General features: G+C 62.1%; 51 protein-coding genes (1 of these 51 only partly in view). 19 read left to right on the top strand and 32 right to left on the bottom strand.

Annotated features, from left to right (window positions below; translation table 11 throughout):
* The 11 genes in view from J3361_RS04860 to gspM are tightly spaced (at most 8 nt apart) and all read left to right on the top strand, a layout consistent with a single transcriptional unit that may run on beyond the window.
* Positions 1-485, top strand: partial view of a type II secretion system protein N gene (locus J3361_RS04860; RefSeq protein ID WP_207962936.1) — the 3' portion only. Its footprint begins 43 nt before the window's first position; the window shows 485 of its 528 coding nt (coding positions 44-528); its start codon lies off the left edge, out of view; the stop codon is at positions 483-485.
* Positions 486-493: 8 nt separating this feature from the next.
* Positions 494-2,416 (top strand): type II secretion system secretin GspD, encoded by a 1,923-nt coding sequence (gene gspD, locus J3361_RS04855; RefSeq protein WP_207962934.1) that lies wholly within the window; start codon positions 494-496, stop codon positions 2,414-2,416.
* Complete coding sequence (gene gspE / locus J3361_RS04850) at positions 2,413-3,885, top strand: type II secretion system ATPase GspE (RefSeq protein ID WP_207962928.1); 1,473 nt, start codon at positions 2,413-2,415, stop codon at positions 3,883-3,885. The genes gspD and gspE overlap by 4 nt, the downstream gene beginning before the upstream one ends.
* Before the next feature lie 4 nt (positions 3,886-3,889).
* Positions 3,890-5,098, top strand: a complete 1,209-nt coding sequence (gspF, locus tag J3361_RS04845) for a type II secretion system inner membrane protein GspF (RefSeq protein ID WP_207962927.1) — start codon at positions 3,890-3,892, stop codon at positions 5,096-5,098.
* Between the two features lie 3 nt (positions 5,099-5,101).
* Positions 5,102-5,557 (top strand): type II secretion system major pseudopilin GspG, encoded by a 456-nt coding sequence (gene gspG, locus J3361_RS04840; RefSeq protein ID WP_207962926.1) that lies wholly within the window; start codon positions 5,102-5,104, stop codon positions 5,555-5,557.
* A gap of 2 nt (positions 5,558-5,559) precedes the next feature.
* Positions 5,560-6,027 carry a type II secretion system minor pseudopilin GspH gene (gspH, locus tag J3361_RS04835; protein ID WP_207962925.1) on the top strand — a complete coding sequence of 156 codons (468 nt, stop codon included), beginning with the start codon at positions 5,560-5,562 and terminating at the stop codon, positions 6,025-6,027.
* A complete protein-coding gene (gene gspI / locus J3361_RS04830) occupies positions 6,020-6,406 on the top strand; it encodes a type II secretion system minor pseudopilin GspI (RefSeq protein WP_207962924.1) in 387 nt (128 codons plus the stop codon). The genes gspH and gspI overlap by 8 nt, the downstream gene beginning before the upstream one ends.
* Positions 6,399-6,932 carry a type II secretion system minor pseudopilin GspJ gene (gspJ, locus tag J3361_RS04825; RefSeq protein ID WP_207962923.1) on the top strand — a complete coding sequence of 178 codons (534 nt, stop codon included), beginning with the start codon at positions 6,399-6,401 and terminating at the stop codon, positions 6,930-6,932. The genes gspI and gspJ overlap by 8 nt, the downstream gene beginning before the upstream one ends.
* Positions 6,929-7,777 carry a type II secretion system protein GspK gene (locus J3361_RS04820; RefSeq protein ID WP_207962921.1) on the top strand — a complete coding sequence of 283 codons (849 nt, stop codon included), beginning with the start codon at positions 6,929-6,931 and terminating at the stop codon, positions 7,775-7,777. The genes gspJ and J3361_RS04820 overlap by 4 nt, the downstream gene beginning before the upstream one ends.
* Positions 7,774-8,877, top strand: a complete 1,104-nt coding sequence (gene gspL, locus J3361_RS04815; protein ID WP_207962920.1) for a type II secretion system protein GspL — start codon at positions 7,774-7,776, stop codon at positions 8,875-8,877. Before J3361_RS04820 ends, gspL begins: the two co-directional genes overlap by 4 nt.
* Complete coding sequence (gene gspM, locus J3361_RS04810; RefSeq protein WP_207963177.1) at positions 8,877-9,341, top strand: type II secretion system protein GspM; 465 nt, start codon at positions 8,877-8,879, stop codon at positions 9,339-9,341. The genes gspL and gspM overlap by 1 nt, the downstream gene beginning before the upstream one ends.
* A gap of 27 nt (positions 9,342-9,368) precedes the next feature.
* Here gspM and J3361_RS04805 read toward each other — a convergent pair whose 3' ends face one another.
* Together J3361_RS04805 and J3361_RS04800 are read right to left on the bottom strand one after the other, a co-directional pair.
* Positions 9,369-13,400 (bottom strand): DUF6543 domain-containing protein, encoded by a 4,032-nt coding sequence (locus J3361_RS04805; RefSeq protein WP_243458747.1) that lies wholly within the window; start codon positions 13,398-13,400, stop codon positions 9,369-9,371.
* A gap of 119 nt (positions 13,401-13,519) precedes the next feature.
* The gene (locus J3361_RS04800; RefSeq protein ID WP_207962918.1) at positions 13,520-14,797 is read right to left on the bottom strand and encodes an MFS transporter; all 1,278 of its coding nucleotides are present in this window, start codon (positions 14,795-14,797) and stop codon (positions 13,520-13,522) included.
* Positions 14,798-14,916: 119 nt separating this feature from the next.
* Between J3361_RS04800 and J3361_RS04795 the strand changes: the two genes are divergently transcribed.
* Positions 14,917-15,819, top strand: a complete 903-nt coding sequence (locus J3361_RS04795) for a LysR family transcriptional regulator (RefSeq protein ID WP_207962915.1) — start codon at positions 14,917-14,919, stop codon at positions 15,817-15,819.
* Between the two features lie 158 nt (positions 15,820-15,977).
* Here the strand turns inward: J3361_RS04795 and J3361_RS04790 are convergent, their stop codons facing one another.
* The gene (locus J3361_RS04790; protein WP_243458746.1) at positions 15,978-16,964 is read right to left on the bottom strand and encodes an alpha/beta hydrolase; all 987 of its coding nucleotides are present in this window, start codon (positions 16,962-16,964) and stop codon (positions 15,978-15,980) included.
* Between the two features lie 397 nt (positions 16,965-17,361).
* Between J3361_RS04790 and J3361_RS04785 the strand changes: the two genes are divergently transcribed.
* Positions 17,362-17,895, top strand: coding sequence for a PAAR domain-containing protein (locus J3361_RS04785; protein WP_207962913.1), 534 nt, complete (start codon positions 17,362-17,364; stop codon positions 17,893-17,895).
* A gap of 553 nt (positions 17,896-18,448) precedes the next feature.
* On the opposite strand, the gene J3361_RS04780 is transcribed toward J3361_RS04785, so the two are convergent.
* The 20 genes from J3361_RS04780 to J3361_RS04685 form a co-directional block, all read right to left on the bottom strand.
* Positions 18,449-18,895, bottom strand: a complete 447-nt coding sequence (locus J3361_RS04780) for a hypothetical protein (protein WP_053117711.1) — start codon at positions 18,893-18,895, stop codon at positions 18,449-18,451.
* A 42-nt stretch (positions 18,896-18,937) separates the two neighbouring features.
* Entirely contained in the window at positions 18,938-20,164 is a 1,227-nt protein-coding gene (locus tag J3361_RS04775) for a beta-ketoacyl-ACP synthase (RefSeq protein ID WP_207962912.1), read from the bottom strand.
* Entirely contained in the window at positions 20,164-20,898 is a 735-nt protein-coding gene (gene fabG / locus J3361_RS04770; protein WP_207962911.1) for a 3-oxoacyl-ACP reductase FabG, read from the bottom strand. The genes J3361_RS04775 and fabG overlap by 1 nt, the downstream gene beginning before the upstream one ends.
* A complete protein-coding gene (locus J3361_RS04765) occupies positions 20,895-21,362 on the bottom strand; it encodes a hotdog family protein (RefSeq protein WP_207962910.1) in 468 nt (155 codons plus the stop codon). The genes fabG and J3361_RS04765 overlap by 4 nt, the downstream gene beginning before the upstream one ends.
* Positions 21,359-22,555, bottom strand: coding sequence for a beta-ketoacyl-[acyl-carrier-protein] synthase family protein (locus J3361_RS04760; protein ID WP_207962909.1), 1,197 nt, complete (start codon positions 22,553-22,555; stop codon positions 21,359-21,361). Before J3361_RS04760 ends, J3361_RS04765 begins: the two co-directional genes overlap by 4 nt.
* A gap of 218 nt (positions 22,556-22,773) precedes the next feature.
* Positions 22,774-23,256: a DUF3261 domain-containing protein gene (locus tag J3361_RS04755; RefSeq protein WP_207962908.1), complete on the bottom strand. Its 483-nt coding sequence runs from the start codon at positions 23,254-23,256 to the stop codon at positions 22,774-22,776.
* Positions 23,253-23,981, bottom strand: a complete 729-nt coding sequence (locus J3361_RS04750) for a class I SAM-dependent methyltransferase (protein ID WP_207962907.1) — start codon at positions 23,979-23,981, stop codon at positions 23,253-23,255. Before J3361_RS04750 ends, J3361_RS04755 begins: the two co-directional genes overlap by 4 nt.
* The gene (locus J3361_RS04745) at positions 23,978-25,237 is read right to left on the bottom strand and encodes an NAD(P)/FAD-dependent oxidoreductase (protein ID WP_207962905.1); all 1,260 of its coding nucleotides are present in this window, start codon (positions 25,235-25,237) and stop codon (positions 23,978-23,980) included. The genes J3361_RS04750 and J3361_RS04745 overlap by 4 nt, the downstream gene beginning before the upstream one ends.
* A gap of 23 nt (positions 25,238-25,260) precedes the next feature.
* Entirely contained in the window at positions 25,261-27,600 is a 2,340-nt protein-coding gene (locus tag J3361_RS04740) for a hypothetical protein (protein ID WP_207962901.1), read from the bottom strand.
* Entirely contained in the window at positions 27,584-28,174 is a 591-nt protein-coding gene (locus J3361_RS04735; protein ID WP_207962899.1) for an outer membrane lipoprotein carrier protein LolA, read from the bottom strand. The genes J3361_RS04740 and J3361_RS04735 overlap by 17 nt, the downstream gene beginning before the upstream one ends.
* Positions 28,171-28,596, bottom strand: coding sequence for an acyl-CoA thioesterase (locus J3361_RS04730; protein ID WP_207962898.1), 426 nt, complete (start codon positions 28,594-28,596; stop codon positions 28,171-28,173). The genes J3361_RS04735 and J3361_RS04730 overlap by 4 nt, the downstream gene beginning before the upstream one ends.
* Complete coding sequence (locus tag J3361_RS04725) at positions 28,589-30,133, bottom strand: aromatic amino acid ammonia-lyase (protein WP_207962897.1); 1,545 nt, start codon at positions 30,131-30,133, stop codon at positions 28,589-28,591. Before J3361_RS04725 ends, J3361_RS04730 begins: the two co-directional genes overlap by 8 nt.
* Entirely contained in the window at positions 30,114-31,058 is a 945-nt protein-coding gene (locus J3361_RS04720) for a glycosyl transferase (protein ID WP_207962895.1), read from the bottom strand. Before J3361_RS04720 ends, J3361_RS04725 begins: the two co-directional genes overlap by 20 nt.
* Complete coding sequence (locus tag J3361_RS04715; RefSeq protein WP_207962893.1) at positions 31,055-31,789, bottom strand: glycosyltransferase family 2 protein; 735 nt, start codon at positions 31,787-31,789, stop codon at positions 31,055-31,057. Before J3361_RS04715 ends, J3361_RS04720 begins: the two co-directional genes overlap by 4 nt.
* A 146-nt stretch (positions 31,790-31,935) precedes the next feature.
* Positions 31,936-33,615: an AMP-binding protein gene (locus tag J3361_RS04710; RefSeq protein WP_207962892.1), complete on the bottom strand. Its 1,680-nt coding sequence runs from the start codon at positions 33,613-33,615 to the stop codon at positions 31,936-31,938.
* Positions 33,612-34,157, bottom strand: coding sequence for a hypothetical protein (locus J3361_RS04705; RefSeq protein WP_207962891.1), 546 nt, complete (start codon positions 34,155-34,157; stop codon positions 33,612-33,614). Before J3361_RS04705 ends, J3361_RS04710 begins: the two co-directional genes overlap by 4 nt.
* The gene (locus tag J3361_RS04700; RefSeq protein ID WP_053117743.1) at positions 34,154-34,408 is read right to left on the bottom strand and encodes an acyl carrier protein; all 255 of its coding nucleotides are present in this window, start codon (positions 34,406-34,408) and stop codon (positions 34,154-34,156) included. The genes J3361_RS04705 and J3361_RS04700 overlap by 4 nt, the downstream gene beginning before the upstream one ends.
* 9 nt (positions 34,409-34,417) lie before the next feature.
* Positions 34,418-34,678 carry a phosphopantetheine-binding protein gene (locus J3361_RS04695; protein ID WP_207962890.1) on the bottom strand — a complete coding sequence of 87 codons (261 nt, stop codon included), beginning with the start codon at positions 34,676-34,678 and terminating at the stop codon, positions 34,418-34,420.
* Positions 34,659-35,468 (bottom strand): lysophospholipid acyltransferase family protein, encoded by an 810-nt coding sequence (locus tag J3361_RS04690; protein ID WP_207962889.1) that lies wholly within the window; start codon positions 35,466-35,468, stop codon positions 34,659-34,661. Before J3361_RS04690 ends, J3361_RS04695 begins: the two co-directional genes overlap by 20 nt.
* A complete protein-coding gene (locus J3361_RS04685; RefSeq protein ID WP_207962887.1) occupies positions 35,444-36,163 on the bottom strand; it encodes a beta-ketoacyl synthase chain length factor in 720 nt (239 codons plus the stop codon). The genes J3361_RS04690 and J3361_RS04685 overlap by 25 nt, the downstream gene beginning before the upstream one ends.
* A 360-nt stretch (positions 36,164-36,523) precedes the next feature.
* Here J3361_RS04685 and J3361_RS04680 point away from each other — a divergent pair, with 360 nt between their 5' ends.
* Positions 36,524-37,294, top strand: a complete 771-nt coding sequence (locus J3361_RS04680) for a ParA family protein (protein ID WP_014336219.1) — start codon at positions 36,524-36,526, stop codon at positions 37,292-37,294.
* A gap of 148 nt (positions 37,295-37,442) precedes the next feature.
* Here the strand turns inward: J3361_RS04680 and trxC are convergent, their stop codons facing one another.
* Entirely contained in the window at positions 37,443-37,865 is a 423-nt protein-coding gene (gene trxC, locus J3361_RS04675) for a thioredoxin TrxC (protein ID WP_207962885.1), read from the bottom strand.
* A 170-nt stretch (positions 37,866-38,035) separates the two neighbouring features.
* Positions 38,036-38,662, bottom strand: coding sequence for an isochorismate family cysteine hydrolase YcaC (ycaC, locus tag J3361_RS04670; protein WP_030140945.1), 627 nt, complete (start codon positions 38,660-38,662; stop codon positions 38,036-38,038).
* 205 nt (positions 38,663-38,867) lie between these two features.
* Between ycaC and J3361_RS04665 the strand changes: the two genes are divergently transcribed.
* The 3 genes from J3361_RS04665 (at position 38,868) to J3361_RS04655 (ending at position 40,939) form a co-directional block, all read left to right on the top strand.
* On the top strand, positions 38,868-39,773 hold the full coding sequence (locus J3361_RS04665; RefSeq protein ID WP_207963174.1) for a LysR family transcriptional regulator: 906 nt from the start codon (positions 38,868-38,870) through the stop codon (positions 39,771-39,773).
* Between the two features lie 247 nt (positions 39,774-40,020).
* The gene (locus tag J3361_RS04660; protein ID WP_134922565.1) at positions 40,021-40,299 is read left to right on the top strand and encodes a hypothetical protein; all 279 of its coding nucleotides are present in this window, start codon (positions 40,021-40,023) and stop codon (positions 40,297-40,299) included.
* A gap of 238 nt (positions 40,300-40,537) precedes the next feature.
* Positions 40,538-40,939, top strand: coding sequence for a transcriptional regulator (locus J3361_RS04655; RefSeq protein WP_186706037.1), 402 nt, complete (start codon positions 40,538-40,540; stop codon positions 40,937-40,939).
* A 127-nt stretch (positions 40,940-41,066) separates the two neighbouring features.
* On the opposite strand, the gene J3361_RS04650 is transcribed toward J3361_RS04655, so the two are convergent.
* The 5 genes from J3361_RS04650 to J3361_RS04630 form a co-directional block, all read right to left on the bottom strand.
* Positions 41,067-41,417 carry a DUF6124 family protein gene (locus tag J3361_RS04650; RefSeq protein WP_186706036.1) on the bottom strand — a complete coding sequence of 117 codons (351 nt, stop codon included), beginning with the start codon at positions 41,415-41,417 and terminating at the stop codon, positions 41,067-41,069.
* 510 nt (positions 41,418-41,927) lie between these two features.
* Complete coding sequence (gene selO / locus J3361_RS04645; protein WP_207962883.1) at positions 41,928-43,391, bottom strand: protein adenylyltransferase SelO; 1,464 nt, start codon at positions 43,389-43,391, stop codon at positions 41,928-41,930.
* 37 nt (positions 43,392-43,428) lie between these two features.
* Entirely contained in the window at positions 43,429-46,791 is a 3,363-nt protein-coding gene (gene mscK / locus J3361_RS04640; RefSeq protein ID WP_207962881.1) for a mechanosensitive channel MscK, read from the bottom strand.
* 34 nt (positions 46,792-46,825) lie between these two features.
* Positions 46,826-48,568, bottom strand: a complete 1,743-nt coding sequence (locus J3361_RS04635; RefSeq protein WP_207962879.1) for a potassium/proton antiporter — start codon at positions 48,566-48,568, stop codon at positions 46,826-46,828.
* Positions 48,569-48,848: 280 nt separating this feature from the next.
* The gene (locus J3361_RS04630; RefSeq protein ID WP_207962877.1) at positions 48,849-50,474 is read right to left on the bottom strand and encodes a methyl-accepting chemotaxis protein; all 1,626 of its coding nucleotides are present in this window, start codon (positions 50,472-50,474) and stop codon (positions 48,849-48,851) included.
* Positions 50,475-50,731: 257 nt separating this feature from the next.
* Between J3361_RS04630 and J3361_RS04625 the strand changes: the two genes are divergently transcribed.
* Together J3361_RS04625 and J3361_RS04620 are read left to right on the top strand one after the other, a co-directional pair.
* Entirely contained in the window at positions 50,732-50,962 is a 231-nt protein-coding gene (locus J3361_RS04625) for a hypothetical protein (RefSeq protein WP_207962875.1), read from the top strand.
* Entirely contained in the window at positions 50,959-51,261 is a 303-nt protein-coding gene (locus J3361_RS04620; protein ID WP_092395632.1) for a cell division protein ZapA, read from the top strand. The genes J3361_RS04625 and J3361_RS04620 overlap by 4 nt, the downstream gene beginning before the upstream one ends.
* A gap of 216 nt (positions 51,262-51,477) precedes the next feature.
* On the opposite strand, the gene J3361_RS04615 is transcribed toward J3361_RS04620, so the two are convergent.
* Positions 51,478-53,280 carry an acyl-CoA dehydrogenase gene (locus J3361_RS04615; protein ID WP_207962873.1) on the bottom strand — a complete coding sequence of 601 codons (1,803 nt, stop codon included), beginning with the start codon at positions 53,278-53,280 and terminating at the stop codon, positions 51,478-51,480.
* 301 nt (positions 53,281-53,581) lie between these two features.
* Positions 53,582-57,535, bottom strand: coding sequence for a trifunctional transcriptional regulator/proline dehydrogenase/L-glutamate gamma-semialdehyde dehydrogenase (gene putA, locus J3361_RS04610; protein WP_207962871.1), 3,954 nt, complete (start codon positions 57,533-57,535; stop codon positions 53,582-53,584).
* Positions 57,536-57,671: the final 136 nt, after the last annotated feature.

The following is a 57,671-nucleotide window of genomic DNA, read 5'->3' as shown; positions in this document are numbered from 1 at the left end:
CGCTGATGCTCGTGCCGTTGCTCTACGGGGCATACCTGGCCGGGCAAGAATGGCGCTTCCGCCAGGCATTGGCCGATGAGGTCCCGGTGATGGCCGACGCGCCAGTGGCCCCGGCCCGCGATTTGCCCAACGTGCAGGCGGTGGCGACCGTACTCGGCCTGGCGCCCGAAGGTGCCCAGACGCCGAGCGCCGAACCCATTACGTTGCAAGCCAGTTTTGTCGCCGACCAAGGATTGTCCCGGGCGTTGCTGGTGGATGCCGCTGGTCCACGCGTTTACCAAGTGGGCGAGCGCTTGCCCGGGGGCAGCGTGCTGCGCCGGGTCGAGGCCAGCCATGTGACATTGTGGCGTAACGGACGGGAAGAGCGGTTGGCCTTGCAGGCGACGGCCAAGCCCTTGTTGCGTCGGTTGGGGCCGGAAGATGGGCGCCATGCCGCGCTCCATTCCTCGCAATACCTACGCCCGGTGGCCGGGCAATCAGAGTGATCGAATTCATGAACAGCTTTATCCGGGGCCGTGTATCGCGCGTCCTGTTCTGTCTTGCCGTGTCCTGTCTGTTGGCGTTCGCCAGTCCACTGCAAGCCGAAGAGACTCATTGGCAACTGGCGATGAACAATGCGGAACTGCGCGACGTGGTCGAGGAATTCTCGGCAATCCTGGGCAAAACCGTGGTGCTCGATCCTCGAGTCTCAGGACGCATTACCGTCATGTCCCGCGAGGCGCTGGACCGCGAAGGCGTGCGTCGGTTGTTCTATTCGGTGCTCGATGCGCATAACTTCACGGTGATCGACGAGGGCGAGCGGATCCTGATCACCCCGGTCGGCGATGCCAAGACGCGCGCCGGTATTGCCGATGAACACAGCGCCACGCCGTCGCAGTTCGTCACGCGGGTGCTGGATTTGCAATCGAGCATCGCGGCAGACGTTGCCGGGTTGGTCCGGCCTCTGGTGTCGGCCAATGGTTACGTCGGCCCTTCGGTATCGTCCAATGCCTTGGTGGTTACTGATACCGCCGCCAATGTCCAGCGTATTGCCGGGGTGGTGCGAAAATTGGATTCGGGGCGCAACCGCAATCATGTGGTGGTGCGGTTGCAGCATGCCTTGGCGGGGGATATCGCACCGCTGTTAGAAGCCTCAGGCGGCAAGCGCGAGGGTGATACGGCGGGCGTGGTGATCGCCGATGCCCGCAGCAATCGGCTGGTGGTCATCGGCGCGCCCGCGGTGCGTCAACGCCTGGTCGATCTGGCCCGGACCCTGGATGTTCCGGCTACCACATCCCAGGACAATGCTCGGGTCATTCGCCTGCGCCATAGCGATGCCAAGCAACTGGCCGAGGTGTTGGAGGCTGTCGGTCAGGATAAGAAAACCACACCGGCACTGGCCGGCCTGCGGGACACTGCGGCCGCCAGCCCGTTCATGATCAAGGCCGATGAAAGCCAGAATGCCCTCGTGCTGATCGCCGAGCCAGCCCAGGTCCGCATTATTGAAAACATCATCCGCGAACTGGACCAACCCCGCGCCCAGGTGCTCATTCATGCGGCCATCGTCGAGGTCACCGGGGATATTTCCGAGGCGCTGGGGGTGCAGTGGGGGCTCGAAAGCGGCAGCGCGACAGGGGCTATCAACTTCCCTGGAACCGATATTCCAATCATCGGGCTGGACCTCAATAAACTGGATAAAAAAACCGAAGGCGCATTCTTGCGACTGGGGGGCGACCGCTTCAGTGCGTTGGTCTCGGCATTGGCGAGCGACGCCCATAGCAACCTGCTTTCCACCCCCAGCCTGCTGACCCTGGATAACCAGGAAGCGGAAATCATCGTCGGCCAGAACGTCCCGTTCAAGACGGGCTCCTACGCCACCAGCGGCAACGGCGCGGACAATCCGTTCACCACGGTGGAACGCAAGGACGTCGGCATCAGCCTCAAGGTCAAGCCCTACATCAACGAAGGCTCGACCTTGCGCCTGGAAGTGGAGCAGGAAGTTTCGGACATCGCGCCGTCTGTTTCCGGTGTGGACTCCTCCGACCTGATCACCAACAAGCGCGCCTTGAAAAGCACGATCCTGGCGGACGACGGCGAGATCATCGTGATCGGCGGCCTGATCCGCGACAGTGTCCGCACCCAGCAAAGCGGGGTGCCATTGCTGCGCAGCATTCCGTATCTGGGGGCGCTGTTTCGCTGGAACCGCGACACGCAGACCAAAAGCAACCTGATGGTGTTCCTGCGCCCGACCATCGTACGCAGCAACGAAGACCTCGCCGAGGTCAGCCGCCAGCGCTATGACGCACTTCGCGAGTTGAGCAAGCCCGGTTCGCGGAAAAACAATTCGCTGCTGTTGCCTCGGGATGCCCGGCAGTTGTTCGATTCCTCATCGGATGCTTCGGCGGCCGACCTGCAACAGCGTTCGGGTGCCCTGTGACTGATCCGCAGGCTCCGTTGCCCTTTGGTTTCGCCAGGCGCCTGGGTGTGCTGCTGGACGGCGCGGGGCCGACCTTGAGCCTGGTCATGCGTCGCGATACGCCGCTGACAGCAGTGGCGGAAGTGCGGCGCTTGTGCGGGCGGGACGTGCCGATCCAGGTGCTCGAACCGGCGCAGTTCGCCACACGCCTGGCCAGCGTTTATCGCCAGGGCCAGAGCGCCGCCGAGCAGGTGGCCCAGGGCTTGGACGAGGAACTGGACCTGCTCAGCCTGGCCGACCAGATGCCGCAGACCACTGACCTGCTGGAACAGCAGGGCGACGCGCCGATCATTCGCCTGATCAACGCCCTGCTCAGCGAGGCGGTCCGTGAACACGCCTCGGACGTGCACTTGGAAACGTTCGAGCAATACCTATCGGTTCGCATGCGCATCGACGGCCAGTTACAGGAAATGCTCCGGCCACGCCGGGAACTGGCGAGTCTGCTGGTGTCCCGGATCAAGGTCATGGCGCGTCTGGACATCGCCGAAAAACGCGTGCCCCAGGATGGGCGAATGGCGCTGCGCCTGGCCGGGCACGAAGTCGATGTGCGGGTCTCGATCCTGCCTTCGGCCCATGGCGAGCGCGTGGTGTTGCGCTTGCTCGACAAGCAGGCCGGGCGCCTGGATCTGCATCGCCTGGGCCTGCCCGATGACACGCTGGGCAGCCTGCGCCAGTTGCTCGGCAAGCCCCACGGCATCGTCTTGGTCACCGGGCCCACGGGGTCAGGAAAAACCACCACGTTGTACGCGGCGCTGAGCAGTATCAACGACCAGAGTCGCAACATCCTCACCGTTGAAGACCCCATCGAATATCACTTGCCGGGCATCGGCCAGATGCCGGTCAACCCGAAAGTCGACATGACCTTCGCCCGCGGTTTGCGAGCCATTTTGCGCCAGGACCCGGACGTGGTGATGGTGGGTGAAATACGCGACCGCGAGACCGCCGAAATTGCCGTCCAGGCATCCTTGACCGGTCACTTGGTGCTCTCGACGCTGCACACCAACACCGCCGTCGGAGCGGTTACGCGGCTGCTGGACATGGGGGTGGATGCGTATCTGCTGGCATCGTCCCTGGCCGGCATCGTTGCCCAGCGTTTGCTGCGTCGTCTGTGCCCGTCCTGCAAGACGCCGTATGTGGCTGACGCCGCCACATGTCGGCGCCTGGGCCTCGACGCCGCTGCCGCGCCCCGGTTGTTCAAGGCCCAGGGCTGCGAGCAATGCCAGAAAGGCTATCGCGGGCGCTTTGGCATTTATGAGTTGGTGAATGTCAGCGCCGTGCTGTCGCAACTCATTCATCAGGGCGCCACTGAGCAGGCGTTGGCCGCCGAGGCACGCAAGACCTCCCGCAGCCTGTTTCAGGATGGCTGCCAGCGCGTGCTGGAAGGCCTGACCAGCGTCGATGAACTGTTGCGCATCACCCAGGAGGATTAGCGCCATGCCGACCTTCGAGTATCGGGCCGAAGACGCCCAGGGCCGGCGCTGCAAAGGCCGTGTAGAGGCCGACAGCCCCCGCCATGCGCGCCAGTTGCTGCGCGAGCGCGGCTTGTTGCCCAGCGAATTGGCCGAGGTCAAGGCGCAGCGCTCCTTGGGCGGACGACATGCCGGGGGGCGTTTGAGTCCGGCGGACCTGGCGCTGCTCACGCTGCAGTTGTCCACCCTGATCCAGGCTGGTCTGCCGCTTGAGGAATCCCTCGAGGCAGTGGCGCAACAGAGTCAGAAGCGGCGCGTTGCGCACTTGCTGGCGGCGGTGCGCAGCCGGGTGATGGAAGGCCATGCGCTGGCGACGGCCCTACGCGCCTTTCCCCAGGCGTTCCCCGAACTGTTCTGCGCCACGGTCGCGGCGGGCGAACAATCCGGTCACCTGGGGCAGGTGTTGGAGCAACTGGCGAGTTACACCCAGGCGCGCCAGGCGTCACGCCAACGCATTCAACTGGCCTTGGTGTACCCGCTGATCCTGATGCTGGCCTGTGTTGCGATTGTCGCCTTCCTACTGGGTTACGTGGTGCCGGACGTGGTGAAAATTTTTATCGACAGCGGCCAGCCGTTGCCCTGGCTGACCCAGGCGCTGATCGCCGTCAGCGATGGCTTGCGCCGTCATGGCCTGCTGATGCTTGGCGCGTTGGCCGGGGTGCTCGGGTTGTGGCGCTGGAGCCTGCGCCAACCGGAGTGGCGCCTGCGCTGGCACCGTTTGTTGCTCAGGTTGCCCGTGTTGAGCGAGGTGCTGCGGGCGATGGAAGCGGCCCGATTCGCCAGCACCCTGGCGATCCTGAGCAAAAGCGCGGTGCCGCTGGTGGATGCCTTGCACATCGCCGCGCAGGTGATCGGCAACCTGACGATCCGCGCCCGCATGGCCGACGTCGCCCGTTCGGTCCGTGAGGGCGGGACGTTGACCCGTGGCCTGGAGCAGGGCGGCGATATCCCGCCGCTGATGTTGCACATGATCGCCAGCGGCGAACGGGCCGGCGAACTCGACAACATGCTGGCCCGGGCCGCCGAACAACAGGAAGCCAGCCTCGCGGCGCGCATCGCGCTGGTGGTGAGCCTTTTCGAACCGGCCATGTTGGTGCTGATGGGCGGCGTCGTGCTGCTGATCGTCATGGCCATCCTCCTACCGATCCTGAGCCTCAACCAATTGGTGAATTGACCCATGAAACTCCAACGCAACCGATCTGCACGCTCCCAAGGCGGCTTCACCCTGATTGAAATCATGGTGGTGGTGGTCATCATTGGCGTCCTGGGCGCCATCGTGGTGCCGCAGTTCATGAGCCGCCCCGACCAGGCCAAGGTTACGGCCGCCCATACCGACATCCAGGCGATCGCCACGGCCCTGGAAATGTACCGTCTCGACAACTTCCAGTACCCCTCGACCCAACAGGGCCTGGAAGCGTTGAGCAAGCGCCCGTCCGGCACGCCCGCGGCGAGGAACTGGAACCCCCAGGGGTATCTGAAAAGCCTGCCGGTCGATCCCTGGGGCACGCCCTATCAGTACCTCAATCCGGGGCACAAATCTCTTGATGGCAGCTATGACCTTTATTCGCTGGGCGCCGATGGCGTGTCGGGCGGTGAAGGGGTGGCGGCCGACATCGGCAATTGGGCCGACTGAACATGGAATGTCGTTGCCGAGGCTTCACCTTGCTGGAACTGATGGTCGTCATCGTCTTGATTGGAGTCCTGGCGGGCATGGTTCGCTTCGCCACGGGGTCGAGCCCGGCGCGTGAAGCCCGACAGCAGGCCCAGGACTTCGTCGCGGTCGTGCAGCAGTTGCGTGAGCGGGCGGTCCTGGACGGGCAGGAATACGGCGTGCGTGTGCGAACTGGCAGTTATCAGGCGCTGCGACTCGAAGCCCTGGACTGGACGGCGGTGTCGGCGTTGCATCGCTTGCCCGAGGGGCTGACGCTTGGGCTGGAGCAGGACGGTCATGTCCTGCGCCTCGATGACGTCCAAGGTCCACCGCAGGTGTTGATGCTCAGCAGCGATGAGATCAGTCCGTTCAGGTTGCTGATCAAATCCTCTGGACAAGCCCTCTCGCGGGTATCCAGCGATGGCTTGGCGGAGCCGCTGATCGATGAGTAACGCGCGCAAGCATGCCGCCGATTGCCGGGGCTTCACGCTGCTGGAAGTCATGATCGCCCTGGCGATTTTCGCGACATTGGCGGCGGCGGTGCTTTCGGCGAGCCAGTTCGTGCTCAAGCAAAGCGCCGGGCTGGAAGACCGCCTGTTCGGCGCCTGGCTGGCGGACAACCAGTTGAGCGAACTGCGTCTGCAAACCGCCACGCCGGCCGGGCAACAGCGCCTGAACCGGCACCTGGATCGCCGCGACTGGGTCTTGCAGCAGCGAATCGCCCCGGCTCGTGATGGGCGCCTGTTGCAAGTCGAAATCCAGGTCAGCCGTGGCGACAGCGCAGCCGTCGCTCACCGTACCAGCGGGTGGATCCGCCGCCAGCATGAATAAGCAATCGGGCTTCACCTTGTTGGAACTGGTCATCGCCATCGCCATTTTTGCCTTGCTCGGCCTGGCCAGTTGGCGGTTATTCGATGGCGTCGTACGGACCCAGCAGGGAGCCGGTCAACATGAACGCGACATCCGAGCCTTGCAGCGTGCCGTGGGGGTGATCGAACGGGATGTGTGGCAGGCGGTGGTCGACTCGGTCGTGCTCGCGCCGGGGCACTTGCAGTTGCAGCGCAGCCATTGGCGCAACCCACTGGATCAGCCACGCAGCGAGCGCCAGACAGTGAGTTATCGGCTCAAGGGCACAACGTTGTGGCGCGACAGTGTCGGTGAAGGCACGACGCTGGTGCAGCCGCAAAAACTGCTCGACGACGTCCACAGCCTGAGCTGGCGTGTGTTCGACCGGCAGCGGGGTTGGCGCTCCGAAACCGCGGGCGGCACCGCGCCGCTGGCGCTGGAGTTGGTGGTGTCGGCGGGGCGTTTCGAGCAGATCCGTCGTGTGCTGCTGTTACCGGAGGCGTTGCCATGAAGCGACAGCGGGGTGTGGCGCTGATCAGCGTGCTGCTGGTGCTGAGCCTGGCGTTGCTGCTGGTCGGCGGCTTGTTGCGCAGCCATCGCTTGTTGTTGCACAGCAGCGCGCAACAACTGCAACAAGTCCAGTTGCGGCAATTAGGATTGGCAGGGGAGGACTGGGCGCGGGTGGTGTTGGAAAGCAGCGGGATCACATCGTCCGGGCCCGTTGACCTGAGCCAGGATTGGGCCCGGCTTGAGCCCATCCTGGAAGTGGACGACGCCAAGCTGCACATTGCTATTGAGGATCTGTCCGGACGCCTGAACCTCAATGGGATACTGGCGCTAGGTCAAATCGATCAGGTCAGCCTCGGTCGTTGGACTCGCTTGCTCGCCTTGTTGGATCTGCCGCCCCTGTCGTTACCCCAGGTCGGGCCGGTGCAGGAGTTCAGTCAACTGCGCCTGTTGCCAGGCATCGACGGGCAGACCTTGCAACGCCTGGAACCCTGGGTGGTGTTGCTGCCCAAGGACGCGCGGCTGAACATCAATACTGCTCCGCAGCTCGTGCTCATGACCTTGGATGGCATGGAGACCGGGCCATCCAGGGCGTTGATCGAACAACGTCGGCACACGCCATACGCCAGCGTGCAGGCGTTCACCAACGACCCGTTGTTGTCCGGAGTCGGCCTCAGCAGCCATGGGTTGGGAGTGGGCAGTCGCTGGTTTCGAATCACCGTGAGCGTGGTCCATGCCGGAAGCCGTCTACGGCTGGCCTCGGATATCGAGCGCGATCCTGTTAGCGGACGCTGGACGGTTCGCCAGCGTCGTTTCTTACCCTTCAACCCCAGCGAGCTTTCTAGATGAAAACCTGGCTTTACCTGACAGCCGAAGGCCTGGACGCGCCTGGTGCCGATTGGCCGTGCTGCGTGTGGTCATCAGCCGGCGAACGCCGCCGCCTGCCGTTGTACGAGGCGGCCGGCGAGTTGAGCGGACGGCCCGTCGACGTGCTGTTACCGATGGAAATGTGCAGTTGGTTGTGCAGCGATCCGTGGCCCTCTCGACGCCAGCCCCGGCCGCAGGCCCTGGCGTTCGCCATCGAAGAACAACTGAGTGAAAACCTGGAGGCGCTGCACATCAGCATCGGCTCACGTGATCGCCAGCACCGCTATCCGATGATGGTGACGCAGCGAGCGCGGTTTCAGGCGCTGCTGGCGCTGCTCGCCGAACAAGGTATCGATGTGCGCACGGTACAGGTTGATGCCGATCTGCTTGCCGATGACCAGGCATTCGGCGTGCGCTGGTTCGGGCGTTGGTTGTTGGGCGGAGGGCTGTCGGCGCGGACGTCGTTGTCGGTACGGGCCTTGGCAGCGCTCAAGTCCAGCCTGCCTGAGGACATTCATTGGCTGGACGAGGAGCGTGATTGCCCTGGCATCGATGAATGGCTGCTGAACGCAGGTGGACGTCCCATCGACCTGTTGCAAGGTGAATTCCGCCGCCGACGGCAACCGCTGCCATGGCGTGGCGCTGCGGCGACTGCACTGGGCCTGCTGGTGCTCACCTGGGCCTTCAGCGAAGCCCGCATACGCTTTCTGGAAGGTGAAACCCGACTGTCGTATGCCCAAAGCGAACAGCGATTCAGGTCGCTGTATCCCGGGCAGCAGCGAATCGTCGACCTGGCGGCCCAGTTCCAGGCAATGCAGAGCCGGCGCGGGCAACGCGAGGAAACCGAGGTGGCACGTCTGGTGCGTCTCACGGAGCAGGTCATTGGGGCCAGCAACGTCGAGGTGCAGCGCATCGATTTTCGGGAAGGCGACGGCTGGAAGATCCAGCTGACGGCCAACAGTTTTGCCGAACTGGAACAACTGCGCGAGCGCGGGCAGCAAAACGGATTGCCCGTCACCCTGGGCAGCGCCAGTAAACAGGACAAACGCGTGCAGGCCATCCTCACGCTGGAGAACAGTTGATGAATTTCAAGGGATGGCGGGTCCTGAAACAGGCCTGGCGGAAACTGGCGCGCCGAGAGCAAGGGCTGTTGCTGGGCGTTGCCGGATTGTTATCGGTGACGCTGGCCTACACCGCGATTTGGCAACCGACCCGACAACGACTGGATGTTGCCGAACGACAATATCGCCAACAAGCCGAACTGAGCGCCCGGATCCAGCGCGCCGAGCCCACCCGGGACGCGACTGCCGACACGCGGCCGTTGTCGGTGCGCGTCAATGAAAGCGCAACAGCGGCGGGGTTGGACATCGCGGAAATGGAAGTCGACGACGACTCGTTGCGACTCGCCGTCAGCGGTGATGCGAATACATTGCTTCATTGGCTGGATCAACAGGAACGGGAGGGGGCGGGGCTGCGGTCGCTGACCTTGGAAGTGGAGAATGGTGTACTGAGTGCACGAGTGGTTTTGCGGACAGATAAAGGATAAAGGGACGTCCGAAGACGCCCCTGTTATCTAGCCCTCCCAGACCCGCCAACGTGCGTTGTGGTAGTCATAAAAGCCTTCAATGGTCCAGGTATCTTTCACGCGTTTGCATGCGGCGCGCCATCTTCCCCTGCCGGTGCCAGGCGCTAATTGGGCCATGTCGAAATAGCAGTGTTTGTTGATGGTTTTGCTTTTATCCATCGTACGGAGATGCTCCATGATCGTTTGGAGTCTTCTCTCGGCGGGTTCGCGGAAGCTTCGATAAGACATTTGCATCTCAGCCAAAGGGCTGATCGCTACGGTATATGCCTTGGCGGATGTTGACGGGTGGGAGAGATTGGCCGGCGCTGTGGTGACGGGTTGAGGCCCCGTGACAATATTCGAGGGGGCTTGGGTGACGGCGTCGATTTCGAACGAGTTATAGTAGTCAAGTTCCCTTGAGAAAGTGGCGATATCTTCGTCCATGGCCAGTGTGGTTTTTCGATGGGTTTTACCTTTGTTAATGATGACATAGAGGATTTTCTTGCTCTTTATTGCCGTTAGAATCCCCGGTTGATTAAGTCGGGTTCTTTCTGCCCTGATGAGTTCTACCCTGTCGTTCTGGTACTCCTCGGATTCCAGATAGTTCCGTTTTGCCGCCAAGGCCTCAGCACCGTTGCCAGGGAAGTCAGCATTCACTTTGGCTTCTATCGCCCTGGCCACGGAGATGTACGTGTCCCGGACCGTGTTCGATATTGCATCCATGGCCTCTCTTTTTTTTCCTTTCAATGGGGTGTAAGTCACGAACATTGCGCCGGTAACCATATCGGTTACAACGCTTAGCCTGAACTGGCACTTATCATCCTGTAGAAATTCTTTCTTGTGCGAATAAAGCAGGTCGTAGATTTTAATCTTCTGACTGGTCGTAAGGGGCGTTATGTTGGCTTCGATTCTGGCGGAAGTATCGTTGACGCTGTCCCAGATATTTACCTTGTCTCGTAGTTGCCCGAAAAAAGTAAGGATATCCGGCGGAGTGTTCTGTCTGTAATGGAGCGCTTTTATTTTTGCACGGTACGCCTCTACATTAGAGACCTGCTGGGCCTCCATGCACTCCCGAAGTAAACGGTCGGCCAACTCTTCAGGCATTGAATCAATAATGAGCTTTACCGCGCCGACTGATTCGGGGGATAGGCCGCGGTTACTGGCCATGGCACTTTCCATCAGCGCGTTGTACTTTATTCGTTCCGGAAGTTCTGGTGTCCTGAAGAAACTCAGTACTGGCCCGCCCCCGAGTAGCCCCAGTCGCTTTTCGACGTTCCAGCGGCCGTTGTCCCAAATGACCGTTCGCTGATTCATGCGGTTGTCCGGGGCGTAGATGATCTGTTCTCCCCCCTGTACCGCTGTTTTGTAGTAGTCGTTTTCCAGCCTGAGGTAGCCTTGTCCGCCCGCGTCCCGGTACCGGCTGCGTCCTTCGGCTACCAGCCCCTTGCCGTCAAAACCTCGTAGCACAAAGGGTTCAAGCTCTGGCTTGGGCATGCGAGGCATGGCGCTGAGCGCCGGTCGTGGTGTGCTCCGGTGCCGCCTTGCACGTGCCATGATCAGGTCTTGCCCGGCCTCTGCCAGAACCTCACCAAGGCCGCCGATAAACTCAATCGTCCACTGGCTGAAGCTGCCATTCGTATCGTCGATTGCCGACACCGCAGCCCCCGCAACCATCGTTGGCAGGATCGCACGTCCCAAAATTCCGCCCAGCCGGTTCGCCGGCGCTAAGGTCATTGCGCCCGTCAATAGCGCAACGCCGTGCCTGCGTTCTTCGCGCGCCTGCGCATTGTCTCGTTCGATGTTTGTCACCGTCAGTACATCAATCGTTTTCAGCGCGTGGTTTATCTGCGTCTCGTGCAAAACTTCAAACAGATTCCCCGTAACAATCGGCGAAGAAATCTTCAGCTCGAAATCCTTCTGTGCCCTGCCCTTTGTCCATGCGAAGACGGATTGGGTGACGTTCTTTACCCGCTCTTCGAACGTCTGGTTTTCCTGCGGCGGCATCATGCTGTCCAATTGCTCGGTCTGTTCGAGCAAGGGCAGGTGCGACACGAGCCACCGGGTCATTTGCGTTGTCGCGGTAAGCGTCTGTACCAGGGCCGTTTCCAAGGCTCGGGCGTCGGCCGCATCCACATCCCTGAAGATCTTTGCGTCCGGTGCCCCGGGGGTGTACAGCGTCAGCGAGGGGCGGCTCGCTGCAGACTTGACGCCAAAGACAAGGAGTTCCTTGAGCACGCTGTCGCCCCATTGCAACTGACGGACCACCACTTCGTGCCCGTTGACCTTGGCGCGACCCAAGGGTGTCGGGCTGTCCAGCGCCGCCAGGATCAGCTTCAACCCGGTATTGTGGTGGTCATGCCGCAAATCGCCGGAGATATGCGCAGCCCATGCCTGGGCCCGCATCTGTCTAGCCTTGTACAACATCCAGTCGTCTTGCCGCGCCCTCGCTGTGAGCAGCAGATCGGCCGGAAGCCGGGCGCCAATATTGGCTCTTTCGATGAGCTCGACAATCTGTGCAAAGGTCAGCGGGCCGACGACGGCATGATGAGCTGCGTTGCGTTCCTCCTGCGTCAGGTTGGCCATCGCCCATTGCGTCATCGAACGACGGTCATCGACGAACCGTGTCGAGGTGCCCGTCGATACACCGGAGCCATACGGTGATGTGCCCGAGGGCGCATGCGGGTCAATCAGCACCTTGCGGATGCTCAGGGACACATCTTCAGGGTCGATAGGCGGGTAGGTTTTCTCAATGATGCTCGCAAGCAGCGCACGGCTTCGCTGGAGAAGGGCATCAGGGGTCGCCAAGGTTACCGGGTCGGGCGGCGGTGCTATTTCCAACAGGGTGGTGCGCAATTGTTGCACCGCCTTCCACCAGGCTATACGGTCGCTGCCGGTTACGTAGGGATTGCCCTGTAGCCAATCGAGCTGTTTTTTCTGTTGCAGTCGCTGTTCGCGTTCATCCATGGCGTTCGCCAGGTCCACCTGCTGCCCAATGTCGACTGCCGCATCCAGCCGCTGTACCCAGGCGGTGATTTGCTCTGTTTGCAACGGACCGGACGCCAAGACATTGCTCATGGCTGTTTTTTGCCCCTGTCGCAGATCCCCCACAAGATGAGCCAGGAAATTTTCGGTGACCGGCACGGTATCCACGTCATCCCCGGCATTCTCGTCTTCCTTGACGCGGGTCTTCAGCGTCGCCAGGTCCTCATGGATGCCCAACGGTTCCCCCAGGCGGTAAAGCACCGCGGCCCCCGAGTGGTCCGTATCGTCATGCCGTGTCAGCACTATGGCGCGCGATACCGGCACGTTGAAGTTCCATCCTTGCGGCATCAGGTTCAAGCCATGGACACCGGGCCGCTGGTGCTCGGGCAGCTTGCTGCGGGAGGTCGCGTCGGGGGCCGACAATACCTGTTCCGTCAGCGTCTTATGCATGACTGGGCTTAGCGTTGCGTCTTGCAGATGTAGGTCCGCCTGAGCCTTTAGCTGCCCCTCTAGTTCCTTAGCCAACCAGTCACCGACATTGCTGCCCTGGCTGAAGTCCGCAGGCTTGTTCCAAAAATCATCCAGTGCTTTTGCAAGCAACCGTTCGTACCGTGCCGGAGTGGTGTTCAACAGTTTCTTGAACTCTTCCTTGGCGTCACGGCTGTTCAGAACGGCGGGTATTTGCGTGGTGCCGCTTTGCTCAATGATGATCTCGATGTTGTCTGGATCGAGAAAGTGATCACGCGCATCGGAATAGCCGGCAACCGCTCGCCAGAACAGCGCCTCAAGAAAAACAATGCCGGTCAACGGGTGTTGAGTCGCCGCTGCACCGAGCGTGTGTTGCGTGGGTGCAATTGTCTCTTCGCGAAGAGTACGAAGCGATACTGTCGATACCGCGAACTTACCCGCCAGGGCGGGAAAAGTTCTGGCAAACCAATAGTCCAAGTGCTGACGGGTTATCGTGGAGGGCAGTGGGACGGCGGCGTTCAGATGCAGCATTTGTTTCTGCGATGCGATCAGTTGCGACTCGTATGCAGAAGTTAACGGATTGTCTTCCAAAGTCTCTATTCCTAGACATTATTTGAAAGCGCAATCTATTGCGGTCCAACAGCGATGAGGCGGTATATAGGTACCGCACCGAGAACACTAAAATCAGTGCGAATGATCTTCGGTGAGGTTTAAATGCGAGCATTTCCCGGCAACAACGGCAGTTTCGCCAGCTTCACCGCCACACACAACGCAATCACCAGCAAAGCACCAATGAACAGGCCGATCCCGTTCCAGCCGCCGAGGTGCCAGGCCACGCCGCCCGCCGTGCCCGCCACGCTGGAGCCGGCGTAATAGCTGAACAAGTAAAGTGACGAAGCCTGGCCCTTGGCCGTGAGGGCGCGGCGGCCGATCCAACTGCTGGCGACCGAGTGAGCGCCGAAGAAACCGAAGGTGAACACCAGCATGCCCAGGATCACCAGCCACAGCGGCGTGGCCATGGTCAGCAGGAGGCCTGCGAGCATCAGTGCGATGGTTGCCCAGAGCATTTTGCGCCGACCGAGTTTGTCCGCCAGTGCGCCGACTTTCGCCGAGCTGTAGATACCCGACAAGTACACCACCGACAGCAATCCGACGAAGGCCTGATCCAGATGATAAGGCTCGGCCAGCAGGCGATAACCGATGTAGTTGAACAGCGTCACGAATGCGCCCATCAGCACGAACGCTTCGAGAAACAGCAGCGGCAAACCGGCATCGCGAAAGTGCATGGTGAAACCGTCCAGCAGGCTGCGCGGGTGCAACGAACGCGGACGGAAGTTGCGTGACTCGGGAAGAATCCGCCAGAACACCGCCGCAGCGATCAGCGCCAGGCCACCCACCACCAGCATCGCGGTGTGCCAACTGACAAAGTCGATCAAGACCCCGGCGATCAGGCGCCCGCACATGCCTCCGATGGCGTTGCCGGCGATGTACAGCCCCATCGCCAAGCCAATGTGCTTGGGGTGGATTTCCTCGCTCAAATACGTCATCGCCACCGCCGCCAACCCGCTCAACGACAGCCCCACCAAGGCGCGCAGCACCAGGACGCCTTGCCAGGTCGGCATCATCGCGCTGGCAATCGTGCACAGCGATGCGGCAAACAGCGCCGTGACCATCACCGATTTGCGGCCGATGCGGTCGGATATCGGACCGGTGATCAACAGGCCGATGGCGAGCAGGCCGGTCGCCACCGAGAGGATCAGGCTGCTCTGCGCCGCATTGATAGAGAACTCCCTGGACAGCAACGGCATCATCGGTTGCACGCAATACAGCAGGGCAAAGGTCGCAAAACCACCGCAAAACAGCGCCAGTACCGTGCGCATGAACAATGGCGTGCCTTTCTCGATGTAGATGTCTTTGGGTTCGGCGGCGACATCGTCCTGCACGCGCGGCGGGATTTCATGGGCCAGTGGAGCGATAGCAATTTTCACGGTGAACCTCGCAAGAGCACGATCAGGCAGGCAGTGAAAAAAGCATATAGCCGGCTAATGATTCTATCCAATATATTGTTCGACCTGTTTAAGACGTTTAACGACCTATTGGATAGCCCATGGAACTGCGTCACCTGCGTTACTTCATTGCCGTTGCCGAAGAACTGCATTTTGGCCGTGCGGCACTGGCCCTGGGCATCTCCCAACCGCCCTTGAGCCAGCAGATCCAAGCGCTGGAGCAAGAGATTGGTGCGCGATTGTTCGAACGTACCAATCGTCGGGTCGAATTGAGCGAGGCCGGGCGGCTGTTCCTCGAGGAGGCGCGACGGGTACTGGCCCAAGTCGAAAAGGCCGCCGACGTAGCCCGCCGTGCCCAACTGGGGGAGCTGGGCGAACTGAAAATCGGCTTCACCTCTTCGGCGCCTTTCAACTCCACCATCCCCCAGGCGATATTTTCATTCCGTCAACGCTTCCCGGCGGTGCACCTGAACCTGCGGGAAATGAGCAGTACCCAAGTCGCCGACGCACTGCTCGATGAAGTGATTGAGGTGGGCATCATGCGACCGTTGCCGCTGCCCGACACCTTGACCGAAATCGAACTCAGCCGCGAACCGCTGGTGGCCGTGCTCAGCGCCAAACATCCCCTGGCCCAGGGCAATGAAGACGGCCTGTTCCTCTCGGCCTTGGCCCAGGAACCGTTCGTATTTTTCCCCCGCAGCTACGGCAGCGGCCTCTACGCCCAACTCCTGAGCCTGGCCCGCGACGCCGGCTTCAGCCCGCATTTCGCCCAGGAAGCCGGCGAAGCCATGACCATCATTGGCTTGGTCGCGGCGGGGCTGGGCGTTTCGGTATTGCCGGCGTCCTACCAGCGGATGCGTATCGATGGGGTGGTGTATCGACCGCTGCTCGACCCGGCGGCAGTGTCGGCGGTGTGGTTGGTGCTGCGCAAGGATCAGCGTTCGCCGATGGCTGCGGCGTTTGTGGCGTTGTTGACCGATGGGGTGCAATTGTCCATTGCTTGAGCGAGATTCCTGTGGGAGCAAAGCTTGCTCGCGAAAGCGGCAGCGTTGCCAATATCGTTGTCAGGTAGCTTCCCGCAATCGCGAGCAAGCTTTGCTCCCACAGGATTTATGCCGGCGCTCTTCTTCGTTCATGCCCCGCCATCAGATCCTGTGACAACCTATTGCCCGACATTTTTTATCATCAGAAATGCCAGGATTGCGTCACGTGTCGCCTGCGTTTGTTCCTCCAGTACCCAATGGCCGGTATTGATCAATGTTAATGAGTGCGGGTGCGTTGCGATGTGCAGAGCCTGTTCGGCCAAGGTTTTTCCTCTCGAATGATCGCCGCCGATGGTGAGCAGCGGAATAGTCAGTTTATTCTTGGCAAACTCCAGGTTGTCATTCGCGTCATTTTCTACCCAGGCTGCATAAAGCTTAAATGCCGCCTCCATGCGGCCTGGCCGGGCGTAATCGTCTACCAATGCCTGTCGCACTTCATCGGACACTTTATTGTTGCCCTCGAATACAAAGTCATCAAAAAACATATCCAGGTAGGTTTTTTCATGCCCTTTAATCATGCCAATGGCCGTTTTGCCAAAGAAGCGAAAATGCCATTTGCTGGTAATGCCCGCAGTAGGGTTTCCGTTATAGGCGGTTTCCCACCCGGGGATGCCTGGAATGAACCCATCCATCAATACGATGTGTTTCGTTTCATCCGGATACAGTGCCGCGTAGGCGTAGGCAACGATTAACCCCATGTCGTGACCTACGATATCGACCTGCTTGAAGCCCAAGAGCGTTATCAGCTCGTGTAAGTCATGGGCCATGCTTTTTTTATCGTAGCCACTGGCTGATACATCAGTTGCCCCCGCTCCACGATAATCAGGAATCACGGGCGTATAACCGGCATGCACCAACGTGCGCATCAACGGTTCCCAACTACGCCAACTGCCCGGAAAACCATGCACCAGCAAAATCGGGTGTTCACCGTCACCGCCCATAAGGTAGTGGAGGCGAATACCGTTCACGCACGCATAGCCATCTATAAATTCCGCACCGTCGACCACGACGCTGCTTTGTTCCGCAGAAGATGATGTGGAGAGGTGTTTGCGAGACATGGCTGTGCGGCCCGACCAGGCTATTGTGCTCATCAATTTTTTATCCATGTTTGGACCAGATTAATTTTCTTGAGATGCGAGTTGCAGCTCATGAGGTCGAACAGTTTTATTGAGCGTTGACCTGGATAACGGCTAGAAGCCTGAAGCGATTGCGAAGCCCATCGAAACTGTCAGAGCTGACAGTTCCGACAAGCGGCAAAGAGTGCAGCTTCGATTGGTATCAGCAGGGCAGGGGCGGGAAGGAAAGTTGTGTCAAATACCCTTCGATTGTAGGAAAACGCGTATTTCCAGTTACGACGCTTCCGATTCGTTGCACAGACCACTCCGCAGGGGTTGCGACCCACCCTCGCTGCAACGTCTCATTCATCATTGCGAAGCCGCCGGCTCAGCGCTACTTCCCAGTGCAAGGGATGCAGCCTGAAGCCCATGAATGAGGTCCCTGGAAATGCACTCATCTTTGGATGCCCCCTACACCAACGAAATCTCCCATGAAGCTCTTCGTCATTTGGATGACTTGTACTTGGAGCCCCGGCTACTTGAGGGTTACGGCGAAGACGTCGCGGCATTCGTGTGTCGACAAAAAGCCTTCGTCGAAGCTCATCCGCCAATCGCCATCTACCGAGTGGCCACCGAGGGCAGCCAGACGCGTAACGGCGGAACGATCCAGCAGGTGTCATCGTCGTTGACGTTCACCTTGGATAACGGCTGGAAGGTACGGGCCGCGCAGAAGGGTGATGAGGTGGTGTATGCCGATGGCAGCACGGCACGGATCATCACCGGCGCTGGGAAAAACAATAGCGACATTGCGCTGGTTGGCAGTCGCTTGAGCAATGGTGACGAGATTATCAATACGCTTCAGAGGCGTTTCATGATCATCGTGCGGGAGGGGGTGCCGATGGCGGAGGATTTTTTGCCTGCGCTTAGGTTGGCGGAGGTTCATCGCTTGCGCTCGAATGCGATGAAGAAAGACATCCATTGAACGAGAGGCTGCTTCAGCCCAGCGGGAGCTCCCTCGCCACAAGGTTCGTGCTTGATACACGACTGCTGGGAGGGGCAAATGGCCTGAGGAGGTCTACCTGATATACCGAGGCTTCACGTCCAATGCATGCGGGAGCAAGGGGGCGGCAATATCTGGTACGCCACCAAACCCTGTGGGAGCTGAGCTTGCTCGCGAAGACGGCAGCACAGCCAGCATCACCGGTACTGACCCACCGCTTTCGCGAGCAAGCCCGCTCCCACAGGGGATTGGCGGTGAGCCGGGATCTTGGGTTCACCCCCGGAACCAAATTGTGGGAGCGGGCTTGCTCGCGAAGACGGCGGTCCATTCAACCTCATCTTCTCAGGTAGACCGCTATCGCGAGCAGGCTCGCTCCCACAGTGGATGTGGGGTGTCGGCAATACTTGGATGGGCGAACGGATTCTGTGGGAGCTGAGCTTGCTCGCGATGACGGGAGCACAGCCAGCATCACCGGTACTGACCCACCGCTATCGCGAGCAAGCCCGCTTGCACATGACGCTTCAAAAAGCGCTTTTTATTGCACCTTCGCCAAGTCCCCTTTCAACGCAACACCGGCCATGATCGCGCCGGCGTGGCATTCGTAGGTGGTGGGGTCTTTGCGTTCGTTGCGCTTGTAGAAGCTGACGATGTTGGTGACGGCATTGGCGCCGGCGTTCTTGGCGGCCTCGTGCAGGCTGATCAGGGCCGATTGCAGGACCCATTCGCAGGCCACTTCATCGGACTTGTTGAAGGCATTGGTTTTTTTGTTGGTCACCGCGCCAGGGCTGACCACGGTGACGTTGCCGGCCGGTTTGTTGCCGGCCAGGTAGAACTTGACGCTGCCGTCGATCTTGCCGGTGCGGATGGCTTCGGCGACGACCTTGTCGAACGGCAGGAACAGCGCGGTATCACGGGCCTGGCTGAGGCTAGGCAGGGTGCTGAGCAACAGGGCGGCGGTCACGGCGATTTTCTTCAACGACATCATGGTCTCCTTGACGAGGGGTAACGGGGCTTTGAATCCGATTCAGCGCCAGCGGCGGAAGATCAGTGAGGTGTTGACCCCACCAAAGGCGAAGTTGTTGTTCATCACGTATTCGTGGCTCATCGGCCGGAATTCGTTGCGCAGGTAATCGAGCTTGCCGCATTGGGGATCAACCTCGTCGAGGTTGAAGGTGTGCACGTAGAGGTCGCGGTTCATCATTTCAATGCTGAACCAGGATTCCAGCGCCCCGCAGGCACCCAAGGTGTGGCCGAGGAAACTCTTCTGCGAGCTGATGGGCATGTGCTCGCCAAACAGGCTGCTGGTGGCCAGGGTTTCGGCAATGTCGCCCTGTTCGGTGGCGGTGCCATGGCCGTTGACGTAGCCGATGGCCGAGGGTTCGAGGCCGGCATCTTCCAGGGCCAGTTCCATGGCCCGGCGCATGGTGATCAGTTCGGGGCGGGTGGCGTGCTGGCCGTCGGCGTTGCTGCCAAAGCCGACGATCTCGGCATGGATCCGTGCGCCACGGGCCAGGGCGTGTTCCAGTTCTTCAAGCACGAGCATGCCGGCGCCTTCGCCGATCACCAGGCCATCGCGGCCCTTGTCGTAGGGACGCGGGCTGGTTTGCGGGGCATCGTTTTTCAGGCTGGTGGCGTACAGCGCGTCGAAGACCATCGCTTCGGTCGGGCACAGTTCTTCCGCACCGCCGGCGAGCATCAACGGCAGGCGGCCGAACTTGATCGCCTCGTAGGCATAGCCGATGCCGTGGCTGCCGCTGGTGCAGGCACTGGAGGTGGGAATCAGGCGCCCGGTCAGGCCGAAGAAGATGCTGATGTTGGCCGCCGTGGTGTGGGGCATCATCCGCACATAAGAGTTGGCGTTCAGACCTTCGGCCACGCTGTTGAGCAGCATGTTGCCGAACGCCTTGATCTCGTCGGTGCTGCCGGTGGACGAACCGCAGGACACGCCCATGCGCCCGTCCTTGATCGATTCGTCGCCCAGCAGGCCGGCATCGGCCAGGGCCTGTTCCGCCGCGCCCACCGCCAGGCGCGAGACCCGGCCCATGCTGCGCAGTTGCTTGCGGGTCCAGTGGGCCGGGACCTGGAAGTCGTCGATGGGCCCGGCCAGGCGGGTGTTCAGTTCAGTGAAACGGTCCCACTCATCCATGCGCCGGATGCCGCTGCGATTGGCGGCGAAGTTGGCGGCGATAGTCTCCCAGTCGCTGCCTATGGAGGTGATGCCGGCCATGCCGGTGACGACGACGCGCTTCATCAGCACAAGCCTCCGTTGACGGCCAGGACCTGCCGGGTGATGTAACCGGCTTCGGCGGACATCAGGAAATTCACCGCACCCGCCACTTCTTCAGGGGTGCCCATGCGCTGGGCGGGGATCATTTTCATCAGCTCTTCCACGGGTACGTTTTCATCGAGCATGGCGGTGTCGATCAACCCCGGCGCAACGCAATTGACGGTGATCTTGCGCTTGCCCAGCTCGATTGCCAATGCCTTGGCCGCGCCGATCAACCCGGCCTTCGAGGCACTGTAGTTGACCTGGCCGCGATTGCCGATCAGCCCGGAAACCGAGGTGATGCAGACGATCCGTCCGGCGGCGCGGCGCCGGATCATCGGCATCATTACCGGGTGCAGCACATTGTAGAAACCGTCGAGGTTGGTGCGCATCACCACATCCCAGTCGTCCTCGCTCAGGGCCGGGAAGGCGCCATCGCGGGTCAGGCCGGCATTGAGCACCACGCCGTAATAGGCGCCGTGGGTTTCCACGTCGGCTTCGAGGATGGCTTTGCAGGCGGCGCGGTCGGACACGTCGAATTGCAGCACCCGGGCGTTGCGGCCCAAGGACTGGATTTCTGCCTGGACTGCCTCGGCCTCGGCGCGGCCGCTGCGGCAGTGCAGCACGATGTCGTGCCCGGCCTGGGCCTGGGCCAGGCGCAAGGCGATGGCGCGGCCGATGCCACGGCTGGAGCCGGTGACCAGTATGGATTCAGTCATGGCGGAGTTCCTGTTGCGGACGGTTCATGAAGATAACGGGCGGCCTGGGGCGGACGGAAGACATTGAGCCGGGCTGTGGCATGGATGCCGGGCGCGTGGATGTGGCATTCGAACACGCCCATGCCGTTGTCGTCCTCCAGGGAGCGCACGCCGTGGATGGTCAGCTCGACGCCGGCGGGGAAACTTTCGACGTTGCATTCGAACTTGCGAGTGCCGAGCAGAAAGCCCAGCTCCACGGCATCGCCGCGTTGGCGTGCGTGGCAACCGGCAAACGCCGCCACACTCTGGGCCATCAACTCGATGCCGACCCAGGCCGGCAGCGCGCCGTCGTCGCGGTTGAACAAACCGCCGGGCTTGACGGTGGCGTGGGTGTGGATCTGTTCGTCATCGAACGACAGGACCCGGTCGATGAGGATCATGTCGCCGGCATGGGGCAGCAGTTCGGCGAGCGGCCAGTCAATCATGGGGCGTCTCCGATAATCAGGCTGACGTTGTTGCCACCGAAGGCAAATGAGTTGCTCATCAGGCGGCGCGGGGTGGCCGGGTTCAGGTGGGTGCTGGCGGTGACCCAGTCCAGCGCCGGCAGGGCAGGATCGGCCTGGCCGTCCCAGACATGCGGCGGCAGGGCCTGGGCGCTGTTTTCCGCGCTCAGGGCCAGCCAGCAGAACGCCGCTTCCAGCGCCCCGGCCGCGCCGAGGGTATGGCCGGTCATGGGCTTGGTGGACGAGCAGGGCACGCCCGCCGGAAACAGCCCGGCCACGGCCTGGCTTTCCATGGCGTCGTTGTGTTGCGTGGCGGTGCCGTGCAGGTTCAGGTAATCGATCTGGCTGGCGTCGAGGCCGGCGCAGCGCAGGGCTTTTTCCATGGCCTGGCGCGCGCCACGACCGCTGGGTTCCGGCGCGGAAATATGGTGGGCATCGGAGCTGGCGCCGTCGCCGAGCAAGGCAATCGGTGTGCCCTCGCCTGGCGTCTTGCTCATGAGAAACAGCACGGCCGCTTCGCCAATATTGATGCCGCTGCGGTTCACCGAGAACGGATTGCAGCGCTCGTTCGACACCGCCTCTAGAGCGGAAAAACCGTTGAGGGTCAATTTGCACAAGCTGTCCACGCCACCGCACAGCACGGCATCGCACAGGCCCAAGTCCAACAGGCGCCGGGCGCTCATCAAGGCGCGGGCGCTGGAGGTGCAGGCCGTGGAAATCACGTAGGACGGGCCACTGAGGCCGAGCCAGTCGGAAAGAAAGTTGGCCGGCGCGCTGAGCTCCTGTTGCTGGTAGTCATAGCCGTCGGGGAAGCGTTGCTCGCGCAGGTAATGGGCGATGCCCTGGCTGGCTTCATCGATACCCGACGTGCTGGTGCCCAGGACGATACCGATGCGGGTGCGACCGTAGGCCTGGATGGCCTGGTCGATCTCGGCGCGAATCTGCAGCCCCGCCTCCAGCAGCAGTTGATTGTTGCGGCTGCGTTGCGCCGCCAGGGCCTGGGGAATGGGCGCGAGTTCACCGGGCACCGCGGCAACCGGCAAGGCCCGTTCGGCGACCCAGCCGTCCTTGATACGCACGCCCGAGCAGTCACCGGCAAACAGGTTGCGCGCGACGGTGTGTTTGTCGCGACCCAAGGCGCAGATCACCCCGAGGGCATTCAGATAGGCGGTCATGGGCTAATGCCAGTCAGTAAGAGAAATAAAGGCATGCAGTAATCCTGTGGCGAGGGGATTTATCCCCGCTGGGCTGCGCAGCAGCCCCAAAAGCAACGACCTTGATCTTACTGGCACCGAGTTGCCTGGGTTGGGGGCCGCTTCGCGCCCCAGCGGGGATAAATCCCCTCGCCACGGTGTGTGTTTCCCCAGGTATCCACTTGGTTGATCGGCATGAGTCATGGGGCGTTCTCGGTCAACGGTGTGATGCGGTAGCGCAGGCCTTGGGGCAGGCTTATTTCAAAATCCAGCGGCTGCGTGTAGCGCACCTGCCAACGGCTCTCGAGGGTTCGTTGCGACGCCTGTTGTCGCGCCGTCGGGTAGTTGCCGGGCAGCTCGACCTCAGGCGTCAAGGCGAACAACAACGCGGCGAACAACTCCCGGGCCTCGGCATTGGGGGGCAGCAGACCGTCGGCCTGCCACTGGCCATCGATCAGGCGCTGGCGGGCAAGGGGAATGCCCAACGGGTCCATCATCGACCAACGGATGCCGGTGTCTTCGCGCTGGATCACCAGTAACCAATCCTGGCGTTGGCCAGCCAGTGCCCGCTCGATGTGCAGTTGCATCGGCAGCGCCAGGGTCGGCGTGCGTGCGGGCAGCGGTGCCTGACTGGCGCAGGCACTGAGCAGCAATACACAGGCGATCATCAGACCACGGATCATCCGGCAACCCCTTCGCAGGGCTTGCGCGCCACCACGTTGACCAGGGTTTCCTCACGCTCGCCAAACGGCTTGGGCCGGCGTAGGCCGAAGCGCTCCAGCAGGCCGAAATCCTTGGCACGGCTCCACCACAGGTACGGGTAGGACACGTTGCGTTCTTCGAACTGGAACCCTTGGTCGCGGATCATCTGCAGGTACTGCGCAGCACTTTTCTGCACGTGCATCGGATGACGGAACAGCCAGCGGATCACCCAGGTATCGATGTAGGCTTCGGTGGATTCGGCGAACAGCAAATAGCCGCCGGGCTTGAGGACGCGGTAGAACTCGGCGAGGGCTTTTTCCTGTTCCACCAGGTGATGGAACGTCTGGTGGCAGAACAGCAGGTCGACGCTGGCGTCGGGCACCGCCAAGGTCGCGCAGTCGCTGCCGATCAGCTCCACGGCCATGCCCTGGCGCGCGGCTTCCTCCCGGCTCAGGTCGAGGCTGTGGGGATCGGCATCCACGCCGATCAGGCGTTGTGGTGCGAACGCCTGGCGCAGGTACTGGAACGACTTGCCCTGGCCGCAGCCAGCGTCCAGCAGCACCGGGTCGGCCGGCAGCGCGGTGCTGAACAGGCTGCGCAGGTCGTTGATCGCCACGCGCAGCACATGGTGCTGCCAGGTGTGGCTGCGCAGGAACCAGAAGCCGAAGCGGGTTTCTTCGACGTAGTTGTCGCTCAGGAAGCTCATGGTTGCGGACTCGACGCCGGGCTCGCGCAGATTTCCGAGAGCATGCGCAGGCGCCGCTTGGGCTCACTGACGAACGGGTTGCGCTGATCCCAGGCGTAGCCGGCGAGGATCGAGCTGATCATGCGGCGGATGTCGTCAGAGCCTTCAGTGTAGAAAATCACGTCCTGGAACGTCCCGGCGTACCAGCCTTCGACGTAGCAGCGGAAGGTATCGACGCCGCGCTTGAGCGGTTCGGCGAATTCACTTTGCCAATCCACGCTTTCCCCTTGCAGCTGACGGTGGAGCACGTCGGCGGCCATGCTCGCCGACCGCATGGCAATGGTCACGCCGGAGGAGAACACCGGGTCGAGGAATTCCGCGGCGTTGCCCAACAGGGCAAAGCCCGGGCCGTGCAGCGTCTTGACGTTGGCCGAGTAGCCGCCGATGGTCCGCGCCGGGGTGTCCCACACCGCGTTCTGCAGCACGCCGGCCAGGCTCGGGGTTTCGTCGATGAAACCGCGCAGGCAGGCATCGAGGTCGTCGGTGCGGCCGGCGAAATGTTCCGCCGCCGCGACCACGCCCACCGAGCAGCGTCCGCCGCTGAACGGAATGGTCCAGAACCACACGTCGCGTTTGCTCGGGTGGGTGGTGATGAGGATTTTTTCCCGGTCGAACGCCGGGGCGTCGATGCGATCCTCGATGTGGGTGAACACGGCCTGGCGCACCGGGAAGTTCGACGGCGCCTCAAGGTCCAGCAGGCGCGGCAGGACGCGGCCATAGCCGCTGGCATCGAGCACGAAGTCGGCTTCGACACGGTACTCGCTGCCGTCTTCGCGCTGCACGCCCAGGCATGGCTTGGCGAGGCTGAAGTCGGCGCGGGTGATCGCTTGGCCGTAGCGGATTTCCACGCCTTGCAGGGCGGCCTGGTCGGCCAGCAACTTGTCGAAGTCGGCGCGTTGCACCTGGAAAGTCGTGGGCTTGCCGTTGCTGAAGGTCTCGCCGAAATCGAAGGCGCTGTAGCGCTCGCCCCAGGCAAACGCGGCGCCGTTCTTGCGCTGGAACCCAGCGGCATTCACCGCATCGAGCATGCCGGCTTCTTCAACGAAATCCAGGCAATGGGACAACAAGCTCTCACCGATGGAGAACCGTGGAAAATGCTGACGCTCGATGACCAGCACATCGTGGCCCTTGCGCTTGAGCAGGGCGGCGGCGATGGCGCCGGCGGGGCCGGCACCGATGATGACGACCTGGCGAGATTCCGTTTCAGTGACAGGCATTGGGATTCCTTGAATATCCTGGGTCATCGTTGATCTTCTTGAGCAGGTATAGGGTGTTCCTGGCGCCCGACCCACGGCGCCAGCATGAAACTGAAGGCCAGCCCCAGGCTCACCGCCAGGCCAAAGTTACTCACCGCCGGTGTGCTGGACAATGCCAGCAGGCCGAACGACAGCCAGGTGGTGACCGCGGCCAGCAGGGTGCCCAGCAGGCTCACGGCGGCACCGCCGATCTGTTCGCGCATCAGGATCGCGTAATCGACGCCGATGGCCGTCACCAGCAACAGGCCGAACAGGCTGAACAACGTCAGTGGTTGTCCCAGCCAGCCGAGGCTGGCCAGGCTGCACAGCGCGGCCAGCAACGGCAGGGCAACGATGCGCAAGGCGCCGCCGACGCCAAACGGCCAGATCAGCACCAGCACAATCAGCACGCAGGAGGCCAGTTTCAACTCGGCGGCGCTGACCTGCGTGGCGGCGAAGACCCGGTTCAGGTCACCCAGGCGATCCACCAGTTGCACGCCCGGCAGGTCCAAGGCCTGCACGCGCAGCAGCGCGGCATCGTTCAAGCCTTGCAGGCTGATCATGGCGGCTACGCCCTGCGTCGTGGGGCCGAGCCAGAGTGTGCGGTACGGCTCGGCCAGGGGGCCGGCCAGCGCGGCATCGATGTCTGTCACCGGCAAGGCCTGCAATTGCGCCAGCTCTGCTTGCAGCGCCGTGACCGGCACGCCGACGTCCAGCAGCGGTTGCCAAACGGCCGGCAACCGGGCCAGGGCCTCGCGCACTTTCTGCTGTTCGGCGGGCGGGCTTACCAGTTGGTTCAGCGACAGATAACCCTGGAGTTTTTCCAGGGCGATCAATTGGTCCAGTCGCTCGTTGAGAGCGGTCTGGCGTTCGAGCAGTTGTGATTCATCGTCGGCGCGAATCAGGAAGAATTGGCTGGTGGGCTGGAAGCCGGTGATGCGCGCGATGTCGCGGGCTTCGTCGGTGAGGTGCTGGGGCGTGCCGATCCACTGGCGAATGTCGTTTTTCGTGGTCAAGTGCCAGAGGCCGCCCGCGCAAAAACTCAGCAGCAACACCAGCAGCACTGGCGTAGGCACCCGCGCCAACAGCGCTTGGCGCACTTGCAGCAGGCCTTCGCACAGCCGCAGCGGCCATTGGGCTGGACGCACGTCTGCGCCCTTGAGCAGCGCCGGCAACAGGCAGACCGCAGTCAAGTAGGCGCCCACCAGCCCGGCGGCGGAAAAGATCGCGATCTGGGTCAGGGCCGGGAACGGTGTCCAGGCCAGGGCCAGGTAGCCGATGCAGGTGGTCGCCAGGCTCAGGCTCAGCCCCGGCAGGGTCAGGCGCAAGGCCGGCCAACTGCGCCACGGCTGGAGGCTCCAGCTCTTGGACAGGTAGTGCAGCGGGTAATCCACCGCGACACCGATCAGGCTCGAACCCAGTACCAACGTCATTACATGCATGCGCCCGAACAAGGCCACGCATGCGACGGCGCCGAACAGCATGCCCACCAGCACCGGCACGAACGCCAGCCACACACGCAGGCGCCGGAAGGCCAATAGCAACAGCAGCAGGATGCCGAGGGTTGCGCCACCGCCGACCCAGGTGATTTCCCGCGATGCCTGTTGCTGGCCGCTGGCGGCGTACAACAGGCCGCTGGCCGCCAGCAGTTGCCCGTGGGCCTGGTTCGCCTGGTCGCGGCTGCGTTGCAGCAGCTCGGCCACTTGCAGCGGCAGGTTCATGTCGAAGGCGTCGCCCTGGGCACGAGCCCGCAGCATCACCCAGCTTTTACCGTCGGCATCGGCGACCAACGCACCGCTGCCGATGTCGAATTTTATTGCGCCGCGTTGTGGCTGGCTGTTCTGGATACGCCCGGTCAGGCCCAGCCAATCGTCCTGGTTCGGCACCAGGCTGAAGCCACTGAACGGATCGAACAAAGCCTGCACCCGTTGCTGGATGAACGCCTGGGGCTGCTCGATCAATTGCTGCCGGTCCGCCGCCGAGAGCATCGCCAGTCGGCCGTTGAGCAATTGCGTACGCAGCGCCGGCACGTCGGCCTGCAATGTCCACTGCACCTTCTCGAACAGGCCGCTGGCCTGCCATTGCTCGCCCAGGGTTTGCGCCAGGGCGACGGCTTGCTGGCGATCGGTATGACCGACCAGCACCAGCACCTCGCGATTGAGCGGTTCCTGCATGCGCTGCTCAGCGACCAGCTCCAGGGCGTCGGGCGAAGTGCCCGGCACCAGCTCCATGAGATTGGCCGACAGCGGCGCGCCGTTGCGCCATTGCCAGCCGGCGAGCGCGAGCACCGCCAACAGCAGGATCAGGAACAGCCGGGGCAGCATCCGTTCACTCGGCAAAATCATGTTGCTCCGCTTCGCTCAAAGGTTGCGCGTGGGTCGTGTCCTGCATGCGCAGCACCGTGCTGTCGCCCTGGGTTTCCAGCAGTTCGATGCGCTGGACCAGTTCGCCGCCGTCAATGTTGATCTGATTGAAGACCTGCTTGAGCAGCACCGAGCGCGGGGTCAGGGTGAGTTTCCACTGCTGCGGCTCGCCCGACAGGCTCAGTTCGAAATCCCGTTGCAGGCCTGTGCTGTCGCCCTGCAGTACCGCCAGGAACAAGCGATTCTGATCGGCGCCGGCGCTCTTGTTCGGCAGCATCTGCCAGGCATTGCCATCCCGCCGGGCGATGCCCTGGGCGGTGATGCGGTAGTCCTGTTGCAGCGGGGTTTGCAGCAGCCACAGCAGGCCATGGTTTTTCGCCAGCACGAAGCGGCCCTTGCTGGTGAGGGGCTGGGGCAGGGCGCGCAGGTGTTTTTCCTGGATGAACTGCCCGTGGATCACCTCCGGGCGGGCCAGTTGGTCGCTCAGCTGTTGCAAGTCAAACGCCTGGGCCAGGGGCGACAGGCCAAGTAGTAACCAGACGAGCAGGCGTTTCATGGCAGTTTCCTCTCGACGGCTTCGACAAACACCCGGGGCGAGGCCAGCAGCATTTCGCGGGTGGCCATGTCCACCGCCACTTGCACCGAACTGGCGCGGGTCAGGCGTTCGCCGGTGGCGGCGTCGCTGATCAGGTAGTTGATCTTCAGTCGGTTTTCCCATTCCACCAGGCTTGCGCGTACGGTCAGGGCCTGGCCGAATACGGCGCTGCGCACGTAGCGCAGTTGCAGGTCGATGATCGGCCACGCATGGCCGGATTCGAGCATGTCGTTGTAGTTGTGGCCGATCAGGTCGAGCAGGGCACAGCGGGCCACTTCCAGGTATTTGACGTAATGGCCGTGCCAGACCACGTTCATCGAATCGACGTCGAAAAATGGCACCACGATCTGCGTGTCGACGTGCAAAACACCTTGGCTACGCATGCAGCCTCCAGTGTTGCTCGGCGATACGTTGCAGGCACAGGCGCAGTTCGCCTTCCAGGGCGCGGTCTTCGATGACCGGAGGGAAATCCTCGGCCAGTTGCTGGTGCATGGCGGCCAGGGCCGGCGGCAGGGGACGTGCGTCTTCGGCACGGCTGCGCAGCCAGACGCCCTGGTTGGCGGCGAGCAAGGTGGCGGCGGCGACCTGTTCGGTCAGCTCCAGCACGCGGATCGCATCCCGGGCGGCGATGGTGCCCATGCTCACCTTGTCCTGGTTGTGGCATTCGGTGGAGCGCGAGAACACGCTGGCCGGCATGGTGTTTTTCAGGGCTTCGGCGGTCCAGGCGCTGGTTCCGATCTGCACGGCCTTGAAGCCATGGTTGAGCATCGCCCGCTCGGCGCTGGCGCCCGACAGGTTGCTCGGCAGTCCGTGGTTGTAGCGCTCGTCCACCAGCAGGGCGAGTTGGCGATCGAGCAAGTCGGCGACGTTGGCCACCAGGTTCTTCAGGCTGTCCATGGCGAAGGCGATGTGCCCGCCGTAGAAATGCCCACCGTGGAGCACGCGCTCGGCTTCGGCGTCGATGATCGGGTTGTCGTTGGCGCTGTTGAGTTCGGTTTCGATGAACCCGCGCAGCCAGCCCAGGCTGTCGGCCAATACCCCGAGCACGTGGGGGGCGCAGCGCAGGGAATAGCGATCTTGCAAGCGATGCAACGGCGCGGTTGGGGCGTCGATCGCCAGGTCCTTGCGCAGCCATGCGGCGACTTGCATCTGCCCCGGGTGTGGCTTGGCGGCGAACAGGCGTTCGTCGAAATGCTCCGGATTGCCTTGCAGGGCGACGACGTTCAGTGCGGTGATGCGGGTCGCCAGTTGCAGCAGGTAGTCGGCTCGGGCGAAGGCCAGGCAGGCCAGGCCGGTCATCACGGCGGTGCCGTTCATCAGCGCCAGGGCTTCCTTGGGCCGCAGCACCAGCGGGGTCCAGCCCAGTTCGCGGTGTACATCAGCGGCCAAGCGCCGTTCGCCACGGAACAGCACCTCCCGTTCGCCGGACAATGTGGCGGCGACATAGGACAGCGGGGTCAAATCGCCGCTGGCGCCCACCGAGCCTTCTTCCGGAATCAGCGGCAGGATGTCGTGTTCGAGAAAGGCCTGGAGGCGTTCCAGCAGTTCCACTCGCACCCCTGACACACCGTGGCACAGCGACTGCAAACGCGCCGCCAGCACCGCACGGGTAGCCTGGGCGTCGAGCAGTTTGCCCAGCCCGCAGCCGTGGAATGTGTACAGGTGACGGGGCAGGGCCTCGACGTGGTGCAGCGGCACGGCGACCACGCAAGAGTCGCCGTAACCGGTGGTCACGCCGTAGATCACGCCTTCCTTGTCCAGCAGGGAATCGAGGAATTGCGCACCCTTGGCAATGCGTTGGCGAAACGCCGGGTCATCCTGCAACTGCGTCGGTGCCTGACGGTTGGCCAGGGCCAGCACGTCTTCAATGCGCAAGGGGCGTTCGCCGAAGGTTACCGGCTCAAGAGTGGGCATCGTCATCGGTCTTCCAGAAAGGGTAAAAGTTGAACCACTGTTGCGGGCCCTGGAGGCAGTACTGCGCCAGGCGCTCGGCGTAGCGGGCGGCCCAGTGGGCAATCGCTTGCTCACGCTCGTTGCGTTTCCACACCACCGCATCGGCGAAGGGTTCGAGGGTGACGCGATAGCGCCCCTCGTGCTTGAGGCACATCAGCAGGTTGACCGGGCATTTGAGCAGGCCGGCCAGCAGCCAGGGGCCTTGCGGGAATGCCGCCGGGTGACCCATGAAATCCACGGTCACGCTGCGTCCGCCGTGCAGCGGCACGCGGTCGCCGGCAATCGCCAGCCATTCGCCGCGCTCCAGGCGTTCGCTCAGCTGCAACATGATCACCGGGTCCAGCTCGCTGACCTGGATCAGCCGCAGGTGCGTGGCGCCGGCTTCGCCCAGCAGACGGTTGAACTGCTCGGCGTGCTTGGTGTGCACCAGCACGTTCATGGTGACTTTCTCGCCCAGCTCGGCCAGGGCCCGGCACATCTCCAGGTTGCCCAGGTGCGCGCCCACCAGCATTTGCCCGCGGGCGTCGCGCAGATGATTGCGCAACAGCGCCGGGTCGACGATTTCGATCTGGTCGATGCGCAGCTTGCCGTTCCAGACGTCGAGTTTGTCCAGCAGGGAGTCGGCGAAAGCCATGAACTGCCCGAAGACGCGCCGGTGAGACGGGCGCAGGTCGAGGCGGCCGCTCCAGTCGGCCAGGCGTTGCTGGTATTGCCAGGCCGCCTGCCGGGCGCTACGACCGAAAATGAAGAAGTACAGGACGATGCCGTACAGCACCGGCGTCAGCAAGCGCCGACCGAGCACCTTGGCGGCGAGGGCGGTGAGCTTCATCAACCAGAAACTGCCGCGCTCCTGGCGGTCGGCCCAATGCTGCTTGTCTGCCTGAAGGCTCATGCGCGCCACCGTCGCCAAAGAATCAGGGGGAGGCGCACCAGCATGCCGAAGAACAACCGGGTGTGCATGCTGGAAATCAGCACGTTGTCGTGGAACAGGCGAAAGTGCGAAACCCCGTCCTGGGGGTAATGGACCCGAGTGTGCAGCCAGTGCATCGGCTGATTGCGCCAGGACAGGCGCACGAGGATGTCCGAGTCGAAATCCATGCGCTTGCCAATGTTGGCCGAGTCGATCAGCGCCAGGGTCGGTGCCAAGGGATAGACCCGAAAGCCACACATGGAGTCGCGGATTTGCAGGGACAGGCTGTTGATCCAGACCATGACGTGGGTCAGGTAGCGCGCATACAGGCGACCTTTCGGCACGCTGGCGTCGTAGCGTGGATACCCGCAGATCAGCGCGTCCGGGTGGGCCCGGGATTGCTCGATGAAGGTCTTTACGTCGCCAAGATCGTGCTGTCCGTCGGCGTCCACCTGCAAGGCATGGCTGAAACCCAGGCGCGAGGCTTCGCGCAGGCCGGCCATCACTGCACCGCCCTTGCCCTGGTTGACGTCCAGCCTGACCAGATGCACCTGCTCGCCTTCGGCCAGCCGTTCCAGCGCCGCGGCACACGCCGGGCTGCTGGCGTCATCCACCAGCACACAGGGCAGGCCGTTGGCGAGCAACGCCTGGACCACCGCCGAGATGGCGGTTTCGTGGTTGTAGACCGGGATGACGGCGCAGGGGTTATGCATGTTTTCTGCCCTCCACAAATCCATTGTGGCGAGGGAGCTTGCTCCCGCTGGGCTGCGAAGCGGCCCCTGGTTTTACAAGAGCGAGTGCTTCGCACTCGAGCGGGAGCAAGCTCCCTCGCCACAGGGGATTGGTGGATCCATGTGAGTTAGTCATCGGCTATCCCCAGCACAATCCGCCCACTGGAGCACGCCGCCGTGTCATTGCGGTAGGCAAAGTACAGCTTGCCGCGCTCGCGGTCGAAGCGCAGGTGCAGTTGGATTTCATCGCCGGGGCGAACCAGTTGCTGGAATTTCAGCACTTCCATGCCAACGAACCGGGGTGGCAGGTCCAGTAGTTGGCGGCCCAGGCTCAAGGCCCAGTCGACCTGCACCACACCCGGCAATACCGGCGCGGCGGGGAAGTGGCCGCTGAAGTACGCCAGGTCTGGCGGTACGACCAACCGCAGGCTCCACTCCCCATCTGTTTCGACTTGCTCCAGGACTTCGGGAGCTTTGGGGCGTGGCGCCAGCAGCAGTGCCTCGACCTCGGCCTGGGGCAGCTTGCCTTGGGCGTTGAGCGGCAACTGCCGCAGCCAGCGCCAGCGCCGTGGCAGGGCGAGGGGTTCGCAGTGCGCGCTGAGGTGCCGGCGCAGGCCTTCGGTCATGGCGCGTCGACCCTGGTTGCGCAAGGCGTACAGGCCAGCGTCGCTCAGCACCACCAGTGCGCCGAGGGAGGCGCGATTTTCCTGCACCACCCCCAGCCGCGCCTCGCTGACCCAATCGTGGGCCACCAGCGCTTGTTCCAGCATCGGCAGGGAGATGCGTTTTTCCTCGAGCTTGACGATACGGTCCAGGCGTCCGCGCAGTTCGAAGCGCCCATCCTCGGCAATCCGCGCCGCGTCGGCGGTGTGTTCCACATGCCCGGCCGGCAGATAGGGCGAAGCGATCAGCAAGGCGCCGTCGCTGTCCTGACTCAGCTCGACGCCGGCAAAGGGTTGCCACAATTCTTCACCCTGGCGCCAGGCGATCCCCCCGGTTTCCGAGCTGCCGAAAATTTCCGTCGGCCATTGTCCCAGGCGTCGCTGCAAGCTGTGCGCGGCCTCGGAGGGCAAGGCGCCGCCGGAGGAAAACACTCGGCGCACGCTGCTCAGGGCCGGCCAATCGAGGTTGTCGCCCATGCGCTTGAGCAATGCCGGGCTGGCGACCCAGGCGAACGCCGCTTGTTCGCGGCTGGCCCGTTGCAGGTCCTCGGGAAACGCCAGTTGCCGACGCACGAATGGACGCCCGGCGCACAACGGCCACAGCACCCGGAACAGCAACCCGTAGATGTGCTGGGCGGCCACGCTGCCGATCATGCAGGCCGGGCCGAGGTCGGCGCCCCACAGCTGTTCCAGGGCCTGGACTTCGTGACTCAACTGTCGCAGGTTTTTTTCGATGCGCTTGGGTTCGCCGCTGGAACCCGAGGTGCACAGGCTCAGCCAGCAGTGATCGAGGTCCAGTTCGGCGGGGGCCATCGGCGCTTGTTGCAAATCGTCGGGACGGATGTCGCCGGGCTGGTCGGTCAGCCACAGGTCCACGTCCGCCGCCCAGCGCTGGCGGGTCTGCGCTTGCAGGTCGGCGGGCAGCAGGACCCGCACCCCGGCGCGCCAGGCGCCGAGCAGGGCGATGGCCAGGTCGGCGGCATCGTCCAGGTGCACCGCCACATGCCGTACGCCGCGCGCTTGCAGGCCGGCCGCCAGGCACAACGCCGCATTCCGCAGTTGCGAATGATCCAGTGCCGGAGCGACCGTAACGGTGCGTTCCGGCTGAGCCCTGAGCAACATCTGCTCAAGTGTTATCCAATTCATGGGCGGCCTCTTACCCGTTGTCGTATGAGCCATTCAATGGCAAACAGCAGCCCCATCAATCCGTAGGAAATCAGGCCGGTGTACAACATCCACCAACTCAGCGGCGCCCAGAGGGTCAGGGCGGCGGCGAGCAAACCGTTACACAGAAAAAACACACACCAGGCCACCGTGACCTGGCGGGTATACACCACGGCCTTGGCCGGCAGCTGCGGTTCGCGCAGGCGGGCCAGGCGTTCGATCATCGGCGGGCCGTACTTCAGGCTCAGGACAAACATCCCGAACATGAACCCGCTGATCAGCACGGGGTACCAGCGCAGCAGGAGCGGGCTGTCGAACAGCGCGAGCAACACACAAAACCCGATCGCGGTTGCAGCCATCCAGCGACTGCCGGCGCCGCCCTTGCCAAGCAACGCCCGGGCCAGCCACAGGCTCCCCAGCAGCAGCCCGAACTGCCACGGGGCGAAATGCTCCATGCCGAAATACACCGCAAAGGGGTACAGCAGGCCTGCCAGCAGCAGGCCGAGGCCAATCAGCCGGGTCATGCGGCCGGTTGGACCAGTCGATAGACCGCCTCGACCACGTCATTGACGGTGCGCACCGACTTGAATTCTTCAGCGGCGATTTTCTTGCCGGTCTGGCGCTTGATGTGATCGATCAGGTCGACCGCATCGATGCTGTCGATTTCCAGGTCCTGGTACAGGTTCGATTCCAGCGTCACGCGTGAAGGGTCCAGCTCGAAAAGCTCGACCAAGGCATCACGCAGGGTGTTGAAGATGTCGTCGCGAGTTTGCATGGTCCGGTCTCAGGCTTCTTGTTTTGCATTGACGAAGGCCGCAAGGCTCGCCACATTGCTGAAATGATTACGGGTGTCCTTGGCGTCGGCGTCGATCTTGATGCCATATTTTTTCTGGATCGCCAGGCCAAGCTCCAGGGCATCCACCGAGTCCAGGCCCAGGCCTTCGCCGAACAGGGTCTGGTCGTCGCCGATGTCGTCGATGCCGATGTCCTCCAGGCCGAGGGCTTCGATGATCAGCTGTTTGATGTCACGGTGCAGTTCGCTCATCTTCGGCGAGCTCCTTGATGTAGTAGTGATGCAAAAAATCGTTGAGCCTGCGCGAAGCCTGGGGAGGCGGGCCGAGCGCGGCGAACGCCTGTGGGTCTATATCGGCCCCGACGTGAAAACTGAAGTGCACGCGACACCGAGGGATGCGATACCAGGGTTCGGCCTTGGTCAGGGTCGTGGGGTTGACCTTGATCGTGACGGGCGTGAGGATTTTCGCACCCCGCAGGGCAATGGCCGCAGCCCCCCGATGAAAGGCTGGCACCTGGCCTGGCTGGGTGCGTGTGCCTTCGGGAAAGACGATTAGCGCCTGGCCATCCTGTAGCGCGTCGCTGGCAGCATCGAGCATGTCCATGCTGCCGTCATTGCTGATGTATTGGGTCGAACGCAATGGGCCACGGGTAAAGGGATTGTCCCACAGGCTTTGTTTGACCACGCAGTTGGCGTCTGGCACGAGCCCGATCAGGAACACCACGTCGATTAGCGACGGGTGATTGGCAATGATCATCTGCCCGGGGCGCCCGAGCCGTTCGGCACCATCGATCTGGTAGGTGAGCACCCCGGTGCGGGCCATGAACCGGATGAAGAACCAGAACAACCGTCCGACGGTGCGGCGAGCCCTTTGTCGGTGGGCCCTGGCGTCGCCGGGCAACCAGGCCAGCAACGGGAACACCAGCAAACGCAGGCAGAGCCCGCCCAGCCCGAACAGGGCGAAGCTTGCGGCGGTCGCGACCAGGCGCCAGTAATAGGCGTCGCGATGTTTACCGGTCACCGGTTGCGTTGCCAGGTCCATACACGATTCTTCCAGGCATGTTGGCAGGTGGTTTCGTTGTTCAGCAGGGTACGCAACAGCGCCAGGGCATGGGGCCACTCGCTGCCGGGCAGTTGGCCGGCCAGCGCGGACAGGTCCAGTCGCCAGTCATTGCCTGGAGTCAGCAGCAGGCCCACGGCATAGGGGAACGGCACGTCATTGACCCACGGTGCGTAGACTTGCGGCGGTTGTTCCTCGGTGATCACCAGCAACACGGCTGGCGAGCCTTCGTTCAACAACGCAGCGGCCTCCAGCACGCCGTGCTCCAACCCGTCGCCAGTGGCGGCCAGGGCGGTCATTTCGCTGGTTTCGCCGCGCATGATCGACCACAGGCCGATCACCGCGTTATGGACCGACAGGCTGAATTGGGTCGGCGACAAGGGCAGGTCGGCCGCCAGGTCCTTCAGAATCTCGAAAGTGCGCGGGGTTTCACCGTGACGGGAAATAAAGACCAACGGTAGGTCCGGACGGTCCTCGGCCAGTGGCCAGCCGACGCTGAAGGCCATCCGCGCCAGGCGACTGAGACGCCGGCGTTGCATGGCGGGCAGGAACGAGACGTCAGGGGCGGCATCGCTGGCCGGCAATACGACCGGCTGTCGGCTCCATGCCTGCCAATCGTCCACGCTTTCGAGCCCAGGGGCCCATGCGCGCCATTGGGCGATATTGAAATTGATCACAAACTTCACCCCACCCCTGCGGGCTTTTATTGTCACGGTTCAGTGGTTTGACCCGCGTCCAACCCTGCATGGCCTTGCGACCCAAGTGGCGCGCATTATCCCGGTGCGGTTGGCTTGTAGCAAATACTGGTTACATTTTGCCCAGCAAAATGTACGGGTTGGTCCGCTCGATGCCAGGCAAGGACCATTGTCGCGATCTCCGCGAGTTTGTCTGTCGGTTGTTTCTGTCATTGACTGGGCGTAATTGACGTCTGAATCGGTGGAAAAGCCACTAACGCTGTAGTCCTTCTACGCAGAAGGTAGCTAAGCGGTGTCGCGCCCTACTACACTCGGGAATCTTTGATACACGGAGGTTTTGACATGCGGCGTGTGGTGTTCAATCAGAAAGGTGGCGTGGGCAAGTCCAGCATCGCCTGCAATCTGGCGGCAGTCAGCGCCAGCGAAGGCTATCGCACGCTGTTGGTAGACCTGGATGCCCAGGCCAACTCCACTCAATACCTGACTGGCCTGACCGGCGATGACATCCCCATGGGCATCGCCGATTTCTTCAAGCAGACCCTGTCGTCCGGGCCTTTCTCGAAAAAGAACAAGGTGGATATCTACGAAACGCCCTTCGACAACCTGCATGTCATCACCGCCACGGCGGAGCTGACGGACCTGCAGCCCAAGCTCGAGGCCAAGCACAAGATCAACAAGCTGCGCAAATTGCTTGAAGAGTTGGAGGAGGATTACGACCGGATTTACCTGGACACTCCGCCAGCCTTGAATTTCTACGCGGTTTCGGCGCTGATCGCCGCTGATCGGGTGTTGATTCCTTTCGACTGCGACAGTTTTTCCCGTCAGGCCCTGTACGGCCTGCTGGCGGAAATCGAAGAGCTCAAGGACGACCATAACGAAGGCCTGGAAGTCGAAGGCATCGTGGTCAACCAGTTCCAGGCCCGCGCCAGCCTGCCGCAGCAGATTCTCGACGAGCTGATCGCCGAAGGCCTGCCGGTGTTGCCGGTGTACCTCAGCAGTTCGGTGCGCATGCGCGAATCCCACCAGGCCAGCCTGCCGCTGATCCACCTCGACCCGCGACACAAACTGACCCAGCAGTTCATGGAGTTGCATAGTCTGCTGGAAAGCGCCTGAATCTGACCTGTGAAAAACCCATGTGTGGGAGCGAGCTTAGTGGGAGCAAAGCTTGCTCGCGATCCAGGCGCTGCGGTCCTCAAGAGACCGCGGCGTTTTCATCGCGGGCAAGCCTTGCTCCCACAAAGCCCACAGTTATCTCACGGCTTCAAATCCCCTGGCTGCGCAACCAGCTCATCAATTGGGGCAAGGGAAACGCGCCACTCTGGCGCGCCACTTCCCTGCCGTCCTTGAACAGAATCAGGCTGGGAATCGAGCGAATGCCCAACTGCGCCGATAGTTGCTGGTTGGCCTCGCTGTCGAGCTTGGCCAGCCGACATTTGCCCGCCAACTGCGCGGCGGCTTGTTCGAACACGGGCGCGAAGGATTTGCACGGCCCGCACCAATCGGCCCACACATCCACCAGCAACGGCAGGTCACCCTTGATCTGGCTGGCGTAGTCGCCTTGCTTGAGTTCGAACGGCTTGCTCAATAACATCTGGGCCTTACAGCGCCCGCACTTGGGCTGGTCGCCCAGGCGTTCAGCGGGTATGCGATTGAGCCCGTTGCAATGGGGGCAGGGGATCAGCATCAGGTCGGTCTCCAAAAAATCATTGGCACAGATTGAACACTATATAGAAACCACCACAAAACCTGTGGGAGCGGGCTTGCTCGCGAATGCGGTGCGTCAGACACCTGGATGTCGACTGACACACCGTCTTCGCGAGCAAGCCCGCTCCCACAGGGTTATGCCGTTGCCGGTTATTTACCGTTGGTCAGCGTGTTGTAGCTGGTCATCAGGTTGCGGTAGTCCGGGATGTGGTTGGAGAACAGGGTCGCCAAGCCTTCCACGTCGTTGCGCCAGTCGCGGTGCAGTTCACAGGCCAGGCCGAACCAAGTCATCAGTTGGGCTCCGGAGGACGACATGCGGTCCCAGGCCGATTGGCGGGTCAGTTCGTTGAACGTACCGGACGCATCGGTGACCACGAACACTTCGAAACCTTCGGCCAGGGCCGACAGTGCCGGGAAGGCTACGCAGACTTCAGTGACGACGCCGGCGATGATCAGTTGTTTCTTGCCGGTGGCCTTGATCGCCTTGACGAAATCCTCGTTGTCCCAGGCGTTGATCTGGCCAGGACGAGCGATGTACGGCGCATCCGGGAACAGGGTCTTGAGTTCGGGCATCAACGGGCCGTTGGGGCCGGTTTCGAAGCTGGTGGTGAGGATGGTCGGCAGTTGGAAATACTTCGCCAAGTCGGCCAGGGCCAGCACGTTGTTCTTGAAACGGTCCGGGTCGATGTCGCGTACCAGGGACAGCAGGCCTGCTTGATGGTCGACCAGCAGAACAGCAGCGTTATCTTTGTCGAGACGGTTGTAGGAAGTTGTCATGGCGTAGCCCTCATTAAGTTTTGGTTGCCGAAGGTTTCGGCGTGGTTAAGGTTTTTAATGTCGGTGCAGCGATTATTCGGTGACTCATCTGGCCGAAGCGCCGGTTTGAATCCGTGTTGCGTTTCGATGGGTGTAGATTAAAACTGGCACCTTTGAAGCGCTAGACTGCGAAAATCAGCCTTAGCGTTCTATTTGGAGAACGATCATCGAAGACCTCAATACGCTTTACTACTTCACCCAGGTGGTTGAGCACCGTGGGTTCGCCGCCGCCGGCCGAGCCCTGGACATGCCCAAATCCAAGCTGAGCCGGCGCATTGCCCAGTTGGAAGAGCGACTCGGGGTGCGGCTGCTCCATCGCACCAGCCGCCACTGCACATTGACCGAAATCGGCCAGGCCTATTACCAGCGCTGCCTGGCGATGCGGGTCGAAGCCGAGAGCGCGGCGGAAGTGATCGAGCGCAACCGCTCCGAACCCCAGGGTCTGGTGCGCATCAGTTGCCCGACGGCGCTGCTCAACAGCTGGGTCGGGCCGATGCTGACCCGCTACATGCTCAAATACCCGCGGGTGGAGTTGTTCATCGAGAGCACCAACCGCCGGGTGGACCTGATCCATGAAGGGTTCGATATCGCCTTGCGGGTGCGCTTTCCGCCGCTGGAAAACACCGACATGGTCATGAAGGTGTTGAGCAACAGCACCCAATGTCTGGTGGGCAGCCCGGCGTTTATCGAGCGCTTGTCTTCACCGGCCTCCCCGGCGGACCTCAACGGCTTGCCGAGCGTGCATTGGGGCGCGGCGCAGCGGGAATACCAGTGGGAGTTGTTCGGCCCGGACGGCACCCGTGCGCTGATCCGCCATGAACCGCGCATGGTCACCGACGACCTGCTGGCCCTGCGTCATGCCGTGCTGGCAGGCATCGGCATCGCCCACTTGCCCACCGTGGTGGTGCGCGAAGACATCGCGGCCGGGCGGCTGGTGGAACTGGTGCCGGGCTGGACGCCCAAGTGCGGGATCGTCCATGCGATCTTTGCCTCACGCCGCGGGTTGCTGCCGTCGGTGCGTACGCTGATCGATTTTTTGGCCGAAGAATTCAGCCAGAGTGATATGGCGTAGGACGGAGACAGTAATGCCACCGGATTCTCCTTGTGGGAGCGGGCTTGCTCGCGAAGACGGTGTGTCAGTCAACATCTATGTGTCTGATACGCCGCCTTCGCGAGCAAGCCCGCTCCCACAGGAACTCATACTCCAGGCTTTTCCAAGGACATTTATCAAGGGGGCCATTCATCAGGTGCGCCGCACTGAAACGCTGTCACGGCCTCAAAGAGACACCATGTACCTGTTTGCAGACTCAGGAGGTCCCATGAGCCATCCTCAAGACCCAGCCACTCCCCAGGCAGTGGACAACCCCAACGACGACGGCTTCGTGCTCGGCACCGCCGGCCGCGACGAGGACCCCAACGCCGCCCCGTCCTACGCCACCGACCGCCGCCACGACCGGGACGAACTGACCCCTGAAGACGCCCGCGGCATGCCCGGCTATCCCGAGGAAAAACCAGCGGCCAAACCCAAGGAGAAGGGGGTTGAAGAGGCAGAGCCGGGCATCGAGACGCCTGAGCAGGGGAACGATAAGGTTGGGTGAGTAACCTGCGATAAATTGAAGATTGCCATCGCGAGCAAGCTCCCACATGGATGGCTGTGTGACCGCGATATTTGCGACAACACCCCACCCCTGTGGAGCGAGCTTGCTCGCGATGACTCTCGTCCAGACAATCCTCTCGCCGTAAAAGCTGTCATCTTTCTTCCTAGCGTTATCGCAATTTGCGATAAATGCGATTTGTGTTTAACTCGTCCATAGCAAAATGCGATGAGGAAAAGGGATGAGTGCACTGATCGAACAAGTCGCCGCTCATTGGGAGTTTGTGTCTCCCTTGCTGCGTAAGCCCAGGAGCGAAGAGGATTACGACCGGTTGGTCGCAGCGCTCGATGAATTGTTGGAGTTGGTTGGCGAAGAAGAAGCCCATCCGCTGATGAGCCTGGTGGACATTATCGGTGAATGGATCGAGGCCTGGGATCATCAACACCGGCCGATGCCCAAGGCCACTGGCGTTGAGGCGCTTCGTTATCTGATGCGCGAGCATGGGAAGAGCCAGAGCGACTTGCCGGGTGTCGGTACCCAGTCGGTGGTATCGGAGATATTGAGCGGCAAGCGTCAGCTCAATTTAAGGCAGATCCGCTGGCTGGCGGAGCGCTTCGGCGTATCGGTTGAGACCTTTATTTGATGGCTTGGCGCACTAACTGTGGCGAGGGAGCTTGCTCCCGCTCGGCTGCGAAGCAGTCGTCGCTTTTGAGGGCTTGGGGCCGCTGCGCAGCCCAGCGGGAGCAAGCTCCCTCGCCACAGGGGATGCGCTATGTCGACTGGCGGGGTTCGACGTTGTCCAGTGCCCGGTTCGCCAGTAAAACGCTTAGTTCGATCAATTGCTGAATGCCTAGGGCGACTTGCCGCCTGGAGCCTTTCAGGTCGAATGCCAGGTCGCTGACCATGGCGTTGGCCGAGGCCAGGTTTTCGCTGAGGTTGGCGAGCAGGGTTTCGGTGTCGACGCCATTGACGACGGTGAACAGTTGGCTTGGATCGGCCTCGGGTTTGCTGGGTTTTGGGTTGAGGTAGTAGTCGAGGACGCGGTCAGCTGTTTCGTCGAACTCTTTTGAGTTCGGGTTGGCTGGGTCGGTATCTGGCGGGTTGGGGGTTGCTTTGAACATAGATGAAACTCCTTGATGAGTGGAGTCGTCACCCGTCGCTGCTAAACGAAGAGGGTGGCGGCTGTACGCGGGTTAGCAGACCAGGCATCAAGGAACCCGGCGCACCGAAGTGCCCCACGCATAGCCGCCATAATGCTGACAAGTCGATGATGATCGACTGTTCGAATGGCGACGCTGGCGTGCCTTGATGTTGTTCGAGCTGCTAAACCCGATCGCTGATTTTCAGCAACGGGGAAACGATAAAGCCCGAGCCCAAGGCGCACAAGCCGGCGGATTCTGGCGTAGTTGTAGGCAATGGCGCAAGGCGGCGTAGCCTGCTCCTACGTGGTCCTACATCGAAATAAACGCGGTGATTGCAGGGCTCTTGTGGCGAGGGAGCTTGCTCCCGCTCGGCTGCGAAGCAGTCGTCGCTTTTGGGGGCTTGGGGCCGCTGCGCAGCCCAGCGGGAGCAAGCTCCCTTGCCACAGGGTTATGTGTTTGGTGGGAGGTCTGTTTTAGCCAGGGCCTGCGCTACGACGAGCAACTGATCTCCAGGTGCTTGCCCCATTCCGGCGGGCGCTCGGCGTAGCTGTCCATGCCCGGTTGTTCTTCGAATGGGTTGCTCAAGACGGTGTGCAAGCGGCGGACTTCGTCGTAGTCGCCTGATTCGGCGGCGTCGATGGCTTTCTGTGCCAGGTAATTGCGCAGCACGTACAGCGGGTTGACGGCGTGCATGCGGGCGCGGCGTTGGTCTTGATCGACGGGGCCTTCGCGGTTGACGCGGGCGATATAGAGTTCGCCCCAGGCGTCGAAGCCCTTGAGGTCTACGAAGTCGTCGCGCAGGGTGGCGATGGCTTGCTCGGGCGCCTGGTTGCCGAGTCGACGGAAGAACAGGCTGTAGTCGACGCCGCTGTTCTGCATCAGTTGCAGCAGGCGTTCCACCAGTTTCTGGTCATCCTCTTCGGCGACGGTCAAACCGAGTCGGCGGCGCATCAAGTCCAGGTAGTGAGCCTGGTACAGCGGCAAATACAGCCCGAGGGTCTCGCGCAGCGCGTCGACGCTGATGAAGGGCGTCAGGGCCTGGGCCAGGGCGCTGAGGTTCCACTGGCCGATGGGCACCTGGTTGCTGAACGAATAGCGGCCCTGGTCATCGGAGTGGTTGCAGATGAAGTTGGCGTCGAAGTCATCGAGGAAGGCGAACGGCCCGAAGTCGAAGGTGATGCCCAGGATCGACATGTTGTCGGTGTTCATCACGCCATGGCAGAAACCGTAGGCCTGCCATTTGGCAATCAGCTCGGCGTTGCGCTCGACGATTTCGCGGTACATCGCCAGATACGGCTCCGGCTGCTCACGGCACTCGGCAAAATGCAGGCTCAAGACGTGCTCGGCGAGGGCCGCGTGCAGTTCGGGTTTCTTGGTGTAGTAGAAGTATTCGAAATGACCGAAACGCACATGGCTCGGCGCCAGGCGCAGCACCATGGCGGCGCGCTCCTGTTTTTCGCGCCACACCGGGGTGTCCGAGCCGATCACGCACAAGGCGCGGGTGGTGGGGATGCCGAGGGCGTGCAAGGCCTCGGAGGCGAGGAATTCGCGGATCGAGGAGCGCAGCACCGCGCGCCCGTCGCCCATGCGCGAGAACGGCGTCTGGCCGGCGCCCTTGAGGTGCAGGTCCCAGTGCTCGCCGGCCTCGTTGTACACCTCGCCCAGCAGCAACCCGCGGCCATCGCCCAGTTGTGGGTTGTAGTGACCGAATTGATGCCCCGAATACACCATCGCCCGAGGCTCGGTTTCAGCCCAGAGCTTGTGGCCGCCGAAGATCTCGGCGAACAGCGCTGTCTCGGCTTCTGCCGCATCCAGGTCCAGCAACGCCATGGCCGCCGGGCTGGCGACCACCAACCGTGGATTGTCGATGGGCTCGGGCAGCACGTGGGCCGAGAAACCGTCGCCCAGGCGGGCGAAGCGGTTATCGAAGGTCAGCGTTTCCAGCGTTTTCATGGACTTCTCCGGCGGGACGCCCGCAGGCAACCCGCAATCAGTCGAGTGTGCCTTGCGGCGGCTCAGGCACCGGCTTGATGCTGGCGACAGCCGACGGCACGGGCGTGATGGTCTTTTTGTCGGGCTCGGCAGGCACCAGCTTGTATTCCTGGCCTTGCAGGTTCTTCAGATAGATTTCCATCTGCCGGAAGGAGATGTTGATGTGCTCCTTCTTGAATTCCCGATTGATGAATCGGTTGATCTCGTCCAGCACCGGGTTGCGGTCGCCGAGATCGCGCACATGCATGCGCAGCTCATGGTCCAGGGTGCTTTCACCGAAGTTCAGGAAGTACACGATGGGCTCCGGCTCCTTCAATACGCGCGGATTGTCACGTGCAGCCTTGAGCAGCAGTTCGCGCACCCGATCCAGGTCCGAACCATAGTCCACGCCCAGTTTCAGGGTCACGCGGGTCACGGTGTCCGTCAGCGACCAGTTGATCAGTTGCCCGGTGATGAAGGTCTTGTTCGGGACAATGATGTCCTTGCGGTCGAAGTCGGTGATGGTGGTCGCGCGAATGCGGATCTTGCTGACCGTGCCCGACAGGTTGCCGATGGTGATGGTGTCGCCGATGCGCACCGGGCGCTCGAACAGGATCATGATGCCGGAGATGAAGTTGGCGAAGATCTCCTGCATGCCGAAACCCAGGCCTACCGACAGTGCCGCCACCAGCCATTGCAGCTTGTCCCAGCTCACGCCCAGGGTAGAAAGCGTGGTGACGAAACCGACGCCGGCGATGACGTAGGACAACAGCGTGGTGGTCGCGTAAGCGCTGCCTTGGGCTAGGTTGAGCTTTGACAGCACGAACACCTCCAGCAGGCCCGGCAGGTTGCGGGCCAGGGCGAAGGTGATGCCAATGATGATCAACGCGCCGAGCATGTCACCGATGCTGATGGGCACCATGCTCATGTTGACGCCGGTGCCGCTGGTGTACTCGTAGAGCGTGATGTTGTCCAGGTACGAGAACACGCTGATCAAGTCCGACCAAACCCAATACAACGCGGCCATGAAGCCGCCGAGCAGGGCGAGGCGGATCAGGCGCAGGGATTGCTCGTTGACCTTCTCGATATCCAGGGTCGGCTCTTCGACCACCGCTTCGCCGTCGCCGGCTTCCTTGGCCGCCTGGCGCTTGGCCAGGGCGCGCTGGTAGGCCAGGCGCCGTGCCGCGACCGACAGGCCGCGCACGAAGGTGGCTTCGATCACCAGCCAGAACATCAGCAGGTACAAGGTATTGATCAGCCGGTCGCTGAGTTTCAGCGCGGTGTAGTAGTAGCCGAAGCACACCGCCACGAACAGCGCGATCGGCAGTGCGGTGAACAGCACCCCGACAGCCTTGCGGAACAGCGAAGTGTTCTTGTGCGTCGGGCTGCTGAGCAACAGGCGACTGAGCAGCCACGCCATCAGCGCATAGCAGGTCAGCACCACCGGCATGCCGAGCACGTCATCGGCCAAGGTCGAAGGTTGCAACTCGGCCACGGCCACCACGGCCACCAGCGCCAGTACCACCAGCCCGAGCCGGCGAATCCAGCCTTGGAGGAATTCGACTTGGGGTTTCTCCCAGCGGAAATGCAACTCGGCCACACCGCCAGGCGCCAGCACCCGATAGGCGGTGTAGAACACCAGCCAGGCCTGGCCGATCTGCAGCAGCGCCGCGCCGAGGTTGGCGTTCTGGCCGCGGGCGTCGATCTGCAAGGCATAGCCGCAGAGTGTCAGCGCCAGGGCGACCGGCATTGCCAGCAGGATGTTGATCAGGATCGCCTGGGGGGTGTGCCACTGGCTGTCGCGCTTGAAGTGGCCGACATCCTGGTGAACCTTGTTCAAGCGGGCGTAGAGATTCTTGCGCCGCCACAGCAGCACGCCGATCAGCAGCACCAGGGGCAGGAACAGCAAGGGCCGCTGGGTCAGGCCATCGGCCAGTTCACTGAGGCTCGACGCCCAAGGCAGCGAGTCGATCTGTTTCTCCAGGCGCGTCGGCACGGCACGCATCCATTCGAAATCCAGCGGCTTGTTGCTGGGAATCCAGAACATCTGCTCTTCAAGCGTCGCCCGCAGGTTCTGGGCGGTGCTGAGCAGTTGCTTCTGGTTGAGCTGCAAGGTGATGGATTCGTTGAGTACCGCGCTCAACTCCCGGTTCAGGCGCTCCAGTAGATCGACGCGGGTCAGTGCCAGTTCCAGCAAGGTCCTGCGCAGTTGCGGCGTGGCTTGTTCCGAGGGTTGCGAGGCCAGCAGATTGTCGACATAGGCACTGGGGTTGTTCAGCAGCTCACGTTGTTGGCTGACTTCGAACTGGTACAGGCGGATGTCGGCGATCTGGTCGGCCAGGGTCTGGTCCAGCTTCAGACGCGGCAGGGTCTGGCGCTGCTTGTAGAGAATCTTGGAGAGCAGCAGGCTGCCCTTGAGCACGCTGATCTGTTCGTCCAGGGCTGCGTCGGTCTGGGTCACGCTGTCCAGCAATTGCTTGGTCTGCAGGTTCTGCTGGGTGACTTCGTTGAGGCGGTCGGTGCTCTTGAGCAGGTAGTCGGAGAGCTTCAGGTTGGCTGAGCTTTCGGTCGCCAGCAAGCTGCTGCCACCGGCCTTCTGGGCTTCGATGGATTGCTGGGTCACTGTCTCCTGGGACTGGGCCAGGCGCTTCTGGTTGATCAGGTTCTGCAGGTCCTGGATTTCCTGCTCCATGCGGGCGATTTTTTCCATCAGCAGATCGTGCTGGCCGTTGCCCAAGTCCTGCAGTTGGCTGTTGCCGGCCAGTTCCTGGCGGCGCAGCGGGATCAGCGCATTGAGTGCCGCCAACTCGGCGTTGAGCTGGTCGCGCTGCTCGGCGCTGAGGGCCTTGCCGGCATCTCGACCGGCCTTGAGAGTCGCGTTGATCTGCTGGATGCGGGTCTGGCTGGTGGAGATTTCCGCCTGGGCACGCTCGGGGCGGGTCTGGGCGGTGATGACCAGGCTGTTGGCATCGGCCAGGGCTTTTTGCAGGTCGCTCTGCTGGGTGGAGCGATCCGTGAGCATTTGTTCGAGCTGGGGAATCGGCAGGTTGGCATAGCGTTGCGCCACCGGCACCACCGTGGTGCCCTTGAGCCGCGCCAGTTCGCGCTGGTTCTCGATGTTCTGCTTGGGCGCCGTGGCCAGTTGCTGTTTGAGCGCCTGCAGCTTCTGTTCGTAATCCGCCTTGCTGTTGAGCTGGGTCAGCGTGTTCTGCAAGACGGCCTGCAGGGCTTTTTGGTCAGCTTCCGGGAGTTTGCGGTCGCCGATCTTGTCCAGGCTGGCCTGTACCGAGGCACTGGTGGGCGGCTCGGCGGCGTGCACCGTGCAGATGGAAAGACTCAGGCCGAGCAGGGCAATGGCGAAAAAGGAGCGCAGGGTAGGCATAGAGACCGGTCAAGCAAGTGAGAGTGGGAGCAGTTTAGAGGAACAAGCCGGGACCCGGGCGACTTCCTTCGGGGAATCTGACGCCCACTTTGCCGATCTTGTTCCCGTCCATGGCCGCGACGGTCCACAGGGTATTGTTCCAGTCCACTTGGTCGCCGACTACTGGCGCACCGCCCACTTTCTGGGCAATGAAGCGGCCCAGGGTCATGTCTGGATCGATGCCGTCCAGCTTCAACCCGTAGAGTGCGGCAACCGCGGCCAGCTGGGCGTCTCCTTCGAGTACGAAGTCGCCGAAGAAGCGCAAATCCAGGCCTCGTTGCGGTGCCTGGCTGAACAGTTTTCCAAGTGCTGGCAAATCGTGTTCATGGCCGATAACACACAGCAAATCATCGACTTCCAGCACCGTACTACCCGACGGATGGAGCAATTGCTGGCCACGAAACAGGGCCGCGATGCGGGTTCCATCGGGCATTTTCAGGTCCCGCAGGGGCGAACCGATGCACCATTTTTCCTTGCCCAGGCGATAGATGAACAGCTCCCACTCGCTGGTGACGTGCACTTCCAGCGCGGCCCGGGAAATCGGCAGTGGCTCGGGCGGGACGGTCACATGCAACAACTTGGCGACCCACGGCAAGCTCGTGCCCTGCACCAGCAGCGAGACCAGCACGATAAAAAATGCCAGGTTGAAATAGAGCTGCGCCTGGGGCAGGCCGGCCATCAGCGGGAACACGGCCAGGATGATCGGTACCGCGCCGCGCAGCCCGACCCAGGAGATAAATGCTTTTTCACGACCATGGAACGCCTTGAACGGCAGCAGGCCGACCATGACCGACAGCGGGCGGGCAAACAGGATCATCCACAACGCCAGCCCCAGGGCCGGCAAGGCGATCGGCAACAGGTCGTGGGGCGTGACCAGCAGCCCCAGCACCAGGAACATGCCGATTTGCGCCAGCCACGCCATGCCATCGAGCATATGCAGGATGCCATGGCGGCTGCGCACCGGACGGTTGCCCAGCACCAGGCCACACAGGTACACCGCCAGGAAGCCACTGCCGTGCAGGGCGTTGGTCAGGGCGAACACGGCCAGGCCGCCGCTGATGACCAGGATCGGGTAGAGCCCGTTGGCCAGGTTGATGCGGTTGACCATCTGCAGCATCAGCCAGCCACCGCCCAGGCCGATCACGGCGCCAATCCCGAACTCTTGCACCAGATGCCCCAACAGGCTCCAGTGCAGGCCGGTTTCACCGCTGGCCAGCATGCCGATCAAGGTGACGGTGAGGAACACCGCCATGGGGTCGTTGCTGCCGGACTCGATTTCCAGGGTGGCGCTGACCCGTTCGTTCAGGCCTTTGCCGCCCAGCAGCGAGAACACCGCCGCGGCGTCGGTGGAGCCGACGATGGCGCCGATCAGCAGGCCTTGGATCAGGTTGAGGTTGAACAGCCATGCCGCCGCCAGGCCGGTCAGTCCGGTGGTAATCAACACCCCGACCGTCGCCAGCGACAACGCCGGCCACAGCGCCACGCGAAAGCTCGACACCCGCGTGCGCAAGCCGCCATCGAGCAGGATGACCGCCAACGCGAGGTTGCCGACCAGATAGGCCGTGGCGTAGTTATCGAAAAGAATACCGGCGCCGTCGACACCGGCCACCATGCCCACGGCCAGGATGATCACCAGGATCGGGATGCCCAGGCGGGACGAAAGGGAGCTCACCAGGATGCTCGCACCTACCAGCAACGCGCCGATCAAGAACAGGCTGTTGATGGTCGTTGCAGTCAAAGGCGTTACTCCGGAAGAACTGAAGGACGGGCACAGACTGACCATGCAGTCTGCGTGCCAGCGATTCTAACCTGTTGAAATGTGATGCTGTCAAAAAAGGTTTGGGATTGGAGTCTGGGCGCAGCCCTGGTGGTGAGGGAGCTTGCTCCCGCTCGGCTGCGAAGCAGTCGTCGCTTTTAAGGACGGGGCCGCTGCGCGACCCAGCGGGAGCAAGCTCCCTCGCCACAGAAGCTGGATTGTTGATTGCTCACTGTCTGTGAACAATCAACAGCTACGTGGATTAAAGGCTGAACCGCCCAACCATGCTGTTCAGGTCCACGGCCAGGCGCGACAGTTCGGCGCTGGCGGCACTGGTCTGGTTGGCGCCGGTGGCCGATTGCACCGACAGGTCGCGGATGTTCACCAGGTTGCGGTCGACTTCCCGAGCCACCTGGGCCTGTTCTTCGGCGGCACTGGCGATTACCAGGTTGCGTTCGTTGATCTCGACGATGGCGCTGTTGATTGTGTCCAGGGACATGCCGGCACCGCGGGCGATGTTCAGCGTCGATTCGGCGCGTTCGGTGCTGTTGCGCATCGAATCCACGGCCTGTTCGGTGCCGCTCTGGATGCTGCCGATCATGCGTTCGATTTCGCTGGTCGACTGCTGGGTGCGGTGGGCCAGGGCGCGAACTTCGTCGGCAACCACGGCAAAGCCTCGTCCGGCCTCACCGGCGCGAGCGGCTTCGATGGCGGCGTTCAGTGCCAGCAGGTTGGTCTGGTCGGCCAGGCCGCGGATCACATCCAGGACTTTACCGATGTCGCGGGATTCATTGGCCAAGTTACCAATCAGCGAAGCGGTACTTTGTACGTCGGCACTCATGCGCTCGATGGCGCCGACGGTTTCCTGCACCAGGTCGCGACCGTCGCCCGCAGAGGTAGTGGCGTTCCTGGACGCTTCCGACGTGCTGACCGCATTGCGCGCGACTTCTTCCACCGCACTGGTCATCTCGTTGACCGCCGTGGCGGCCTGTTCGATTTCGTTGTTCTGCTGGGTCAGGCCACGGGCGCTTTCGTCGGTGACGCTGTTGAGTTCTTCAGCGGCGGAGGCCAGTTGCGTGGCCGAACCGGAGATCCGCTGCAAGGTGTCGCGTAGTTTGTCCTGCATGGTCGACATCGCACGCAGCAGGCGCCCGGCTTCGTCGCTGCCGTCAACGGTGATCGGCCGGGTCAGGTTGCCCTTGGCAATTTCCTCGGCGGCATCCAATGCGTTGGCGATCGGCTTGGTGATGCTGTTGGTCAGCAGCCAGGCGAACAGCACGGTCAGGCCAGTGGCGATAATCAGCAGGGTAACGACCCAGTTGAACGCGGTGGAATATTGTTGCGCCGCGTTTTTATTGAATGCTTCCGCTTGCTGGTTATTAATGTCTGTCAAGCGAGCCAGCACGGCGTTGACGGCGTCGGAATTGCTCATCAGCTCGGTGTTGAGCAGCGCTTGCAGTTCATTGACCTGATTGTTGCGCGACAGGGTTTTCATCCGCTCTTCGAGCTGGCGGTACTGATTGAGCAACTGAACATACTGGTCATACGCGGCCCGTTCTTCAGGAGCGCTGATGAGTTTTTCATAGGCCGCCTGTGCGGCGCGGACCTGTTGGTTGCGCTGCTCGAACAGATCCAGAGTTTTTTGCTGGGTATCCGCTTCGCGGTTGGTCAGCAGGCGATAGGACAACACGCGCAAACGCAGGGTGAGCTGGGTGAACTCGTTCAGGGCCTTGATACTGGGGACGCTGTTCTGGGCGATGTTGTCGCCAGACACGCGAATCTTATTCATCTGTGTCAGGGCAAACACCCCAAGGGCCAGCATCAGGGCGCCGATCAGGGCAAACCCCAGGAACGCCCGCGGCGCGATGTTCATATTACGTAGGGACATGGAAATTACCGTGAAGAAGCGCGTCCGTGCGGGGCTGTGACTGGTTCTCCTGACTTATCGGTCCAGCGACTGAAGTCTTGAGTGCCATGCGTGCTTTTGTCGCAGCGCAGCCGGCGCCGTGCGACGAAGGGTAGGAACCAGATTCTTGAATCGCAGTCTCTACAGCTCGCGAGCGAAGCACCGCCCCGTGTAAAACGTGGCATCGGCGGTGACTTTTCTTTATCGTACGCGCCCCTTGGAAAAGCCTGGAAATCAATATGTTGGAAGCATCCCTCAGCCAACTGGAGCAACTGGTCAATGACCTGGTGCAACAGAACCTGCACCTCACCGGCCTGAACGAAACCCTGAGCGCTGAACTTGCCAGGGCCAAGGATGAAAACGAAAGCCTGCAACTGAGCCTGATGGAACAGGAAGAGCTGCACGGCGCCACCGCGGCCCGCATCCAGGCCCTGATCGAGCGCGCCAGCGCCGGTCCTGTCAGCGCATGAAGCACGGTGCCGACGGGGTGACGGTCGTCTCGATCCTGGGAGAAGACTATTCAATCAAAGCACCGGCCGGGCAGGAACAGGCCCTGCTGGACGCCGCTTCGATGCTCAAGGCCGCACTGGCCGACACCAAAAGGAAATACCCGACGCTGATCGGTGATCGCCTGCTGGTATTGGCGGCCATGAACCTGTGTTCGCAGCAGATGGAAATGCAGAAGCAGCATCAAGCGGAACTCGACCGTTACCAAGAGCAAGTCAGCGCCACGGTCGAGGTGATTGCCAAGACGATTCAGCAGGCCTGACCCCTATTTGGTCTGATATTGGTGGCGATCCAGTTGTGGGAGCGAGCCTGCTCGCGAGGCGGTGTGTCAGTTGTAACTGATTTGCCTGGTACATTGCTTTCGCGAGCAGGCTCGCTCCCACAGTAGATATTGGTGAACACATAATCTGTATTCACACCTGCCCCTGTGGGAGCGAGCCTGCTCGCGAATGAATTCAGCAGCGCAGCAAAGTCCGGTTCAGAACCACTCATCCCGCATCCCCAGGCACGTATCATCCCGCGCCTCAAGAATCGCCAGCTCATGGTGACACCCCGGCACTTCCCAAGTCAGGAAGTAGCGCGCCGCTTGCAGCTTGCCTTTATAGAAGTCGCTGTCCGCCGCATTCCCCTTGGCCAGGCCTTCCTCGGCACGAATCGCCTGTTCCAGCCAGCGCCAGCCGATCACCATGTGCCCAAACACCTTCAGGTACAGCGCCGAGTTGGCGAGGCTGCCGTTGACCTTGCCCTGGGCCAGGTCCGTCAGCAAACCGAGGGTGACGGTTTGCAGGCGCGCCACCAGCGCTTCCAGCGGCTGGCGCAGCGGCGTCAGCGATGGGTGCGCCTGGGCTCGTTCGGTGGTGTCGGCTACCAGGCGAATCAACTGCTTGAGACCGGCACCGCCGTTCTGCGCCAGCTTGCGTCCCAGCAGGTCCAGGGACTGGATGCCGTGGGTGCCTTCATGGATCGGGTTCAAGCGGTTGTCGCGGTAGTACTGCTCCACCGGGTATTCGCGGGTGTAGCCGTGGCCGCCGAGAATTTGGATCGCCAGCTCGTTGGCCTTCAGGCAGAACTCCGAGGGCCAGGATTTGACGATGGGGGTCAGCAGGTCCAGCAGTTCATGGGCGCGCCGGCGCTCGGCTTCGCTTTCCAGTGTGGTGGTGTCGTCGAACAGCCGGGCCGCGTAAAGGCCCAGGTCAAACGAACCTTCGACGTAAGCCTTCTGGGTCAGCAGCATGCGTCGCACGTCGGCGTGCTGGATGATCGCCACCGGGGCGGTGGTCGGGTCCTTGCTGTCAGGTACGCGGCCCTGCGGGCGTTCACGAGCGTATTCCAGCGAATACAGGTAACCGGCGTAACCGAGCATCACCGCGCCCATGCCGACGCCGATCCGCGCCTCGTTCATCATCTGGAACATGTAGCTCAGGCCGTGGTGCGGTTTGCCTACGAGGTAACCGACACATTCGCCGTTGTCGCCGAAGTTCAGCGCCGTCGAGGTGGTGCCGCGCCAGCCCATCTTGTGGAACAGCCCGGCCAGCAGCACGTCGTTACGCGGGCCGAGGCTGCCGTCGTCATTGACCAGGAACTTGGGCACGATAAACAGCGAAATGCCTTTCACGCCCGGCGGTGCGTCCGGCAATTTCGCCAAGACCATGTGGACGATGTTTTCCGACAACGGATGGTCGCCGCCAGAGATAAAAATCTTGTTGCCCTTGAGCCGATAAGTGCCGTCGGAGGCCGGCTCTGCGCGGGTACGAATATCCGACAGCGATGACCCCGCGTGAGGCTCGGTCAGGGCCATGGTGCCGAAGAAACGGCCGTCGATCATCGGTTGCAGGAAGCGCTGCTTTTGCTCGTCGCTGCCAAAGCTTTCGATCAGGTTCGCCGCACCCATGGTCAGGAACGGGTAGGACGTCGAAGCGGCGTTGGCCGACTGGAAATGTGCGAAGCAAGCCTGGGAAAGCAATGTTGGCAGTTGCATGCCACCGGCGTCGAAACTGCGCGCGGCATTGAGAAAACCTGCCTCGAGGAAGGCATCCACCGCCGGCTTCACCTCGGGAATCAGGATCGCCTCGCCGTTTTCGTAGCGTGGTTCGTTTTCATCGTTCTTGCGGTTGTGCGGCGCGAAAAATTTCTCGGCGATGCTGCGCGCCGTGCCGAGAGCTGCGTCGAAGGTTTCGCGATTGTGCTCGGCAAACCGCTCGCGCTGGGTCAGGCCCTCGGCATCAAGGACTTCGTACAGCTCGAAAGCCAGATTGCGGGAACTGAGCAGCGTCTCGGACATGGCGGCCTACCTTTTTTTAGAATGGGCCGAGTCTAGGCGTGGGGATGGAGGCTGAACAGGATGATTGATTTGGGTGATGGAGGAGCGAGGGTGACGCTAATCAAAAAAGTGTGGGAGCTGCTTATGGCAGCAAAGCTTTATGAGAGCAAAGCTTGTGGGAGCAAGGCTTGCCCGCGATGAAAGCGCCGCGGTGTCTTGGGTGCTGCAGTGCCTGGATCGCGAGCAAGCTTTGCTCCCACAAAGCTCCCCACAGGAGTTTCGGATTGCCAGGCACCTATTGCAGGTGCCTGGCTTACAGCATTTAGCCGATGGTCATCAGGCTGGCGTTACCACCCGCCGCGGCGGTATTGACGCTCAGCGCGCGTTCGATAACCAAGCGCTCCAAGGCAATATTGGTTTCGCCCTGGGACAACCCGTGCACACCGACGATGGCGCCGGCGCGCTTGGCTACTTGCTGGCAAACGCCGCGCAGTTGGTCCGAATCGCCATGGTGCAGGACCGCATCGAACACCACGTCGTCCTTGGTCCAGTCGGCCACCCGGTGGATGCGCGCCTGGATATCCTTCGGCAAACGTGTGAATACAGCCTTGCTGGTGTCGGTTTCCGGCCACACGGCCGAGCCGCCCACGGCCAGTACGGCCGCCAGTTGCGTCAGCAGGTCGCCTTCCACGTCGGCCAGGCACAACACGTGCTCGCGCGGCAGGATGGCGTAGCTGTTGCGTTCGCCGGTCGGGCCGGTCAGCTGGCGGGTAATACCGCTTTGCGACTGCGCCGCGAACTGCACGCACAGGGCGCTCAGTTCGGCGAGCTTCTGGCTGTCGGCCCAGGCTTGCAGCGCCGCCAGCGGTTTGCCCATGGCCTCGCGCAAACGCAGGTCCGGTGCCGCCAAAGCGTCGCCACGGACGAAGGATTGCTGGATTGCATCGGTAGGACGGGTCGACAGCAGGCGGTACAGGTACAGCGGACCGCCGGCCTTTGGACCGGTGCCCGACAGGCCTTCGCCACCAAACGGCTGTACGCCGACCACGGCACCGACAATGTTGCGGTTCACGTAGACGTTACCCGCATGCACATTGTCGATGACCTTGGCGATGGTCTCGTCGATGCGCGTGTGCACGCCCAGGGTCAGGCCGTAGCCGGAAGCGTTGATCTGGTTGATCAACTGATCCAGTTCCTTGCGCTTGTAGCGAACCACGTGCAGCACCGGGCCGAAGATCTCGCGCTGCAGTTCATCGAAGCTTTCCAGTTCGATCAAAGTTGGCATCACGAAGGTGCCGCGCTTGCACTCGTCACTGTCGGCGATTGCCATCTGGTACACGGAGCGACCCTTGTCGCGCATGGCCTGGATGTGTTTCTCGATGCCAGCCTTGGCTTCGGCGTCGATCACCGGGCCGATGTCCACGGACAGGCGCTCAGGATTACCGAGGCGCGATTCGGCCATGGCGCCCTTGAGCATTTCGATGACGCGGTCGGCGGAATCTTCCTGCAAGCACAGGACCCGCAGGGCCGAGCAACGCTGGCCGGCACTGTCGAAGGCCGACGACACCACATCGATGACCACTTGTTCGGTCAGCGCCGAGGAGTCGACGATCATCGCGTTCTGGCCGCCGGTTTCGGCGATCAGCGGGATCGGGCGGCCCTGGTTGTCCAGGCGACCGGCGATGTTGCGTTGCAGCAGGCGGGCGACTTCGGTGGAACCGGTGAACATCACGCCTTTGACCCGCTCGTCACCCACCAGGCGGGCGCCGACGGTTTCGCCGCGACCCGGCAGCAGTTGCAGGACGCCTTCCGGAATGCCGGCTTCGAGCATCAGGCGCACCGCTTGGGCAGCCACCAGTGGCGTCTGCTCGGCAGGCTTGGCCAGGACCGGGTTGCCGGCGGCCAGTGCAGCGGCGACCTGGCCGCTGAAAATCGCCAGCGGGAAGTTCCACGGGCTGATGCAGACCACCGGGCCCAATGGGCGGTGGGCGTCGTTGGTGAAATCGTTGCGCGCCTGCACGGCGTAGTAGCGCAGGAAGTCCACGGCTTCACGCACTTCGGCAATGGCGTTGGCGAAGGTCTTGCCGGCTTCGCGGGCCAGCAGGCCCATCAGCGGCTGGATCTCGCCTTCCATCAGGTCAGCGGCGCGCTCGAGGATCGCAGCGCGCTCGGCCGGTGGCGTGGCCTGCCAGATCGGTGCGGCGTTGAGGGCGCACTGGATCGCGTTGTCGACGTCGGCGACCGTGGCTTCCTGCACATGGCCGACCACATCGCGGTGATCGGACGGGTTGAGCACCGCTGTCGGAGTTTCTTCGCTGGCGGCGCAACCGAGCATCGGCACGGCTTTCCAGTCGTTATGGGCAGTGGCCAGCAGGGCGCAGGACAGCGACGCCAGGCGATGTTCGTTGGCCAGGTCGATGCCGCTGGAGTTGGCGCGGTCGCTGCCGTACAGGTCGCGCGGCAGAGGGATGCGCGGGTGCGGCAGGCCGAAACCGCCTTCCAGGGTTGCCATCTGCTCGATGCTGGCCACTGGATCGGCCACCAGTTCCTGAATCGAGATGGACTGGTCGGCGATGCGGTTGACGAACGAAGTATTCGCGCCGTTTTCCAGCAAGCGACGTACGAGGTAGGCCAGCAGTGTTTCGTGGGTGCCGACCGGGGCGTACACACGGCACGGACGGTTCAGCTTGCCTTCGGAGACCTTGCCTACAACTTGTTCGTACAGCGGTTCACCCATGCCGTGCAGGCACTGGAATTCGTATTGACCTGGGTAATAGTTCTGACCGGCAATGTGATAAATGGCCGACAGTGTATGGGCGTTGTGCGTAGCGAACTGCGGGTAGATGACTTCCGGCACCGACAGCAGCTTGCGCGCGCAAGCGATGTAGGACACGTCGGTGTACACCTTGCGGGTGTAGACCGGATAGCCTTCCAGGCCTTCGACCTGGGCGCGCTTGATCTCGCTGTCCCAGTACGCGCCTTTTACCAGGCGAATCATCAAGCGGTGGCGGCTGCGGCGGGCCAGGTCGATGACGTAGTCGATCACGTATGGGCAACGCTTCTGGTAGGCCTGGATCACGAAGCCGATGCCGTTCCAGCCGGTCAGTTGCGGCTCGAAGCACAGGCGTTCCAGCAGATCCAGGGACAATTCGAGGCGGTCGGCTTCTTCGGCGTCGATGTTCAGGCCGATGTCATATTGCTTGGCCAGCAGGGTCAGCGACAGCAGGCGCGGGTACAGCTCGTCCATGACGCGCTCGTACTGGGCGCGACTGTAGCGCGGGTGCAGGGCCGAGAGCTTGATGGAAATGCCCGGGCCTTCATAAATCCCACGGCCATGGGACGCTTTGCCGATCGAGTGGATGGCTTGTTCGTACGAGGCCAGGTACTTCTGGGCGTCATGTTCGGTGAGCGCGGCTTCACCCAGCATGTCGTAGGAATAACGGAAACCCTTGGATTCGAACTTGCTGGCGTTGGCCAGGGCCTCGGCGATGGTTTCGCCAGTGACGAACTGTTCGCCCATCAGGCGCATGGCCATGTCGACGCCCTTGCGGATCATCGGCTCGCCGCTCTTGCCGATGATGCGGCTCAGGGAGGAGGTCAGGCCTGCTTCATTGTGGGTGGCGACCAGCTTGCCGGTCAGCAACAGGCCCCAGGTGGCGGCATTGACGAACAGCGACGGGCTGTTGCCCAGGTGTGGGTGCCAGTTGCCGGTGCTGATCTTGTCGCGGATCAGGGCATCGCGGGTACCTTTGTCCGGGATGCGCAGCAGCGCCTCGGCCAGGCACATCAGCGCCACGCCTTCCTGGGACGACAGGGAGAATTCCTGCAGCAAGCCCTGAACGATGCCGGCACGACCGCCAGCACTTTTCTGGTTACGCAGTTTTTCCGCAATCGACGCCGCCAGCTTATTGGTGGCGTCGGCCATTTCGGCCGGCAGGCGGGCCTGCTCGATCAGCATCGGCACCACTTCCGGCTCAGGGCGACGGTAAGCGGCGGTGATAGAGGCGCGCAGGACCGATTGCGGCAGGATGCTCTCGGCAAATTCGAGGAAGCATTGGTGAGCGTGGTCGACCTGCACGTCGCCAGCATCCTCGCTGTCGGTACGAGGGGAACCGTTCAGCTCGGTCAGGGTTGCACCACCCTCGAGTTTTTCCAGGTAATTGAAAATTGCCTGCTTGATCAGCCAGTGTGGCGTGCGATCAATCGAGGTTGCGGCCGCCTTCAGGCGTTCGCGGGTCGGGTCGTCGAGTTTGACCCCAAGGGTGGTGGTAGCCATATTTTTATCCTCATGTTTACCACGTATGGCGTGGCATCAGCTGGCGGCAAGATTAGCTGCGCGCTGATTGAGGTGCAACCGGGTGCAACCCTTTTTTTCTCGAAATGACAGGCAGCTCATCTGGAAGTAAACGCGG

The sequence above is a fragment of the Pseudomonas sp. OA65 genome (assembly GCF_017498305.1).
Classification (GTDB): Bacteria; Pseudomonadota; Gammaproteobacteria; order Pseudomonadales; family Pseudomonadaceae; genus Aquipseudomonas; species Aquipseudomonas zanjanensis.
This window is presented reverse-complemented; position numbering and strand designations above follow the sequence as displayed.

Bases quoted from the DNA above. Each gene is read 5' to 3' on its own strand.
- gspD (WP_207962934.1), top strand. From the start codon at position 494: ATGAACAGCTTTATCCGGGGCCGTGTATCGCGCGTCCTGTTCTGTCTT.
- gspF (WP_207962927.1), top strand. From the start codon at position 3,890: ATGCCGACCTTCGAGTATCGGGCCGAAGACGCCCAGGGCCGGCGCTGC.
- gspG (WP_207962926.1), top strand. From the start codon at position 5,102: ATGAAACTCCAACGCAACCGATCTGCACGCTCCCAAGGCGGCTTCACC.
- gspH (WP_207962925.1), top strand. From the start codon at position 5,560: ATGGAATGTCGTTGCCGAGGCTTCACCTTGCTGGAACTGATGGTCGTC.
- gspI (WP_207962924.1), top strand. From the start codon at position 6,020: ATGAGTAACGCGCGCAAGCATGCCGCCGATTGCCGGGGCTTCACGCTG.
- gspJ (WP_207962923.1), top strand. From the start codon at position 6,399: ATGAATAAGCAATCGGGCTTCACCTTGTTGGAACTGGTCATCGCCATC.
- J3361_RS04820 (WP_207962921.1), top strand. From the start codon at position 6,929: ATGAAGCGACAGCGGGGTGTGGCGCTGATCAGCGTGCTGCTGGTGCTG.
- gspL (WP_207962920.1), top strand. From the start codon at position 7,774: ATGAAAACCTGGCTTTACCTGACAGCCGAAGGCCTGGACGCGCCTGGT.
- gspM (WP_207963177.1), top strand. From the start codon at position 8,877: ATGAATTTCAAGGGATGGCGGGTCCTGAAACAGGCCTGGCGGAAACTG.
- J3361_RS04795 (WP_207962915.1), top strand. From the start codon at position 14,917: ATGGAACTGCGTCACCTGCGTTACTTCATTGCCGTTGCCGAAGAACTG.
- J3361_RS04790 (WP_243458746.1), bottom strand. From the start codon at position 16,964: ATGGATAAAAAATTGATGAGCACAATAGCCTGGTCGGGCCGCACAGCC.
- J3361_RS04785 (WP_207962913.1), top strand. From the start codon at position 17,362: ATGCACTCATCTTTGGATGCCCCCTACACCAACGAAATCTCCCATGAA.
- J3361_RS04780 (WP_053117711.1), bottom strand. From the start codon at position 18,895: ATGTCGTTGAAGAAAATCGCCGTGACCGCCGCCCTGTTGCTCAGCACC.
- J3361_RS04775 (WP_207962912.1), bottom strand. From the start codon at position 20,164: ATGAAGCGCGTCGTCGTCACCGGCATGGCCGGCATCACCTCCATAGGC.
- fabG (WP_207962911.1), bottom strand. From the start codon at position 20,898: ATGACTGAATCCATACTGGTCACCGGCTCCAGCCGTGGCATCGGCCGC.
- J3361_RS04765 (WP_207962910.1), bottom strand. From the start codon at position 21,362: ATGATTGACTGGCCGCTCGCCGAACTGCTGCCCCATGCCGGCGACATG.
- J3361_RS04760 (WP_207962909.1), bottom strand. From the start codon at position 22,555: ATGACCGCCTATCTGAATGCCCTCGGGGTGATCTGCGCCTTGGGTCGC.
- J3361_RS04755 (WP_207962908.1), bottom strand. From the start codon at position 23,256: ATGATCCGTGGTCTGATGATCGCCTGTGTATTGCTGCTCAGTGCCTGC.
- J3361_RS04750 (WP_207962907.1), bottom strand. From the start codon at position 23,981: ATGAGCTTCCTGAGCGACAACTACGTCGAAGAAACCCGCTTCGGCTTC.
- J3361_RS04745 (WP_207962905.1), bottom strand. From the start codon at position 25,237: ATGCCTGTCACTGAAACGGAATCTCGCCAGGTCGTCATCATCGGTGCC.
- J3361_RS04740 (WP_207962901.1), bottom strand. From the start codon at position 27,600: ATGATTTTGCCGAGTGAACGGATGCTGCCCCGGCTGTTCCTGATCCTG.
- J3361_RS04735 (WP_207962899.1), bottom strand. From the start codon at position 28,174: ATGAAACGCCTGCTCGTCTGGTTACTACTTGGCCTGTCGCCCCTGGCC.
- J3361_RS04730 (WP_207962898.1), bottom strand. From the start codon at position 28,596: ATGCGTAGCCAAGGTGTTTTGCACGTCGACACGCAGATCGTGGTGCCA.
- J3361_RS04725 (WP_207962897.1), bottom strand. From the start codon at position 30,133: ATGACGATGCCCACTCTTGAGCCGGTAACCTTCGGCGAACGCCCCTTG.
- J3361_RS04720 (WP_207962895.1), bottom strand. From the start codon at position 31,058: ATGAGCCTTCAGGCAGACAAGCAGCATTGGGCCGACCGCCAGGAGCGC.
- J3361_RS04715 (WP_207962893.1), bottom strand. From the start codon at position 31,789: ATGCATAACCCCTGCGCCGTCATCCCGGTCTACAACCACGAAACCGCC.
- J3361_RS04710 (WP_207962892.1), bottom strand. From the start codon at position 33,615: ATGAATTGGATAACACTTGAGCAGATGTTGCTCAGGGCTCAGCCGGAA.
- J3361_RS04705 (WP_207962891.1), bottom strand. From the start codon at position 34,157: ATGACCCGGCTGATTGGCCTCGGCCTGCTGCTGGCAGGCCTGCTGTAC.
- J3361_RS04700 (WP_053117743.1), bottom strand. From the start codon at position 34,408: ATGCAAACTCGCGACGACATCTTCAACACCCTGCGTGATGCCTTGGTC.
- J3361_RS04695 (WP_207962890.1), bottom strand. From the start codon at position 34,678: ATGAGCGAACTGCACCGTGACATCAAACAGCTGATCATCGAAGCCCTC.
- J3361_RS04690 (WP_207962889.1), bottom strand. From the start codon at position 35,468: ATGGACCTGGCAACGCAACCGGTGACCGGTAAACATCGCGACGCCTAT.
- J3361_RS04680 (WP_014336219.1), top strand. From the start codon at position 36,524: ATGCGGCGTGTGGTGTTCAATCAGAAAGGTGGCGTGGGCAAGTCCAGC.
- trxC (WP_207962885.1), bottom strand. From the start codon at position 37,865: ATGCTGATCCCCTGCCCCCATTGCAACGGGCTCAATCGCATACCCGCT.
- ycaC (WP_030140945.1), bottom strand. From the start codon at position 38,662: ATGACAACTTCCTACAACCGTCTCGACAAAGATAACGCTGCTGTTCTG.
- J3361_RS04660 (WP_134922565.1), top strand. From the start codon at position 40,021: ATGAGCCATCCTCAAGACCCAGCCACTCCCCAGGCAGTGGACAACCCC.
- J3361_RS04655 (WP_186706037.1), top strand. From the start codon at position 40,538: ATGAGTGCACTGATCGAACAAGTCGCCGCTCATTGGGAGTTTGTGTCT.
- J3361_RS04650 (WP_186706036.1), bottom strand. From the start codon at position 41,417: ATGTTCAAAGCAACCCCCAACCCGCCAGATACCGACCCAGCCAACCCG.
- selO (WP_207962883.1), bottom strand. From the start codon at position 43,391: ATGAAAACGCTGGAAACGCTGACCTTCGATAACCGCTTCGCCCGCCTG.
- mscK (WP_207962881.1), bottom strand. From the start codon at position 46,791: ATGCCTACCCTGCGCTCCTTTTTCGCCATTGCCCTGCTCGGCCTGAGT.
- J3361_RS04630 (WP_207962877.1), bottom strand. From the start codon at position 50,474: ATGTCCCTACGTAATATGAACATCGCGCCGCGGGCGTTCCTGGGGTTT.
- J3361_RS04625 (WP_207962875.1), top strand. From the start codon at position 50,732: ATGTTGGAAGCATCCCTCAGCCAACTGGAGCAACTGGTCAATGACCTG.
- J3361_RS04620 (WP_092395632.1), top strand. From the start codon at position 50,959: ATGAAGCACGGTGCCGACGGGGTGACGGTCGTCTCGATCCTGGGAGAA.
- J3361_RS04615 (WP_207962873.1), bottom strand. From the start codon at position 53,280: ATGTCCGAGACGCTGCTCAGTTCCCGCAATCTGGCTTTCGAGCTGTAC.
- putA (WP_207962871.1), bottom strand. From the start codon at position 57,535: ATGGCTACCACCACCCTTGGGGTCAAACTCGACGACCCGACCCGCGAA.